Source organism: Paenibacillus gorillae, assembly GCF_000513275.1.
In the GTDB taxonomy this organism is placed as follows: domain Bacteria; phylum Bacillota; class Bacilli; order Paenibacillales; family Paenibacillaceae; genus Pristimantibacillus; species Pristimantibacillus gorillae.
Map to the genome: position 1 here is coordinate 1 of NZ_CBVJ010000140.1, position 41868 is coordinate 41868.

Annotated in this window: 46 protein-coding genes, 1 pseudogene, 1 riboswitch and 1 other annotated feature; of the genes and pseudogenes, 8 read left to right on the plus strand and 39 right to left on the minus strand. The window is 46.6% G+C overall.

Features of this window, described 5'->3' with window-relative positions; translation table 11 throughout:
• Positions 1-62: 62 nt before the first annotated feature.
• A complete protein-coding gene (locus TY10_RS26345; protein ID WP_042170596.1) occupies positions 63-1667 on the plus strand; it encodes an N-acyl-D-amino-acid deacylase family protein in 1605 nt (534 codons plus the stop codon).
• A 36-nt stretch (positions 1668-1703) separates the two neighbouring features.
• Positions 1704-2168 carry a RidA family protein gene (locus tag TY10_RS26350; protein ID WP_042170598.1) on the plus strand — a complete coding sequence of 155 codons (465 nt, stop codon included), beginning with the start codon at positions 1704-1706 and terminating at the stop codon, positions 2166-2168.
• Positions 2169-2287: 119 nt separating this feature from the next.
• Here TY10_RS26350 and TY10_RS26355 read toward each other — a convergent pair whose 3' ends face one another.
• The 3 genes from TY10_RS26355 to TY10_RS31140 form a co-directional block, all read right to left on the minus strand.
• On the minus strand, positions 2288-2794 hold the full coding sequence (locus tag TY10_RS26355) for a hypothetical protein (protein ID WP_042170600.1): 507 nt from the start codon (positions 2792-2794) through the stop codon (positions 2288-2290).
• A gap of 113 nt (positions 2795-2907) precedes the next feature.
• A complete protein-coding gene (locus TY10_RS26360) occupies positions 2908-3999 on the minus strand; it encodes a CobW family GTP-binding protein (RefSeq protein ID WP_042170602.1) in 1092 nt (363 codons plus the stop codon).
• Between the two features lie 249 nt (positions 4000-4248).
• Complete coding sequence (locus TY10_RS31140; RefSeq protein WP_202903241.1) at positions 4249-4380, minus strand: sporulation protein YjcZ; 132 nt, start codon at positions 4378-4380, stop codon at positions 4249-4251.
• A gap of 593 nt (positions 4381-4973) precedes the next feature.
• Here TY10_RS31140 and TY10_RS26370 point away from each other — a divergent pair.
• Positions 4974-5492: a hypothetical protein gene (locus TY10_RS26370; RefSeq protein WP_042170607.1), complete on the plus strand. Its 519-nt coding sequence runs from the start codon at positions 4974-4976 to the stop codon at positions 5490-5492.
• Between the two features lie 40 nt (positions 5493-5532).
• On the opposite strand, the gene TY10_RS26375 is transcribed toward TY10_RS26370, so the two are convergent.
• From TY10_RS26375 to TY10_RS26460, 18 genes are all read right to left on the minus strand, one after another.
• Positions 5533-6240, minus strand: coding sequence for an N-acetylmuramoyl-L-alanine amidase (locus TY10_RS26375; protein WP_042170610.1), 708 nt, complete (start codon positions 6238-6240; stop codon positions 5533-5535).
• Positions 6230-6439 (minus strand): phage holin family protein, encoded by a 210-nt coding sequence (locus tag TY10_RS32345; RefSeq protein WP_337588392.1) that lies wholly within the window; start codon positions 6437-6439, stop codon positions 6230-6232. The genes TY10_RS26375 and TY10_RS32345 overlap by 11 nt, the downstream gene beginning before the upstream one ends.
• Entirely contained in the window at positions 6393-6644 is a 252-nt protein-coding gene (locus tag TY10_RS32350; RefSeq protein ID WP_337588393.1) for a phage holin family protein, read from the minus strand. Before TY10_RS32350 ends, TY10_RS32345 begins: the two co-directional genes overlap by 47 nt.
• A gap of 30 nt (positions 6645-6674) precedes the next feature.
• A complete protein-coding gene (locus TY10_RS29250) occupies positions 6675-8345 on the minus strand; it encodes a hypothetical protein (protein WP_052350784.1) in 1671 nt (556 codons plus the stop codon).
• 31 nt (positions 8346-8376) lie between these two features.
• Positions 8377-9174: a hypothetical protein gene (locus TY10_RS26390; protein ID WP_042170613.1), complete on the minus strand. Its 798-nt coding sequence runs from the start codon at positions 9172-9174 to the stop codon at positions 8377-8379.
• The gene (locus TY10_RS26395; protein WP_042170615.1) at positions 9167-9538 is read right to left on the minus strand and encodes a hypothetical protein; all 372 of its coding nucleotides are present in this window, start codon (positions 9536-9538) and stop codon (positions 9167-9169) included. The genes TY10_RS26390 and TY10_RS26395 overlap by 8 nt, the downstream gene beginning before the upstream one ends.
• Positions 9539-9558: 20 nt before the next feature.
• On the minus strand, positions 9559-10182 hold the full coding sequence (locus TY10_RS26400) for a putative phage tail protein (RefSeq protein ID WP_042170619.1): 624 nt from the start codon (positions 10180-10182) through the stop codon (positions 9559-9561).
• Entirely contained in the window at positions 10175-11236 is a 1062-nt protein-coding gene (locus TY10_RS26405; protein WP_042170622.1) for a baseplate J/gp47 family protein, read from the minus strand. Before TY10_RS26405 ends, TY10_RS26400 begins: the two co-directional genes overlap by 8 nt.
• Positions 11229-11639, minus strand: a complete 411-nt coding sequence (locus TY10_RS26410; protein WP_042170624.1) for a DUF2634 domain-containing protein — start codon at positions 11637-11639, stop codon at positions 11229-11231. Before TY10_RS26410 ends, TY10_RS26405 begins: the two co-directional genes overlap by 8 nt.
• Positions 11636-11968 (minus strand): DUF2577 domain-containing protein, encoded by a 333-nt coding sequence (locus TY10_RS26415; RefSeq protein WP_202903243.1) that lies wholly within the window; start codon positions 11966-11968, stop codon positions 11636-11638. Before TY10_RS26415 ends, TY10_RS26410 begins: the two co-directional genes overlap by 4 nt.
• Positions 11969-11973: 5 nt before the next feature.
• Positions 11974-12942, minus strand: coding sequence for an XkdQ/YqbQ family protein (locus TY10_RS26420; protein ID WP_042170695.1), 969 nt, complete (start codon positions 12940-12942; stop codon positions 11974-11976).
• Between the two features lie 5 nt (positions 12943-12947).
• Positions 12948-13619, minus strand: a complete 672-nt coding sequence (locus TY10_RS26425) for a LysM peptidoglycan-binding domain-containing protein (RefSeq protein ID WP_042170628.1) — start codon at positions 13617-13619, stop codon at positions 12948-12950.
• A gap of 1 nt (position 13620) precedes the next feature.
• Positions 13621-15891, minus strand: coding sequence for a phage tail family protein (locus TY10_RS29255; protein ID WP_052350785.1), 2271 nt, complete (start codon positions 15889-15891; stop codon positions 13621-13623).
• 228 nt (positions 15892-16119) lie between these two features.
• Positions 16120-16542: a phage tail assembly chaperone gene (locus tag TY10_RS26440; RefSeq protein WP_042170632.1), complete on the minus strand. Its 423-nt coding sequence runs from the start codon at positions 16540-16542 to the stop codon at positions 16120-16122.
• A gap of 26 nt (positions 16543-16568) precedes the next feature.
• Positions 16569-17036, minus strand: coding sequence for a phage tail tube protein (locus tag TY10_RS26445; RefSeq protein WP_042170635.1), 468 nt, complete (start codon positions 17034-17036; stop codon positions 16569-16571).
• 1 nt (position 17037) lies between these two features.
• Entirely contained in the window at positions 17038-18354 is a 1317-nt protein-coding gene (locus TY10_RS26450; protein ID WP_042170637.1) for a phage tail sheath family protein, read from the minus strand.
• A 3-nt stretch (positions 18355-18357) separates the two neighbouring features.
• Positions 18358-18552 (minus strand): hypothetical protein, encoded by a 195-nt coding sequence (locus tag TY10_RS26455; protein ID WP_042170641.1) that lies wholly within the window; start codon positions 18550-18552, stop codon positions 18358-18360.
• 199 nt (positions 18553-18751) lie between these two features.
• Positions 18752-19369 (minus strand): hypothetical protein, encoded by a 618-nt coding sequence (locus TY10_RS26460; protein WP_042170644.1) that lies wholly within the window; start codon positions 19367-19369, stop codon positions 18752-18754.
• 226 nt (positions 19370-19595) lie between these two features.
• On the opposite strand from TY10_RS26460, the gene TY10_RS26465 reads away from it, so the two are divergent.
• Positions 19596-20018, plus strand: a complete 423-nt coding sequence (locus tag TY10_RS26465; RefSeq protein WP_042170646.1) for a helix-turn-helix domain-containing protein — start codon at positions 19596-19598, stop codon at positions 20016-20018.
• Positions 20019-20026: 8 nt separating this feature from the next.
• On the plus strand, positions 20027-20437 hold the full coding sequence (locus tag TY10_RS26470; RefSeq protein ID WP_042170649.1) for an ImmA/IrrE family metallo-endopeptidase: 411 nt from the start codon (positions 20027-20029) through the stop codon (positions 20435-20437).
• A 363-nt stretch (positions 20438-20800) separates the two neighbouring features.
• Here the strand turns inward: TY10_RS26470 and TY10_RS26475 are convergent, their stop codons facing one another.
• Positions 20801-21283 (minus strand): GAF domain-containing protein, encoded by a 483-nt coding sequence (locus TY10_RS26475; RefSeq protein ID WP_042170653.1) that lies wholly within the window; start codon positions 21281-21283, stop codon positions 20801-20803.
• Between the two features lie 103 nt (positions 21284-21386).
• On the opposite strand from TY10_RS26475, the gene TY10_RS26480 reads away from it, so the two are divergent.
• Positions 21387-21965, plus strand: a complete 579-nt coding sequence (locus tag TY10_RS26480) for a CAP domain-containing protein (protein ID WP_052350786.1) — start codon at positions 21387-21389, stop codon at positions 21963-21965.
• Here TY10_RS26480 and TY10_RS26485 read toward each other — a convergent pair.
• Entirely contained in the window at positions 21955-22371 is a 417-nt protein-coding gene (locus tag TY10_RS26485; RefSeq protein ID WP_155986060.1) for a ribosomal maturation YjgA family protein, read from the minus strand. The two genes, TY10_RS26480 and TY10_RS26485, sit on opposite strands and share 11 nt — an antisense overlap.
• A gap of 134 nt (positions 22372-22505) precedes the next feature.
• Here TY10_RS26485 and TY10_RS26490 point away from each other — a divergent pair, with 134 nt between their 5' ends.
• Positions 22506-23102, plus strand: a complete 597-nt coding sequence (locus TY10_RS26490) for an AAA family ATPase (protein WP_042170656.1) — start codon at positions 22506-22508, stop codon at positions 23100-23102.
• A 35-nt stretch (positions 23103-23137) separates the two neighbouring features.
• On the opposite strand, the gene TY10_RS30670 is transcribed toward TY10_RS26490, so the two are convergent.
• The 7 genes from TY10_RS30670 to tyrS form a co-directional block, all read right to left on the minus strand.
• Positions 23138-23302, minus strand: coding sequence for a hypothetical protein (locus tag TY10_RS30670; RefSeq protein ID WP_155986061.1), 165 nt, complete (start codon positions 23300-23302; stop codon positions 23138-23140).
• Positions 23303-23385: 83 nt separating this feature from the next.
• A complete protein-coding gene (locus tag TY10_RS31145; protein ID WP_042170658.1) occupies positions 23386-24123 on the minus strand; it encodes an ECF transporter S component in 738 nt (245 codons plus the stop codon).
• On the minus strand, positions 24105-25799 hold the full coding sequence (locus tag TY10_RS26500; RefSeq protein WP_042170661.1) for an ABC transporter ATP-binding protein: 1695 nt from the start codon (positions 25797-25799) through the stop codon (positions 24105-24107). Before TY10_RS26500 ends, TY10_RS31145 begins: the two co-directional genes overlap by 19 nt.
• Positions 25772-26665, minus strand: coding sequence for an energy-coupling factor transporter transmembrane component T (locus TY10_RS26505; protein WP_042170665.1), 894 nt, complete (start codon positions 26663-26665; stop codon positions 25772-25774). Before TY10_RS26505 ends, TY10_RS26500 begins: the two co-directional genes overlap by 28 nt.
• Positions 26662-27636: a DUF4430 domain-containing protein gene (locus TY10_RS26510; RefSeq protein ID WP_042170668.1), complete on the minus strand. Its 975-nt coding sequence runs from the start codon at positions 27634-27636 to the stop codon at positions 26662-26664. Before TY10_RS26510 ends, TY10_RS26505 begins: the two co-directional genes overlap by 4 nt.
• Positions 27637-27710: 74 nt before the next feature.
• Positions 27711-29327: an S-layer homology domain-containing protein gene (locus TY10_RS29260; RefSeq protein ID WP_052350787.1), complete on the minus strand. Its 1617-nt coding sequence runs from the start codon at positions 29325-29327 to the stop codon at positions 27711-27713.
• A 148-nt stretch (positions 29328-29475) separates the two neighbouring features.
• A riboswitch (cobalamin riboswitch) is annotated at positions 29476-29665 on the minus strand.
• Between the two features lie 192 nt (positions 29666-29857).
• Entirely contained in the window at positions 29858-31117 is a 1260-nt protein-coding gene (gene tyrS, locus TY10_RS26520) for a tyrosine--tRNA ligase (RefSeq protein WP_042170709.1), read from the minus strand.
• Positions 31118-31195: 78 nt separating this feature from the next.
• Positions 31196-31419, minus strand: a binding site (T-box leader).
• Between the two features lie 141 nt (positions 31420-31560).
• On the opposite strand from tyrS, the gene TY10_RS26525 reads away from it, so the two are divergent.
• Positions 31561-31863: a hypothetical protein gene (locus tag TY10_RS26525; protein WP_042170672.1), complete on the plus strand. Its 303-nt coding sequence runs from the start codon at positions 31561-31563 to the stop codon at positions 31861-31863.
• 54 nt (positions 31864-31917) lie between these two features.
• Here the strand turns inward: TY10_RS26525 and TY10_RS26530 are convergent, their stop codons facing one another.
• The 9 genes and pseudogenes from TY10_RS26530 to TY10_RS26570 form a co-directional block, all read right to left on the minus strand.
• On the minus strand, positions 31918-32442 hold the full coding sequence (locus TY10_RS26530; RefSeq protein WP_042170675.1) for a hypothetical protein: 525 nt from the start codon (positions 32440-32442) through the stop codon (positions 31918-31920).
• A gap of 99 nt (positions 32443-32541) precedes the next feature.
• Positions 32542-33793, minus strand: a pseudogene (locus TY10_RS26535) (MFS transporter).
• Between the two features lie 229 nt (positions 33794-34022).
• On the minus strand, positions 34023-34742 hold the full coding sequence (locus tag TY10_RS26540) for a GntR family transcriptional regulator (protein ID WP_042170677.1): 720 nt from the start codon (positions 34740-34742) through the stop codon (positions 34023-34025).
• Between the two features lie 26 nt (positions 34743-34768).
• Positions 34769-35542: an inositol monophosphatase family protein gene (locus TY10_RS26545; RefSeq protein WP_052350788.1), complete on the minus strand. Its 774-nt coding sequence runs from the start codon at positions 35540-35542 to the stop codon at positions 34769-34771.
• A 17-nt stretch (positions 35543-35559) separates the two neighbouring features.
• Positions 35560-36474: a ComEC/Rec2 family competence protein gene (locus TY10_RS26550; RefSeq protein ID WP_042170680.1), complete on the minus strand. Its 915-nt coding sequence runs from the start codon at positions 36472-36474 to the stop codon at positions 35560-35562.
• Positions 36458-37339 carry a carbohydrate ABC transporter permease gene (locus TY10_RS26555; protein WP_052350789.1) on the minus strand — a complete coding sequence of 294 codons (882 nt, stop codon included), beginning with the start codon at positions 37337-37339 and terminating at the stop codon, positions 36458-36460. The genes TY10_RS26550 and TY10_RS26555 overlap by 17 nt, the downstream gene beginning before the upstream one ends.
• Before the next feature lie 32 nt (positions 37340-37371).
• Positions 37372-38583: an extracellular solute-binding protein gene (locus TY10_RS26560; RefSeq protein ID WP_042170682.1), complete on the minus strand. Its 1212-nt coding sequence runs from the start codon at positions 38581-38583 to the stop codon at positions 37372-37374.
• 15 nt (positions 38584-38598) lie between these two features.
• Positions 38599-39441 carry a carbohydrate ABC transporter permease gene (locus tag TY10_RS26565; protein ID WP_238328049.1) on the minus strand — a complete coding sequence of 281 codons (843 nt, stop codon included), beginning with the start codon at positions 39439-39441 and terminating at the stop codon, positions 38599-38601.
• 1616 nt (positions 39442-41057) lie between these two features.
• The gene (locus TY10_RS26570) at positions 41058-41717 is read right to left on the minus strand and encodes a sce7725 family protein (protein ID WP_155986062.1); all 660 of its coding nucleotides are present in this window, start codon (positions 41715-41717) and stop codon (positions 41058-41060) included.
• Positions 41718-41868: the final 151 nt, after the last annotated feature.

Here is a 41868-nt window from a genome sequence, read left to right on the forward strand (position 1 = left end):
AATAGTCCGGTACTAATTTTGCGTTCATACATCATCCTACTCCCCGGGAGGGTCATTGCGGCATGCTGGATCTCATATTGAAAAACGGAAAAATCGTCGACGGCAGCGGAAACCCTTGGTTTGCTGGCGACATTGGCGTAAAAGACGGCATCATTGCCGCTATAGGCAGCGTAGATCAAGAGGCTCGCGAAATCATTGATGTCGGGAGGCAAATCATTTCCCCCGGCTTCATTGACGGGCACTGCCACTCCGATCTGATGATCATCGACCATCCCTATAGCGAGATCAAGCTTCAACAAGGGGTAACGGCAGAGGTCGTCGGCAATTGCGGCCTAGCCCCTGCCCCATTCGTTCGAAGCCGGGCAGAGCTGCTTCAAACCTATGTTCAGCCTGTGCTTGGCAGCACAAATTGGGAATGGCCTTGGGAGACGGTAGGGCAATACATGGAACATGTTGCCCGCTCCAATCCCTCCGAGCATATCGCAACCTATGTAGCCCATGGCGCGCTGCGAATTGCTGTGATGGGATTCGAGAATCGTCCCGCTGCTAAACCTGAGATCGAGCGAATGAAAGAGCTGCTGGAGGAAGGGCTTCAGGCAGGCGCGATCGGCTTATCTATCGGACTGCTGTATGCACCCGGCAGCTATACCTCCCGCGAGGAGCTGGCGGAGCTGTGCAGCGTGCTTCCTAAATATGACGGACTGCTCTCCACCCACATCCGGGGCGAAGGCAATAATCTGCTGCCTTCTGTACAAGAAGTGATCTGGATTGCGGAGAAGGCCGGCATTTCGCTGCATATCAGTCACCTGAAAGCTGCTGGCAAAGCAAATTGGGGTAAAGCGCTGGATGCGCTTGAGCTTGTTGAGGATGCAAGGGCGCGCGGCATGGATGTAACGGTTGATGTCTATCCCTATTCGGCAGGCTCCACGACGCTAACGACCGTCCTTCCTCCATGGGTACTGGAGGGCGGAATAGAGCGGACGCTTGCAGCATTCCGCGACAAGCAGCTCCGCTCCCGTATCAAGGAGGAGCTTGGCCGCGAGCAGGACAGCTGGGATAATCTTGTCTGCTCCACCGGCTGGCAAAGCATCATCATCGCTTCCGTTCAAGGCGATGCCAACCGGCATCTGGAGGGCCGTTCCATTGCCGAAGCTGCCGAGCTCCGGGGCCAGCATCCCGTCGATTGCATGATGGACCTGCTGCTGGAGGAGGACGGACAGATCGCGATTGTCTATTTCCACATGTCAGATGATGATGTGAAGCAGGTAATCGGCTACGAAAAGTCGCTGATTGCCTCCGACAGCTTGAACTGCGAGACCGGCAAGCCGCATCCGCGGACGTATGGCACATTCCCCCGTGTCTTTGCCAAATACGTCCGTCAAGATAAGGTGCTATCGTTGGAGCAGGCGGTTCGCAAGCTGACCTCCTTCCCCGTGCAGCGCTTCAAGCTGGGTAAAAGAGGGCTGCTCGTGCCGGGTTATGCTGCCGACTTGACCGTATTCAATCTCGATACGATCCAGGATACGGCAACCTTCGAGCAGCCTCGCCAATACCCAACGGGCATTAGCCATGTTATCGTCGGCGGCCAGCTGACATTGCAGCACGGCACGCATACGCATAAGCGTGAAGGCCAGTTGATTCGCGCGCACCGCTGCTGTTCGATTTAAAAGATTTAACCCCATTATGAGGAGGAATTTATTCATATGTCCAAAATCGATCAACGTCTAGCTGAGCTTGGTATCGTTCTACCAGAAGTAACCGCCCCTAAATTTTCTTACATTCCGGTGAACCAGACTGGCAATCTCATTTATACATCCGGCTTCGACTGCCGTATTGACGGCGTACTTATCTATGAAGGCAAAGTTGGCTCTGATCTGACGATTGAGCAAGGACAAGAAGCTGCCCGCCAAGTTGTAATCAACCTGCTGGCTGCTATGAAAGCACATTTGGGCGATCTCGACCGAGTCGTTAAAATCGTTAAAATTCTTGCCTTCGTCAACAGCGCTCCCGGCTTTGGCGATCAGCCGTACGTCATCAATGGCGCTTCTGATCTGTTGATTTCTGTATTCGGAGAAAATGGCCGCCATGCGCGTTCCGCAATTGGCACAAGCGATTTGCCTTTCCATACGCCAGTGGAAATTGAACTGATTGCCGAAATTCGCGACTAGATGATGATGGCTAGGCTTGGTGCATAAATAAAAGGCTGAAGCTCAGCGCGGTGCAATGGACATTCGAACTCAATCGATATGTTCATTCACGCTGAAGCTCCAGCCTTTTTTTTGTTGAATCAGCTTTCTTTCACTTTCGTCTTTTGCTCTGGAATACTTTGCTTTTTCTCCTCAGCCCGGCGCTGCTTGCGCAGCTCGTCGAGCAATTGATCCGCCGATTTGCCTTCTGTGCTGATGCCATGTTCAGCGGCGACGCGCTTCAAGTGCTCCAGCCGCTTCGCTTGATGCTCAGCTTTGAAAGCTTCCCATTTATCCTTGTCTTTCACCTTTGCGGCTTTCAGCTCATTCTTTAACTGATCCGCAGTCTTGCCCTCTGTGCTGATGCCAAAATATTTCGCCATATAGCGCAGCTTGGCCAGGCGATGTTCTTCTATTTGAGCAGCCGATGGTGGGTTGCCATGATGGTGATCATGGTCAGACTTCCAGCCCTCCTGTGAGCCGGAACGGGACTGCGAGTCAGCCCCCTTCTCCGCCGATTGCTGATCTTCCGGCTGTGCCGCATACGCCGGAGCGGCTGCTAATAATAGTGCAATGGTTAGCAGCGCGACATACGATTTTGCTCTCATCCTGTTGCCACAACCCTTCTATTCATTCATGATGCGTTGCAGGAGCATGCGTGCGTAGCGCTCCTCTTGGATTATTTTTCCCAACGTTCATGATGAATAGACGTGAGGGTCTTTTAAACGTTCCGCTCCAGCTGCTCCAGCTCCGCCAACAGGCTCTCCTTCGAGAAATGCTCGCCTATGAACACCGCTACATCATTCACATCGCCCTGCGGGGTAATGCGCATGAAGTCTGTCTCCTTATAGGCATATTGGAAAAGAAACCGGCTAGCCGTATCCGAAAAGGTCACGATGCCTTTCGCCCGATATATATTGTCCGGCAGCCGCTTCAGCAGCGCCTCGAACGCTTCGCTGTCGATTGCCCCATTCAAATAATGCGTCAATACCATTACATGATCATGCGTGTGGTGATGATGGTTGCGTTGGTCATGGGCATGGTCATACTTATGTTCATGCTCGTGTTCGGCCTTATCGAATGATGCTTCGGCACACTCATGGTCCCGATTGGGATCACAGCCGCACGACGCAGCGGATTCTCGCTGCTGACCGGCTGTTGTGACGGTTGGAAGCGCGGATGATGCTGCACTTTGTTTGGATGAGGCCAGCCACTCCCAATCGTCAACAAAGCAGCGAATCGTCGCCATGACCGGCGCATGCTCATTCAGCTCGCGCAGTAATTGCTGGGCTTCGACAAGCTCCTCTGGCTCAAGCCTATCCACTTTGTTCAGCAGCAATCTGGTTGCACAGCGGATCTGCTCCTGCATGAGCTTGTAGGTTCTTCCTTTGCCGCTCCTTCTGCGCTGCAGAAGCTCCGGACCGTCAACGACGGTAATGACGGATTGCAGCTCGATTCGGCAATACATCGCGGCTTCGGTCACGCCATCCAATATTTCAATCGGATTCGCAGCACCGGTCGATTCGATGACAATTAGATCCGGCTGATGCTCGTCCACAAGCGACTTGATTTCCATGCTCAAATCGCCGCGAATTGTGCAGCAGATGCAGCCGCTTAACATTTCCGACATCGGCACTTCGTCATCCACTAATTGTCCGTCTAGATTAATATCACCCAGCTCATTCATAATGACAGCGGGCTTAAGCCCTTGTCCTTTATAATATTCAAGCAGATTGGTCAACAGCGTCGTCTTCCCGCTTCCAAGGAAACCGGAGAGGAGATGCACCGGAATTAAAGCTTTATTTTCAGCCATCGCATATACCTTCTTTACTTATGTAATCGCGTTTGTCATTTCGCTAGCCCCATTATATCGTAACTGTTACGACTGGGACAACGGGAGGGCGGATTCGATATTGAAATCAACGTCAAGATCAAGACTGCGAGAAAGACCGAGACTCAGGGCGCGATCAAACCCCCAAGACTGCGGGTCTTGGGGGTTCGTCGTCATCTATAATTAGATTTTGGCGGCCACGCCGTTTCTCTTTCGCTAATCAGCTTTAGACTAGCACCAGAAGGAACGGCTGATAATGACCAGAAGAATAAAGAGGACCAGAATGACTCCAACGCTTGTAAAAGCGCCGCCCACAACCGGTCCGCCGCAGCCAACGCCGGCGTTACCTACTCCATAGCTCATTTGTTCATCTCCTTTAAATAGAAAGATAAGGAAGGAAAAGCTTGAACTTGCTTGCACCCTGGCTCTCCGCCGCCGCGAGCGGCGTTGCTGTGGTATCTGTACGGCAGCATCTTGCTTGGGTACATTTGTATCCTATGTAGAAAAACCTAATGCGTATAGGCATTAAGCAAATATGTGCGTTTGCTCATTTTTGCCGGGATGATGCACATTTTGAGGGAAACTCTGCTGCTGCTCAGCTGTTGGAGGAATTGATTGCCCGGTGCGCAGGTCAAAATGCAAAAGTGCATTTTAATTGGGCAAAAATGCCGATTTCCCGCCTCAAAATGCAAAAGTACATTTGAATCCATTGAATTCGCTTGAAATTGGTCGATATAGCTGTTTCAAACTGCATATTTACATTTTGATCGACATTTCGGGGGTTTTGAGTGAATATAAAATGCACTTTTGCATTTTGTTTGCTCATTTATACTGTAATCCTATACAGATATAAATGGTCTTTTCCAAAATCGAACATTATTTTCGAAACCTTTGAACTATTTTCATAGTAATAAGGAGCGTTACTGGAAAATACATCTTAAGGGGGAAACAGAGAAATGAAAAAAATTGTGATTTCGGCATTGATGCTAAGCTTGCTGTTGGCAGGGTGTGGCAACGGGGATAAGAAAGAGGCTGCTGCTAATGATTCAGCACCCGCTAACGTAACAACGCCGGCAGAAGGTGCAAACGATAAAAAAGAGGCCGAGAATGAAAATTTGAAGGTGAAAAAGAAATCGAAGGAGAGCGCCATTGCGCTTGAATTTCTGAAAGTCTATTACAATGGAACAAAAGAAGAGAAGGATAAGGCAGTGAAGGAATATGTGCAAGAAGATATGCAGCTGTTATTTAATATGGGCGGGATGGAGAACGAAGCTGAGTTCCTGAAACCTAAAGTCGTTAGTACGATTGAGGTTGAAGGTGAAGAAGGAAATCATTCGGCCACTCTTATCCAAAGCGATAAAAAAGAAGAACGGATCGTCATGATGCAGGGAGATAAAGTGATGGCTATATTCGCTCCCGGTACGGATGGCGAGGAAAATGAATTTTTTGATGGCATAAGAGAGCAGTTCAACTAGTAACTAGAGCCCGCCTGCTGCAAAGCAGACGGGCTTTACTCTAGCACTTTAACTCGACGCGCTTATTTTTGGCATCCCACTTTACTCCTGCACCAAGCGCTTCTGCTACTGTTCGAACAGGCACGTAAGTAACGCCTGCTTTCGTGTCGTATAAGCCGTCAATCAGCTTCTTATCATTCATGTAAACTTCGATTTTCTCCATCATCATGTCCCCCCGTTCTTGTTTCGGTTCGCTCTCCTGCACGTTTTGAGTTGACTTGGAGCTTACCGCTGCTTTAAAAGCCTCCCAGCCAGTCCATTTACCGTTATCGTACATGAGACGAGGACATATCTTGCCGCTCCAATCATAATGCCGGCGCAGTCGGTCGACACCCCATCCCCGCTCCCGCAACATCGAGGCTACGAGTGAGGCTGCGTTATCGAGTGTTTTGGCATAATCCCCGCTTTCACAAATTTCAATGCCGATAGACGTCCGATTGCCGGACTTGGCACCGCTGCCGTCGCCGCTATGCCAGGCATTTTCGGATAGCGGCAAGCATTCGATTGCCTCCCTTTCGTCGATAACAATATGGTAGGAAGCCGTACGATTATTGGACGGATTCGTCAGCCAATTGCGCTCGTTGCGGGCGGTGCTGGATGGATTTCCAGTGTTGTGAATGGTAATGGTTGTGGCAAGCATGGGAAGCGCAGGACGGCGGTTGCAAGGGGTGTTGGGAGGGATATGATCAATGAGATAATTACAAGACATCCTTGTTATTCCCCTTTCCTTTCAGCACTTCAATAATATATTTCAGTTTTTCGGGAAGAGGCACACCGGCGCGTCCCAGATTTTCAGTGAAAGAGATCAACTCATTGGCGATATAAAAATAAACGGTGGCCATCATCGTCATATTGTCCGTCTCAAGAAGAACATCGATTCGATGAGCCAGTAAAACGACTAGCAGCATGAGGCCATTTTTTCGCGAGGCCGACAGCGCCAACAGCGCTGTTAAGACCGCGGCCTTCTTTTATAGAAGCGTAAAGCCCTGTAATAATATCGACGGAGATCGCGATCAGCAAAAACGTAAGCGATTCATGCCAGCTGCCGTAAGCAAACGACAAAAAAGCGCCAGCAATGCCGGCGCTTGAATTGAATAAAATTTGAAAGTTCAAATTAATAATCCCCCCTTCACAAAAAAGAACTTAATCATTAAGTTTAATACCAGAGGCATGAATACATGCAATAGACCAAATACTTGATGTATTAAAAGAGTTCACTGTAACAACCCCCGTTTGTAGATTTATCATTGGATACGAAATTCCAGGCACAGCCCATGAACTGAGCTCCACTCCATCCGATACCCTAAACTTTTTCATATATCCTGGGGATGTAAAAATAATAAGACTCCCCTCTATGTCTCTGATTGCGGGATTATCGAAGTAAGATGAACTCCAGACAATATGTGCAGTTAAGCCTGTAACCTTATATAAAGCACCTTTAATAAAAAAACTGTCATAGGATAACGTAGTCAAATTAAAAATTCCATTACTAGGAAACTGGCCTACTACAGTATATACAAGACCTGTTGGAGTAATTATATAAACCTTACCACTAGTAAAACCATCTGTTGCTGTGAAATAACTTTGTCCAGATACAGGATCCGTACTAAGAGTAAATGAATTTCCACTTATTCCTTCTACAGGGGCCGACCTCCAAATCAGGTCAAAATTCTCGTTGAACTTTGCAAATACTCTTTGCCCCCCATATGAGCCAAAAACATACAAATAATTACCATCTGTAGACATAGTTTGAACATACATATCTAATTGCTTATAAAGCACTCTACTATTTTCCCTGTATTGAGATGCCATATCCGATTCAACAAAGAACATAGAGTCACGTATAACACAAATATTTGTAGCAATGTTATTAGGTAGTCCTACTGTCGTCAGTATACCGTCCGGATTAAAAATACCTAATCTATACTCAGAAATACAATACACGTAGCCATTGGAGGTTACCCCAGAACTTGCGCCCCTACTAGTTGTACTAGTACCATGGAACATCTTTATAAAAGGAGCTCTACCTGTTTTGCTGATTGGTACAGTATCCCCTGTTCCATATTTACCCAAAGCAGTCAAGTGGCTTTTAGGCACCCTAATTTCTGCATCATAATATCCAGTATTAAGATAGACAGCCATATCGCCATCTCCCCATAACGCACTTTGCTGTTTTGGAGGTTGTATTCCAGTCCTGACGGGAATAGTCCCTGTGACTCCAGCGATTGTTGTCCCAGCTAATACATTAGCTGCTGGTACGGTAACCTTATTAACCTTACCCTGACCATTGTGATATCCTTCTGGAATCAACACCACATTACTACCGCTCGGAGAAAGGGTAAGCGCGCCTTGATTAATCATAGTGCCACTATGGTCACCTTGGTTGTTACTAAAAGTTTGTCCTGCCAGCACATTATTGGGTTGTGCCGTTCCCGAACCTCCCTCACCCTGTAATATAAAATTTGAACCGTTATAACGTAATGTATAAATGCTGCCTGCTTTTAAATTCCCTGCAGCAAGGTCACTACCATTTCCTTTTTTTATAGACTTCACCCCAAGCCCATTTACATTAATTGTTGCAGGACCAGTATTATCCACGTTAATTTTTACAATAGCAGCCATTCCCTCAATCAAATCCGGGGAAGCAGGTTCCAACGAAACTCCATAAGCATTACCCGAATTTACTGTAGTGCCATAACCAGCGTTTCTTAAAATATGACGATCTAGTACAGCCCAGTTATTATTGAAAATTTCTTTTGTCACCACATCAGATGATTCGAACATTTTAACACCACTAGGTAAATTTAGTGTCATATAAATACATCCCTTCAATTTATTTCAAATATTATCCCACTGCAATATATACAAACTGCAAACCTGAAATCCCAGCATAACTAGCCATTGAAAAACCGTCACTATTAATTGAAAATTTCGAAGAAACATAATTATTATTGTCTCTTACTAAATTTACATTATTGTATGGGTGTACACCTATTGCATTAGAATCTATACAAAGACCCCAAAAAGTTGTGGCAGCTGTGCAGGCAACAATTATCATTTTAGGTCTAAAATCTAATCCCGATACGTTAAGAGCATCATTCACAGATGCAATAGTCCCTGTCCGCACAGGGATAGTTAAGGGAGTCCGTGTCCCTAATAACCCAAAAATGCTAACCCCAGCAACGATATTTTTCGCTGTGAAATTAGGATCATCTAAGAATATAGCTTGATACCCCGATCCGTTCGCACCATCATTCAAATATGCGCCCAATGGTATTCTCATATGCGATCTTGCTTCCGTCGCTGGTACAGGTCCTAGAGTTGCACGTGACCAGCCTGCATATTCTTCATTTCCCCTCAAAGGTATAGTTCCAGCGATGCCGGCAATGACAGTTCCTGATAAAACTTTTGATGGATCAACGGCTACTTTAGACACTTTTCCTGCTCCATTATGGTATCCTGCAGGAATAGCAACATCACTGGCGCCAGGAATTAATGTCATAGCTGCTCGATCAGGCATTGTGCCTACCTTATCATTACCTGTTGCATTGGAAAATGTTTTTCCCGTCAATACCTCCCCGGCAACGGCATTACCGACAAGCTTTTTACCGGACGGCATATGCATTCCGAGTTTTTTAGGCATTGTTTTTCACCCCTACAGCTTGAACTTTAGGCGTACCACTGGAAATAATATTTACAACTGTTCCTTTAATGGGGAAAACATAAACGGCTCCTTCTGGAACCAGAATACTAGTTGACCCGTTAACTGAAGCTACCGCATCAAGACATGCGTACAATTCCCCCGGTCCTAGATTATGAACTTCAATTACACTTTGTACACCTGTAAAAGACAGCTGTGTATTAGTAGATACCGCAAGCGTAGAACGCTTAATTTCCATAACATCAAACATTTCATCCTGAACTGGCATTACAAACTCTGTACCAGCATTCTTCGTACGAACAGCGCCAGCTTTATTATTACTATCTTTTGGAAAAGTAAATGCCATTCTACTAACCTCCTATTCTTCTAGTGATCTGATCCGGTAAGACCTAGGCTCGTTAGAACGAGAGAAAATGGATCAACAACAGACCACTCCTGAAATGTAATATTTCTATCCTTCAGATCACTCCAAGTAAATTCAGGGGCAGCTTCGATATTACCCCATGTTGTGTAGATGTATTCAAACCTTATAAATAAATGTGCAGGAATTAAGCTTCGAAGCGTTTCGGTTAAATCTGCAATATTAGGAGGAATACCAAGTACGGATACGAATTTTAAAGTAATTGTACTTTCCGAAAAATTCTCAAGTACCTCGACTTCACCATTCGTGTAGGCGCCTGCCACCACTTTAATAGACTCAGTTCTTACAGTCCCAGTTCCTCTCATACGGGACCAAATAACAGCTCTTCGCTGTTCAAAGGGCTGGCCAGCCGTTACTGCAATACCTAACTCCTTTTCCCATCGTTGCAACCCCCAAGTTGCCGAATCAACGAAACGTTGACTCAGCAATCCTGCAGAGGCAGACTCAAGACTATCAAATTCCGTACCCTCTGTCTGGCAAATGATCCGACTCTCTTTAATGTCTGCATAAAACTCTAGCAAATGGTTCATTAGGATTTTGCCTATTGGACTCTCGACAGTGTCATTCATGCAGGCTCACCTCGCTCAAAACGGCAACCTGACTCAATGCAATGGCGACATTCGTTGCGTTTCCGTTAACGAGCAAGTTTGTGAAGTCAATAACTCCGGGAGTGTCCAACAAGAGTGAGCCAATTCGAACATATTTCGGAGACGGATCTGCTGTGAACGCAATGCTTCGCAAATAATCAGTCATTACCCTGGTAAAATACTCCTGAACCGCTCCCAATGACTTCGTACCATCCAACACTAATTTAGCAGTCACTCTTAAAGAAATGCCTTCAGCAGAGGAAACTGTAACCTCTGCCCCAATAGGAGCTACGCCCTCTCCCATTCCTAATTCCGGACTGATATAACTTTGAACGGAATCAACCAATTGAATGCTTGCTGGCAGTTTCTCGCTATCAATCAGAACAACGCGAACTGTACCAGGTCCGTCCCATAACGGCTCAACCTGAACGCCTCCGACACCTGCCACGGAAAGCGCCCATTTTGCATAATCGGCTTTATTGCCGCTTGTTCCTGGGCTTTGTACTTGAGTCAAGAGTCTCGTACGCAGCGCTTCATCCGTCTCATCATCCTCCCCCGGAATCAATACATCTGCAAGCTCTGCCCGGGCAAGGCCATTAATATAATCGATAGGCAGCAGCGCCCCGAAATCGGAATTGCCCGCTGTCCCCGCTGTCTCGCATTCCAGCACATAGCGGCCCAGCGAAAGCTGTGTCTTCACCTTATAATTGCGCTCACGCAGTGAGAAGCGTGCGCCAAGTTGAACTGCCATTGGGGCATTATTTGCATCGAAAAACAACCCAAGCCTGCTAGCTCGGGTCGCCTCCTGCCATATCACGCCGTAATCCAATGCCCGCCTGCGTAAAAACTCGCCGCTCGACGTATCCGCAAACGTCAAATCCAACTGCACATCAAGCTGCGAATAGACTTCCGCAAGCTCAGCCGCGGCCGGTGCAAGCGCATCATAAATGATGCTGCCCTCCCGCTTATCCACGTCTCCCGGCACCCGCTCCAGCATGCGCTGCAATATCGCGCTATAGGTCTGATTTTCATACATTTCCCTTCACCTCCATCGTTGAGAGAAAATCGCCATAATCACTCTGTACCTGAAAAGTAACCAAAGCACTATCGCCTTCCACAGTCATTTCGAAATCATTTACACCCGTGATCCGGTCATCCTGAAGCAACGCTTCCTGGATCCGCCGCTTCAACTCGGACTTCATATAGCCGGGTGCTCCGCCAATCAGACTCATCGACTCAAATCCATAATCGAAGCTGTAGATAAAATACTCGAACCGCTCCGTCTGCAAAATTTTGAACACGGCCTGTTTCACCGCATCTAGCCCGTCAACAATACCGGAAATGCGTCCGCCTGCTACGTCCAGCGCATAAGTTTTGCTTGTCTGCTGTGACTCTGTCACCAAGCTTTCCGTTAATTGAATGCCGCCCGATGGAATCATGAAACCACCTTGTCCAAAACAACAAATTTCTGTCCGCCCTGAACGCGCAGCAGCAGAACGGCGTCGCCCGCTTCCAGGCCGCGGCGGATAAGAAGCTTCTCCTGCAGTGCTGCTTCCGTTTGCCCCGATCCGATGCTGTGTGAATGTGCCAAATCCACCTCATAGCGCGTCAGACTTTCCGGGACAATTAAAAAATCCTCTGTCAAAGTAAAACGCTGATCAACGTTTACTTGCAGAGGATCGATGCTGAGTACTTTTCCGGCCATCACAGCCATTGGGTTGCCCGACGCATGGGCGGCAGCTCCCGCTTGTTTGATAATATCCAACAATGCCATTAAATCACCCTCAATTCCAGATTCATCGTATGCGTATCCGCATCCAGCTTGTGCGTGCATTCCTCAACGAGAAAATATTCCTTCAACTTTAGCTCTTCGATAATAATCGGAACGTAGCAGCCGGCGCGTACCCGAATGTCTCCCAGCGCTTCAATGCTCAGACTTCGCTGCTCACGGTTTTTCAGTTTCATCAGCTGATCCAACTGCTCGTTAATCTGGGCACTGTTCATGTTGTCATCCGCCTTCTGATAATATTGAAGACGGCCCCAGCGGGCGATATTCGCGCTGTCCTGCGCGATGTATACTTCTCTTTTGCCCGCTTCCTTGTTATCCTTGACGATTTTCACCCGGTTGAACGTATCCGAATCGATCGAGCTTTTATAATCAAAGTCATACATAAGGCTCCAGTCGCCAATCACCGTATCGAGCTTCATATCGTCCAGCTTTCGGACCGTCAGCTCTCCATAATCGTCAAACAGCATAAAGTTGCCATGCCCGTTGATTAGCGTCAGATCAAGCGCTTTACACATCGTGTCGAGCAGCTTTTTATTGTCTTCCAGCATAGTGGGAATTTTATAGACCGTATCCGCAATTTTGCCCGTTTTCAACCCGCAGTCATCAGCGATTTTCTGAATAATATTGCCTGCCGTTTCATTCGTGAACGAATAATGATCGTTAATAAGCAAATAACGCACTTGGTCGTATGCCTTAATCGACACGCTTTCGTCGCGGCCAAAGCTCTTCTCAAAGACATAACCGTAAAAGACATTCACGTTGTCCATTCTAACCCGAATAACGTCGCCGTTGTTCACCGTAAAATCCCGGTGCTGAAACAAAGCGCCTTTAATCAAGGTCAGCTCCAGACTGGACGGGCTGCCGATTCGTTTCGTCTTGAACGTCATTGACGGCACAATACTCGTAATGTTCCACAGCTTACCGTTGCGGTTGTCCAAAATAATTTCCAGCATATTCATCACCCCGGCAGCTTGAGCGTCATCCCAATTGGCAGCCTGGTCAACTGCGCATCCGAAATACCGTTCAGCTTCTGAATTTCACGCCAGCGGGAGTCATCGCCTAGCTTTTTTCTCGCCACTTTAATGAGCGTATCGCCGGCAACCAGCTTATAGGTTGTATCCTTTTGCTTATCTGTCGGCCTATCCTTTTGGGTGTTCCCTTTATTTTTTTCCACGATGACGGGTCTCGCCCGATAAAATGCATACTGCTTAAGCGCGATACTGTACTCGATATCGCCAGAGCCGGCAACTTCCTTCCAGTCGAACTTCTCGATACTAACTGCGATGTTCAAATCAAAGGATTCACCCGTAAACACAAACCGGATCGGTTTTTTCTTCTCCATCCAGTCCCGAATAATTTGAATGTAGAAAACCGGATCCAGCAGCTCATCCTTCCTGACGATAAAAGGATACTCCGATCCAGACGCCGGAAAAAAGCTATCGAATGATACGTCCATCAGCTTCCGGCTTTGAATGACGTTAATCTCGCCTAAGCCGGATACTTCGTACGTTTTCCCGCCCGCAGAATCGCTAATTTGGATTTCAGGGGGGTTTACCGGAAGGAAGAAGCTCTGCTGCTGATTGTTATAGCTAAGGCCAATCGTGTATTTTTCATTGCGATTCGTAATCATGCTACGCATACACCCCTTCCGCCGATGACGCGATTTCATTGGTCAATGAAGCTTCCATCCGCTTAATAACCGTATCGATGTCGTAGCCGTTGTTGATGTCACCGGTCTGAACGCTGATTGACGGCTGCAGCGTCACGAAGTTCTGAATGTTCTTCATCTCCGCCAGCTCGCGCATCGTCTTCAAATCCTCGCTCGTAATATCGACCGAGTCATTGATTTTGCCAACCTCGCCGACACGGTTGATGTCTGGGCCGGCTGCTGGCAGTCCGGGAACACCGCCTGCTCCAGCTTTGTCTTTCGGGTATTGCCCGTTTAGCTTTTCTTTGAAATCACCAACCCCGTCAATCGTCTTCGCCGCGAAGTCTTTACCAGCTTTATCACCTTTTTGAAAAGCCTCGCCAATATCGACTTGGGGCAGCTTATACTTGGATAAATCAAGAACATCTTTATCGCTTGTTGGCGGCTTCATATCATCAATTAATTTCATTGTGAATTTACCAATTTTGTCAAAATCGGTTTTGAGATATTTGTTAGATAAATTAATCAATTCATTTATTCCATCTATTGCAGCATTAATAATTCCACCAAGGAAATCACCAATACTTGTAACAAGGTCATAGAACAATTTCTTCACTGCATAAACAGGATCAATAAATAAATTGATTAAAAATTCACCGAACGCCAAAAAAATGTTCCACAGCATAGCAACATTATTTTGTATATAGGCAACCAATGCATAAAAAACACCAGTAACAAACCCAACAATTTGTTCGGCTGTCGCTCCAAATTGCATAAAGACAGCAATTAATAAGCCTATTGCAATCATTATCAGTAAGATCGGCCAATTCACTGCCATCCACGCCAAAGCTTGGGCAATGACAGGGGCCACCAACGCCCAAAGGCCGACAAAAACCGCTGGAAGAAATGCAAGTAAAACTGGCCAAAATTCCTTGTTCGCATCGAAGAACGCCATGGCCTTCTCCCCAATAGAAGCTAGTAATTCCGCTCCCAAGGTAAGGCCCTTGTTCAAAGCATCAAAGAAAGGCTGGAATTTACCGCTCTGAAATGCATCCAGCAACAGCGTTAATAAAGGCGATATAGCGGCTAGCGCTCCCTCACCGGCATCAGCAAAAGACGTTTTAAACTGCTGCTTCAGCATATCCAGTTGGACAGCCGGACTTTTCAGCATCGCGGTCAGTTTTTCTTCACCCATGTTCGCTTTATCGAGAAGCTTGTCGAACGATGCTAGAAAGCTATCCATATTTTTGGAGTTTCCCAGCATATCGCTAACTGTTTTCTCAGGCAGTTGAAGCTGTTTTGAAAGATCCGTATAATCCCCGCTCATCGCTGATTTCATAGCTGCAGAGGACGCCCCGGGGTCTTCACCAGTAGGACTTAATGCAGATATACGTGTAGAAAACTGCGTTAATTTATCCAACTGATCCGTATTGCTTACAAGCGGCATAAAAGACAAAGCACCAGAAAAAGTTTTATTCACATCCTGCCCTGAATTAAGAGCGTTTTGTTTAACTAAATCAAAAACACCCGATCTTTGAGCAGCACTATCGGTTGTCACCATAAGCTGATCCTTCATTTTTTGCTGATCAATGGCCCCGTCAAACGTCATACTTAACATTTTTTTTATAGGACCATGCATTTTTTTCAATCCAGCAGCGAATGAAGCAGCACCGTTCTTCTTATCTTTATCTTCACCTTTACCATCACTTTTTGATTTTTCTGAATTTTTTTCAGCGGCGTCTTTAGCAGCAGTTCCTACCTTTGTTTTAGAGGCAGCATCTTTTCCTTTTTTAATAGCATCATTAAACCTCGTCTGAGCGGTAGTAGAGGTCTGAATCGCTTTTGTTATTTTTGAAATCTGTTCGCCCACTTTGACGAAAGATCGAATTCTTTTACCGCCGGTATCGAAAGATTTCAATAAGGTTTTTACTTTCTTATCGTTACCGCCGATTGCAGTTTTCATTTTCGAAAGCTCGCCGTTAGCTGCACTAATCTTGAATTTAATGGTTTCGAACACATTACCGACCGTCTCCATCTTAACGGCTTGTGTCTCCAGCCTTTTCATGGAATTGTTCGTTGTGTTCATGGATTTGATTACTTTTAATTGAACATTCGCGAAAGCATCAGAAGCTTTAGCGTTCCTATTCATTTGCCCTTCAAATGTTTTTAAAGTCTGAAGTGTGTAGTTTACAGCATACGCCATCGCTCTTAAGGCTTTGGACATTTTGATGGCTTCCGCCGAATTTGTGGCCATCCCAAAACACCTCCTTCATAACGAACAGAAGGCGTCCCGCCGGGACGCCTTCTCCTTATTTTCGTTTCGATTTGGCACGCTGCTTGCGCTCATTCTCGACGCGGACGTCGATCATTGCATAGATGGCGGCGCGTTCGCGCCTGCTCATCCCCATCAGCTCATGCGGCAAAATGCGAAGCTCGTGGAGGGCGTAATAAGCGTAATTGGCTTCGCCGTCGCCCTCTTTGATTAGTTTTTTACGTCATCCGCCAAATCGTTCATGCTTTGGTTGAAGCCGTTGATATCCTGCACGCGCTGCACCAGGGACGCATATTCGCCGGGACGGAGCATTTTGCGAAGCAGATTCTCGGCGCCTAGGACGCCATACGATTTCTGCAGCTCGGCATTTTTGAGCTCTGGAAAATGAATGCTGTTGACGACCAGCTTCGCCAAATATTCATCCGTATTCGTCTCCGGCGTATACACGCCGTTCTTGCCTTTCACTTTGCGGGTTGCCGATTTGCGGCACTCCTCGTTCTCGGCTTCCGTCATGCTGCGAAGCTCCCATGCGACCGGCTGGCCGTCTTTATCCTTGAAGCGTTCCGACACTACAAATTGCTCAGTCGCTTCTGCGCCCGTATTTTGCGCGAAAAATACACTCAAGTCACTCATTGATTGAATTGCCTCCTTTTATTGGTTTAACCCTGCGATGCTGGAGAAGAGAACGGCGACACGATATCGATATCTGTGAACGTGAACTCCAGCTCCTCCTCCAGCGCTTCGCTTTCCGTATCCAGCTTGCCCATGATAACGCTGTTCAGATTGACGTTATAAAGCGTCACCGTCTGCGCGCCGATGGTCGAAGTAGGATCTTCATTCGTGATCTGAACCTCGAAGCCTTTATCCACGCCCGTCTTCACATAGTCCAGCATCAGCTGGCGGAATTTGGACGTCACATAGTAGATCGTCATGCTGCCCGTACCCGACCAGCCTGTCGCCTTGTGCTGCAAACCGCGGTGACCAAGCGTTTTGATCTCCGCCTTCTGTTTCTCGATGCTGGCCTCCAGCGTCTTGATGTAGAACATTTCCTCGTATTTGCCGTCAATCGTCGTATAAGCGCGGCCCTCTTGGCCGGAAATCGTATCGCCTGCGTTCAAAAATGCCATCTTACTTCACCGTCACTTTCATATATACTTTTTCCACGCTGTCTACCGGTTGAATATGAACTTCAATGACAAGAGCATCGCTTTGCGCGCCTGCAGCAACAATCAGATCCGTCTGCGAGTTGAAGTTTTGGATGGCGTTCCGGCCCTGCAGAAGCTCCAAATATTTAACAACCTCCGAGCGGAAAAGATTACGACCATCCGCGTTGTTGTCGATTTTGCCGATGTAAGACGATTCGAACAATGCCTTCAGATCATTGGCGATGCCGTCAAGCACGCGGATAACGCGGTTTTTCGAGAAGGAAGGATTTTTAGCCGCCCCATATTGGGTCAGGCTGTTAATGTCCTGCTCCACGATGGCCCCGCCTCGGCTTGCCGTAAATACGAATTCACCGCTGCGCAGCGCTGTCTCGATTTGGGAATTGGAGTAGCGTACATCGACATCCACTGCATTCTCATAAGCGGCATAAGTCAGAGATTCATTAAGCGCAGCACCTGCTGTAGCGGCAGCGACCCAAACGGTTGCCTTTTCTGCTGGAACGACTGTGCCATCCGCAAGCTTCACGCCGTTTTTCAAGCTGATAATACCTTCATGATTGGCGGAAGGGAAGTTTGCCAAAACAGCCTGAACCTTGCGGCCTTCTTCCTCACGCAAGCGGCGGACAAACGCCGTATATACCGCCTTGAGCGACTCGTCGCCGACAGGAAGAGCAATCGTATTGAAATCATACAGCTCGATAGCCGACAAATAATCGGCATGCTGCTGGTTGGTCACCGTACCGTTGGCGCCGCCGGCAAGCGGTACGCCTGCAGATGCAGTAAGAGCACCCGAGCCGCTGAATACGACGAAATCATTCACCACAAGACCGGCAATCACTGCTGCTGTCTGCACGTCAACCAACTCATCAGCCAAATAAGTGGCGACATCGAACAGCGTCTCGTCATCAACATTTTTCTGAACGGATACAGTCAAGTCATTGCCGCGTACACCCCCATGCCGCGCAGTCAACGTGAGCCCACCAACGGTAGCTGATGCTTTGACGCCTGTATTCAGACGGTAAACCAACAGCTTCTTCGCCCGCTTCAGCGCTTCGCGAACGAGCAGCAATTCCGGTGCATTCAAGCTGTAGCCGAGCAGGCTTCTTACATCATCGCCGCTTTCAATCGGAATGATCGTCTGCGATGCACCCCAATCCAGCACGAGCGGTACAGATACCGTCCCGCGTTCGCCCATGCTCGCTCCAAGCTGTCTTTCACCTGCAAAATTAATGTATACGCCTGGTCTTACTTTGTTTTGGGTTGTCCAAGTTCCTCCTGCCATGATTTACATGACCTCCTTTTTCAAATAGGTGGCAAGCAGCGTTTGTGCCTGCTCATGAGAATAGCTTTGCTCTGCGTCCAATACGGCGGACAGTAGATCCTTTTGCAACTCGGTGTACACCTTCGATGACAGCAGCTGGCGCTTGCTGAACGTTTCGCCTGACGGCTTGTCTTGATTTTCGTTGTTGATCTGATTCATGCCCTTGCTCCCTTCGGTTCATGGTTTGCTATTGCGATGCTCCAACCGTGCAGCTGATGCGCCTACATACGATCACCCCCTGCAATGGAATAAGAAAGGACGAGTGGCTGTATTCGCCTCTCGTCCCCGCTGCTTACGATGTATTTCACAATATCATAGTAGCACGGTTTTTTAGGCAATATCGGACAAGCGGCGGACATCATTCGGACAAGAAACGGACAAGCTCGAGAGAAGCCTTTTGCCTCCATCTGCGGAAGGTCCGGTCCACGATTCCAAGCTCAGAAGCAACGAAGTCAGCAGGTCTTCCTTCGATATAACGCAAACGAAGCAAACGCTCGTACTCCGGAAAACAAGTTTGCAGCGCCTCCATCGCCTGATCGATCGATTGCAGCTGCCGCTCAATATCTTGAAGCTCACTCAGCCGGTTAATGACACCGTCATAGCCTTCGGCAGTTGCACCGGCCCGCGCTTCAATTACTTTCTCAATCTTGCGGGCCAGCTCGCGAAGCAGCTTCTCGTCGCCCGGCTCCGCGTTCCCCGCAGCCAGCTTAACTTCCCTCAATTGCGCTTTGGTTCCAACGGGATGCTGCGTTAAATGGGTATGAGCCGCGTGCTCCAATTGCTGCTCTCTTTTGTTCAAGTACATATAAGAAGGCATCCGGCGAAGCTCGCGGTGCAGCTCCTGCAGCTTATCGTCCTCATAGACCGAGCTGATCGTCACCCCGCTTCCTACCGGCTGCTTCTCGATCCATTTTTTCCGGGCGACGAGACGCTTGTACGCTTTCAATTGCTCCACCACATCCTGCTCCATGTTCATAGAAATACCCTCCGTTTATTATTATTGGTATTTAAAATACTGTTATTGAACAAAAAAATTAGTAGTCTCCTAGACTGCTCGCGGTATTGACATTACCACCTATAGCTAATAAAATATTAATATAAGTATTTATACTACGATTCCTCGTTACAAATTCATTATATGTGGTAATATAAATACCGTCAAGTATTTTAAATACCATTTTATATTTCGGAGGATGATTATAATGTCTCTTGGTGCAAGAATTAAGGAACTTCGTACAAAAAACGAGCTGACCCAACAGGACATAGCGGCCCGTATCGGCATGGGACGCTCCAATTTCGGTCATATTGAGAATGACCGGGTTGTTCCGACAAGCGGCGATCTTCAGCGGATCGCAGATATTTTGAACACAACAACGGATTACTTGCTGGGACGGGAGTCTGCAGCTGAATCGATTCCTGAATGGGCTACGTATAAGGATAAGCGAGATTTCAAAAAGATGCTGGAGGAAGACGGCGATCTGATGTTCGACGGTGTGCCGATGAGCGGTACGGACCGGCAGCGCGTCATGGACGTCTTGACAGGATTGTTCTGGGAAGCCAAGCAAATGAACAAACGTCCTAAAACACAAGTGAAAGAGGAACCAGATAAACATAACGAGAAGTAGGTGACGCCATGGACAAACTAATAATGAGGCTTATCCGAAAATTCCAAACCAATGATCCTTTCGTCATTGCAGAGGGTTTAGGCATTCATATTCGTTATGCCGATCTTGGGGATGCCACCAAAGGGCTTTACTATAAAAAGCTGCGTCGCCGCTTCATCGTCATTCATGACGTATTGCCGGATGACTGGCGCCGGTTCGTCTGTGCGCATGAGCTTGGACATGACCGGCTGCATCCGGGGTTCAATCGCTTCTGGCTGGATGAACAATCCTTCTTTAATGTGGGAAAATATGAACGACAGGCCAATAAATTCGCCATCCGTCTGCTTACCTCGGGTGATACGCTTGGCCGCAGTGAGACGGTCGGCGAGCTGCTCGCCCGCAACGGCATTCCGAAGGAAATGGACAAGTTTTATTTCTAAAGGGATGGCAGCTGAAAAAAGGTGGAACAACATGCAAATTTGCATGTTGTTCCACCTTTTTAGCCCGATTTTTCTATTCAAAATGTAAAAGTGCATGTGAAATGTTAGAAATCCGCCATTCCAAGCGATTTTACCGCTATCAACCTGCACTTTTGCATTTTGGACGCGTTTTGGAGATGAAATGGGCGATTCAGCCTGCACTTTTACATTTTGATTACTTACACTTTCCAATATTGTAGTCTTCGGTGCGTTTTATGCGTAGCTTGAACTCCCCCAGACTTGATGCTACGAAAAACGGGTCAACACGCACCTTTGCATGTTGACCCGCCTTTTACGCTTTCAACGCTAGCCTCTTCCAGCACCCTACACATACTTACCCAGCACCTCTGTGAATAGCGTCAAAAACCGGGCATCGGTCTCATCGAACCGTGCAAACGAGGGACTGTCGATATCGAGCACGCCAATGATCCGGCCCTCGCGGCGAAGCGGAATGACGAGCTCCGAATTCGATGCGCTATCGCATGCGATATGCCCAGGAAATTGATGGACATCTTCAACCAGCATCACTTCTCCCCGGCTGACGGCTGCTCCGCATACTCCTTTGCCAACTGCGATCCGCGTACATGCCGGCTTGCCCTGAAACGGCCCTAGCACCAGCTCATCTTCACCTTCAAGCAAATAAAAGCCTACCCAGTTGATATCCTGCAAAAATTGCTGCAAAAGCGCTGAAGCATTCGCTAGATTCGCTATGCGGCTTGTCTCGTCCTCTATTAATCCCTCTAGCTGCTTCAACAGCAGCCGGTAGTTTTCTTCTCGCGTACCTGTATAAAATTGATTCTGAAACATATCAAATCGCCTCTTTCCGCTAACCAGGTTCATTTCGCTCAAGCCATTACTCTATCTGTTGAATAGAATATCATATCTTTAATTAATAGATAGGAGGAATGAAATGGCAAGAAAACAAGTCGCTTCCTCAACGCGAAAACGGCGGGTGAAACCCCTAGCGACTAACCGCTCCCATAAAAACGTTTCTCGCAAGTACACACTGTTTTTGACCCGCTCTCGCTCCCGATCACGTTCCAGGGTACGAATTTCACAGCTCGCTGATGATGTGTTCACCCTGACCAACGAAGCACGGGCTGCAGCGGGACTTCGGCCGCTAAAAAAGCTCATCGTAACGACTACTCTGCCGAATGGAGAGACGTTAACGACCGATCAATTGAGTGATATCGCCACGTTAAAAGCCCGGGATATGCGCGATAACCAGTATTTTGACCATACGTCCCCCACATATGGCTCTCCCGGAGAAATGCTCACTGAATTTGGTGTAAATTGGACGGCATATGGAGAAAATATCGCCGCCGGCCAGCGGACGCCGGAAGCCGTTATGCAATCCTGGCTGAACAGTCCCGGCCACCGTGCCAACATCCTTAACCCTAATTTCACCTATTTGGGTGTTGGCTACGTCCCTGGCAATGACCAGAGTGAATTCAGCACCTATTGGACGCAGTTGTTCGTCACTTTGTAATACGTCCATTACGCGCCATTAGGAAGCGGTCAACTACTAGAGCAATCAGAATTCCGATGCTATATCTGACCAGATCAATGGCTAAAAATCCTTTTCCGAGCACAAGAGCCCCCAGCGTCGTCCCCCTTATCGACTGAATCCACTCTGCTTGATAAAGCTGGCTGAATTCGATACCGAAACAAAACAAAACAGCTATAACCGCTGACCTTGCCAGCTTCATTGTTGGCAGAAGCAAACGAAGCCCAAAATAAATCATGCTCGCCCATAACGCATCGCCAAACTGCTCCGCAACGAATGCCGGGAGCTGACCGGCCCATTCTCTCGATCCCAAGCCCAGCAGCAATGCGGCCACAACAGCCAGCCCGTATGTAATCCGTTGACGGAGCATGCTTGTTTTCATGTTCATGTAGATGCCCCTCTCCCGTTTGCGCTTGTATACGTTCTATTTTGCGCGAAATTCCGTTCCAAAGGAACCTTTTCGAAATATAGAGCGTCTAGAATCCAGTTCCACCACTTTATATTCTATACGAGGTGTTTACTATGATTATATGGATAAACGGCGCTTTTGGAGCAGGAAAAACGCAAGCCGCCTATGAGCTTCATAGACGGCTTCAACATTCTTTCGTATTTGATCCGGAAAATGCCGGCTACTATATTCGCAAGCAGCTGCCGCAATCGCTCCTCATTGGTGATTTTCAGGATTATCCGATGTGGAGAGAATTCAATTACAGCCTATTGAAATACATAAGCAGCAGCTATGAAGGGCCAATCATCATCCCGATGACCATTGTATCCCCTGCGTATTTTCAGGAAATTATCGGACGACTGCAATCTGAAGGCGTGGAAATTCATCATTTTACTCTATGGGCTTCCCGGGATGTGCTGCTCAAAAGACTGAAAGGCCGCGGCGACAGGGAGCACTCTTGGCCTGCTCAACAAATAGACCGCTGTATGGAAGGCTTGGCGAATAAACGATTCGGCCAGCATTTGAATACCGATTCGATTACGACAGACGAAGTTGTAAGCTTGATAGCTGCACAACTATCTTTACCGCTGCTGCCTGACAATCGAAACTGGCTGCAAAAGAAAGCTCATCGCCTGATTACCCAAGTTCGACATATCCGGTTCTTCAGCTAAATGGAGGAACGGTCCTCCTATGCAACTCGCGTCATTTAGTTCTTTGTAATAAATTGAAGAATGCCAATGAGGAACATCAGAATAAAGACAATCCCCAAGCCCATCAGGAAATTCCTTAAGAAGCTTGGCTTTTTCTCCAGCTTGGCTTCAATCTGGGTCAGTCTGTCTTTGATCTCCTGCAAGTCCTGATTCTCATTCATGGCGAAACCCTCCCTTATGAGGAATATATAGGTAATCCTATATCTATTCGCCTTACAGCTCTCTATGTCCTCTATGATTTTCTCTATTCACGCTCGATCAAGCCATATTTGACTTTAATGCGATCCAGCTTCTCCAGCATAGGCCTCGATAAAATAAACAGAAAAAACACGGTAGCTATCGCATGAACCAGATCAAACCAAAAGCCCGAGGCATATACAGCAAGTAAGGCTTGCCACGAAAATGATGGTGAAAAAATGGTTGCCGAGCCCAGATTAATGATGCCGCCATAAATGACTAATGTGGACAAACCGCCAAATACGCAAAGGGATAGCTTCGTCCGGCGAAGCAGTCCTTTCTGAAACAAAATGCCGGCTATAAAACCGATGATGCCAAAACTGAACATTTGCCAGGGCGTCCAAGGACCTTGACCAAAGAAAAAATTCGAAACAAAGCCCGCCGTAGCGCCAACTAGAAATCCGGCTTCTGCCCCGAAGCTTACACCTGCGATAATGACGATCGCGACAACCGGCTTGAACTGCGGCAGCATGAAAAACGCGCTCCGCCCCGCAACAGCAATTGCGGCCAACACGGCAATAACGATCAGCTCTCTCGCTTGCGGCTTCCGTTTCTCAAATACCATGGCAAAGGGCAGCATCGTGTAAAGAATAATAAGCAAGCTGATAAAATAATACTTGCGGTCATTCAGCAAATAGATGCCCATGAGAATCGTTGCCGGTATTACGATAAGTATGAGTACAGCGGACAGCAGCGTCCGGCGGCTTAACCGCCGGTTGGGCTTCGTTAGCTGCTCTGCTTGCATAATGCAATCACATCCTCAATCGTAACGCCCTCTCGCCACACATGCCGGGCCATCCGGTTTGCAGCCGTCGTATAAAAGCTGTTGCCCGCGAAAAAGGCTTTTGTCGCCTTTTCTGTAATGATGCTGCCGTCGAAAAACATCGCACAAACTTCCCCATGCTTGGCGCAAAATTCAATGTCATGCGAGACCATCATAATCGTTACGCCTTCCGCATTCAGCTTTTTCAAATAATGCGCGAGCCGATCCTTAAAGAAACCGTCCAAGCCCTTCGTCGGCTCATCCAGCAGCAAAATTCTCGGCTCCAGCAGCAGCACCTTCGCCAGCGCCGCCCGCTGCTGCTCGCCTCCGCTCAGATCATAAGGATGTCTCGCCAGCAGCGGCTCAAGCTCGAGAAATTGAACGGCGTCTTCAACTTTTTCCGTTTTTTCAACAAAGCTTAAGGGGGAACCGGAGAGCATTTCATACAAATCCTGCTCCACTGTTTTTTTCACAAACAGATGCTGCGGGTTTTGCGGAAGAATGGCCAATTGATTCGTGAACAGCTCTTTCGCACTCATCTTCGCGATGTTTTTGCCGTCGATTAGAATCTTGCCCCGATAAGGCTGAACGAGCCCTCCTGTTAACGACAGCGTCGTCGTTTTCCCCGCTCCGTTGCCTCCAACGATGCAATAGAACTGCCCTTCCTCCACTTCAAAAGAGAGATCCTTCACCGTGTCCGATGCGTCTTTACTGTATTTAAACCATACCTCTTTGAACTGAATAACCGGCTTCTGCCGTTTGCCGACGCCAGCGACAGCATTAACGACCGGCTGACTCCAGCTTTCCCGATGGAGCGCCGGAATTCCTTGCAAAAAAGCGTCCAGCCATTGCCGGCCTTCTTTTACCGTAACCGGAACTGCCGATGCACCGGCTTCTACGCCCGCACAGATTTGCATCGGTGAAGGCATCGCCGCAAGCATTGGATGCTTCATCTGAAACAACGTCTGCCCCGAACGGCGGGGCGTATCGTCGGCAATAATCGCACCATCATCCATCACAATCAACCGATCCGATACGGGAAGAACCTCCTCCAGCCGATGCTCGGTCAGAATAATCGTCGTGCCGAGCTCCTGATTGATTTTCCGCAGCGTCTCGATAAAGTCCGCCGCGGCAATGGGGTCCAGTTGGGAAGTCGGCTCATCCAGAATGAGAACCGAGGGCTGCATCGCCATTATAGATGCCAGATTGAGCAGCTGCTTTTGCCCGCCGGACAGCTCGGCAACGTTTTTATGAAACCAGTGCTGAATCCCGAAAAAGCTCGCCATTTCCGCTACGCGCAGTCTAATCGAGCCGCTGTCATAACCCAGGCTTTCAAGCCCAAATGCCAGCTCATGCCATACCTTATCAGTGACAATGCCGTTATCCGGATTTTGCAGCACGAAGCCAATCTCCGCCGCTTGAGTCCGCTGATTCGCTTCCTCAATGGGCTTGCCAGCGTAGTGTATCGTCCCCTCCCGCTTACCGTGGGGAGTCAGAATCGATTTCAGCTGTCTGAGCAGCGTGCTTTTGCCGCAGCCTGACCTGCCGCAGATCGTAACAAATTCCCCGCTCGTAATTGTGAGATCGATATGCGAGAGCGCAGCTTGATCCGACAGTGGGAACGTAAAGCTTACGTCTTGGAGCTGATAGATTTCCATTTCAAAGCCTCCACAACATGTATAATGACAGGCAGCATGCCGAGCAGCAAATAAGCGGCAAATACGATAATACTGAATGGAGTGGTCATCGCCATTTTAATAGAAGGGAAAAAACGCATAGCGTTACGTCCGCTTACTTCGCCAATCACCATAATTGCAATTAAAGCCAATAGGGCTCCTCCAACTAGGCGGTCGCGGCTGTCAAAGCGATAGAGCGAAAAGCTCGTGCGGCCGGGCAGGCCGTAGCCTCTCGATTTCATCGAATCTGCCGTTTCGATCGCATTTTCCAGAGCCCAGGTCGTCATAATCGATAAGATAGTAAGGCCATTGCGTGCCCGAACGAGCATATTTCCTTGTGTAATATCACGGCCAATACTTCTCTGCGCCAGTGAAATCCGCCTAATCTGCTCCTTGTACCGCGGCACGAAACGCAGCACCATCGAGAAAATGAGCGATAGGGCAGGCATTATTTTACCGAACAAATAAATAAATTTATCCGACGTCATAACCGCATTGTAACAGGAAAACCAGAGCAGAATCGTCACGAACATACAAGCCGCCGACACCCCGTAAAGAATCGATTCCAGCGTCATCGGATTGCCGTTCTTCAAATAGAAGAGAATCGTCACACCCGCATGGTTGAAGACCGGATTCATAACCGCCATCACAACAAACAGCGGAAGCATATAGAGCAGATTGAACTTGACGGCTTTCCTTCCATTGAGAAGGATCGAATACGTTAGGGCGCAAAGCAGTGCAATAACTTGCAGAACCGGATGCATTAAGAACATTCCGAACAGCAGCATCGCGGCAAAATAGCCAAAATTAATGATCGGATGGAAGCTGGAGAAGCTGTCCTTCATCATTTACCGTCTCCTGCGCCAGCCGAATAACCGCCGATATCCCGTCCCAAATCGCAAGTATACTGCCACTGGATTTTATCGCCGTCCTTCAGCAGATAGCGGCTAGCCCCATAATTCGGGAACCACCCATTCACTTTGTACATCCATCCGCTGAGCTCCCCGCAGTCGAACTCGTAAATATTGTTGATACCCTCGATATAATTGCTGTTATAGATCGGTGTCATTTCGAATTCCATATGAATTTTGTTTTTCTTCATTTCGCGGAGCAGCACATCAAAGACGGACTCCCCTTCATAAAAGGTTACTTTCTGCTCCTTGTAAATAATGCCGTCCTCGGGAAGCACTTCGAGCTTATCTTTATTGAAGCTGTCCATATGATCCAGAATACTGGCCGCCGAAACGGACAGCGTTGCTGTTAGCTTCTTTTTCTTATCGACCACCGTATCCTGCCACTCGACAGGCTTTGGCTTCCCGCTAGGGACCGGATCGGTCTGGTATTTATCCTTTCCGCCCTTCGGCGTGGATGTTGGCTTTACTGTTGCCGTTGGCTGCTTGCCCCCTGCATCGGCTGGCTTCTTGGTGGCTTCCGGCTTAGGGGTTGGCGCCTTAGTCGAATCCGGCTTCGCTGATGGTGTAGCTGTTGGACTGCCTTGCTCCGCCCCATCTGTCGGGACCGGGCTTACATCTTTCTCAGCTTGACCTGCCGGTTTGTCGGTTTCAGCCGCCAACGATTCTGGCGATGGAGTACTCGCAGGTGAGGCTTGACCGCCGTCCGCCTTCTCTTCATCGTCATGCTCCTCCGTCGCTGCCGGAGATGCCGTTGCCTCTTCTTGGCCTGCTGCTGCCGGCGACTCGATCACGGAGGCTGTGTCTACCTTCGTTGTATTCTTTGCGTAATCGCCGCCCCAGAAAAATGCAACAGCCAGCACTATAATCACCGCTATAGCTGCCAGCCATTTATTTCTGTTCTTCACTTATTTCTCACCCCAATCGTGAAAATAACGAAGCAAGGGCATCGTATTCAGCCCTTGCTCGCTCTTTTATTCCATTACGCTTTTACATCCGTCATATCGTAAAGGCGGGTTTGGCCGTTCAGAAAACGATCATAGGCAACTAACGCATAGAACGCCTGATCCGTAGCCATCAGATCCACGTCGCCCGGCTTGGCGCCGCCATTGTCCACGCCGCCGGATTTCACATGATAAAAGCCGCCTTTATCTTTATTGTTAGCCGCATAGCTTAACAATGCATCAACTGCGGAGTGTCCGTTTTTCACGAATCTCGCATCGGTATGCGGATCAATGCCGAGTGCGGTTAAAGCCACGATAACCTGTGACGTGCTTTCGGAGTTGGCGGAGCCGCCGCTTACGTAACCGCCATCAGCCTGCTGCGCTTTCGACAGCCATGCAATGCCGCGGTCTACGGCTGCTTTCACTTTCGCATTCGTTGCATAATAAGGCGCGAATGCTTGAATAGCCATGGAGGTAATATCCGGGTCAGCGGCTGCCGGCTTCTCGCCTAGCGCCCATCCTCCGCCTGAGATTTCACGATTTAGAATGAAGTCAATGAGCAGCTCTCTCGTTGTCTGCGTCTTCACCTTAGCAACCGTCGGAATTTCATAGTTTTTGCTGTCTAAAGCGATCAGCGCAAAAATTGGTCCATTAATCCCTTGCTTAATCAATGTCTCGTAGTCAGCGAGCGGCTCCCGTAAATTGTAGCCAGCTACATCATCTACACCTTTACCGATCGCAGTAAGCGCCAGAATGACACGGTCATACTCTGTATATTTGACGTTGTGAAGCTTGCCGTCCACTTCTTTCAATTTCTTCTCTACATTGGCGTAATACTTAGCATAATACGCATCCGGCATCTTAATGCCGGAGCGGGCCAAGCCAAATACCGTCCACTCACCGCCAACGCTGGCGATGACGGGATTGGTAACAGAGGACTGCAGAAAAGCTGCAGTCTCCTTTACTTGTGTTTTAACCTTGGTGTGGATCGGGCTTACAACAGGTGTTTCAGGATCTGTCTCGTTTGGCTTGCCGTAGTCGAAGGTACGCATAGCAACAACAGCAGCCATTTCCCTAGTAACCGTCCCTTGCGGATTAAAGCGATTGTTATCGCCAAGCATAATTTGCGAAGCGAGGATCGTGGTTACATCCGCTTTTGCCCATGCCGATACGTTATCTGCGTCAGCGATCAAAGAGGCAGTCTGTATAGGCTTAAGTCCAAGCGCTCTGACAATGGTAGCTGCCATTTGCTCGCGGGTAATGCTCGCATTTGGCTCAAATTTCTGATTATAGCCGCTCATATACCCTACTTGGGACACAGCGTTGATGTACGGGTAGTACCATTGATTAGATGCTACGTCTGTATAGCCAGCAGGTTTGCTTACCATCGGAATATTCAGCACCGATACGAGCATTTTCGCAAACTCCGCTCTCGTTACCGATGACTTCGGATTAAACTTGCCATTGCTGCCCTGCACGAAGCCAAGCTCCGAGGCCCGGTCGATTGAGGCCTTCGCCCATTGTGAAATGGACGCTGCATCGGAATAGGTTTGCTGGGGTCCAATAGAAGCATAGGAAACCGTCAAATTCGTTGAGAACACGGATAAAAATACAGCTGCGATTAGCAGCCACGCCAACAACCGGTTGCACTTCATCCTATTATTTCACTTCCTTTCATTTTCTCGAATGATATATTTCCAAAAAAACAACAAACCCCTCGACTGATACAGTCAAGGGGTTTAATCAAGCGCACAACTCAAAAAAGCATGCATGAATAAACACCCTTCTATCGCTCGTAGAATAGAATGTGTAAATAAACAGGCAGGTATTCTGGCTCAAGTGTCATCGCCCATGCTGCCTTCCCAGTTTCCCAGTGGCTTCATGCAAGGACTCTTCTTTTTACAGCGGCGGGACCGCGCGGGACTTTCACCCGCTTCCCATTTAACCGATTCATTATAATGAAGGAATAGGCACCTGTTCATTTTTATCCTATTAAATTATCTTGCTCATCATAACGAAAAAATGAAGATTTGTCATGTGGTTATTCGTAATATTTACATATTAAGCATCCTGTTTTTTCAACAGTGTCTATAGGACTTAAAAAAGCTCCCTTCAAAGCATATGAAATGCTCTAAAGGAAGCTCCTTTCCTTGCCCGTATGCTGCTTGTTTGGTTAAAGCTAAGCTTAACCCAGCTTCACCAAGCTGTAGTTTTTCTTGCCTTTGCGGATAATGATGAACCGGCCGCCAATCGCATGCTCCGCCGTAACAGTCAACTCCACATCGCTGACACGTTCCCCGTTCATCGAGATCGCGCCTTTCGTAATATCCTCGCGTGCTTGGCGTTTGGATGGCTCGATCCCCAGATCAACTAGCCAGTCGATAATGTTCTTCGATTCCGTGCCTGCCTCGAAGGTTGGCATTTCCTTGAAGCCCTGTTCGATTTCATCAGCTGTAAGGGAACGAATGTCTCCGCTGAACAAAGCCGCCGTAATCCGCTTCGCTTGCTCCAGCAGCTCTTCGCTGTGCACGAATCTCGTCATTTCTTCGGCCAGCGCTTTTTGGGCCTCGCGTTTATGCGGCTCCGTTTGCACTTTCTCAGCTAGCGCATCGATTTCCGCTTTATCGAGGAACGTGAAAAATTTCAAATATTTGATAACGTCACGGTCGTCGGTATTCGCCCAGAACTGGTAGAATTCGAATGGCGTCGTTTTATTCGGATCAAGCCATACAGCGCCTCCGGCTGTTTTGCCGAATTTCGTGCCGTCCGCTTTGAGCATTAATGGAATCGTAAGGCCAAACGCTTTCGCCTCAGAGCCTTCTTTTTTCCGGATCAGATCCAGACCGCTCGTAATGTTCCCCCATTGATCGGAACCGCCAATTTGCAGCTGCACATCCTCATGCTGGTACAGGTGCAGGTAATCAAGTGATTGAAGAATTTGGTAGGAGAACTCGGTGAAGGAGATACCGCTGTCGAGACGGCTCGATACGACGTCCTTCGCCAGCATCGTATTGATGCTGAAGTTTTTGCCATAGTCGCGTAAGAAGTCGATCACATTGATTTTATGCGTCCAATCGTAATTATTCACCATGCGTACTTCATTGTCGCCTTCTGTTACAAACAGCTTCTTCAACTGCGCTGTCAGCGCATCCACATTCGCTTGCACTTGCTCCATCGTTTGCAGGGAACGCTCAGTTTGGCGGCCGCTTGGATCGCCAATTGTTCCAGTTGCCCCGCCGATCAGAATGACCGGACGGTGACCAGCCAGTTGGAAACGTTTGAGCATCATGAATGGGATCAAGTGACCGATATGCATGCTGTCGCCCGTTGGATCAACGCCGCAGTAGAGCGAAACCGCCTTCGTATTCGTTAATTCGCGCAAGCCTTCCGCATCCGTCTGCTGGTTAATCGCATCGCGCCATTCCAGTTCGTCGATAATGTTCAATTTCATGCAGCTCCTTTTAATAGATAAGTTCATTTCCGTCTGAAAACAACAAAAAATCGTCCCTCGTCTAATTGTAGACATAGGGACGATTGAATAACCGTGTTACCACCCAAATTGCACCAACAGGCCGAAAAGGCGCTGTTCATGCCACTCATTGGCAAAATATCGTTCGCCGTTCCGCTTGGCATTACCCAAGATACTCCAGAGTGTAATTCGCAGACCTTGTTTGCATCAGGTTCCATCAACCCCTGACTTTCTATAACAGGGACAAAGCTGCTACTGGGCTCTTTCAACGTATATCGTTATAAGATTACAGACAGTATATCCGAATTGCAAAATCATTGTCAATAAAGCATTTCATACCGGTTAGGCATTCATCTCGCTCTATTGACGTTTTTATAGTAGAATGAGCATGCAATACAAAACGAGGATGAGGTGTTAGAATGTCCATCAGCTTTACGGCCTCCCGAATCAGCCGCTTAAAACGGGATATTACTGAAATTCAGAATCAGATAAACAATGATAAAATTAAAGCGGGCAAAGCGCTCTCCAAAATAAAGCAGCTACAAAAGGAACTCCGGATGAATCCTTCATCCCCTGATTCCAGCAGCAAATCCAAACAAATCAAAAAGCTCAACGAGGAAATCGTTAAATTAACGGCTTCTCAAGAGGAGTTTTCCAAACAGCTGTCAGCAAAAAACGCCGAGCTTCGGCAGCAGCTTGCTAAGGATCAGAAAAAGGACTAGGCCAATTTATGATATTTATAATAGGAAAAGCGCCCCAGAGAGGCGCTTTTCCTATTATAAAATAACATCAGGTTTACCGTACTGCTCCTGTTCCTGAGCTTGTTTCAGGATGTTTATAGCTGCCTCGCTTCTTGGTACTTTGATCAATTGTTTTTTCAACTTGTCATCGAATTTTTGGGTCACACTAACCATTGGTATTGGCATTTTAAATGTAATATTGCGTACTTCTCCATTCGAAGAAACAAATGAAACGATGTATACCTGATGTGTTGATCCCTTTTTTGTCCCAATACCTGACATCCCGCCCAATACTAATCCAGCCGGCCCAAATAGTAAACCACCGACAATACCCCGGCCTATAACACTTTTATTGACTTCAGTTAAGTCTTTTTCAGTTGTAATCGTTGATCCCAAAAAATTAGCCAATGGAATCTTAAAGGTGTTTTCAACTATTGTTTTAAAACCTTTGATTGATTTCTCAACAATGATTAGAAACTCCGAATCAAACGTTACTTCTAAAAGGGTATCTGGGTCCTTTAGTTCTAATCCATGCAGCAGTCTCACTAACGCCTTCGCCATTATTCATCATCCCTTCGCGAAACATGTCGTTTCCTAAAATTATACATGAAGGTGGATTGAATTTCCTCTAGTAATTTAAATCTGTAAATTTTCGACAGGTTACCCTATCACTTCACCACTACTCTTCTGCTCCTTAGGCAGCGTCAGAAATACGAGCAACCCGATAACAAACAATGGAATGATGGATAAAATGCTAATCTTAGCGTTGCCTGTTACCGTCGTCGTTATCGACATAATGAACGGTCCGAGAATAGCTGCGAATTTGCCGAATATGTTGTAAAAACCGAAAAACTCATTCGAGTTTTCCTTCGGAATAATCTTGGCAAAGTAGGAGCGGCTCAAAGCTTGAATGCCGCCTTGTGCGGACCCAATTAATGCTCCCAGAATAAAAATATGCCATACGGACGAAATAAAAAAGGCAGCTACACAAGACACAATATACGTAATAATGCCGGCAATAATCATCGCTCTTGTCGAATATTTCTTTGCTAAATTCCCGTACAGAATCGCAAAAGGAAATGCGATAATTTGAATGATTAACAATATCCCTAACAGCGTGAATGTATCCAATGCATCCGCACCCAGCACCGCAGTTGCATAGGGCACGACCATTTTAATAATCGTATCGACTCCATCAATATAACAAAAGTAAGCAATTAGAAATACAAACACGACTTTATAGCTGCGAATTTGTTTGAACGTTTGAGCAAGCCTTTTGAAGCTGTTTACGACCGGACGCGGTTCAGGCTCAACATAGTAACGCTGCTGAACGTCTCTAACCATCGGAATCGTGAGCAGTCCCCACCACAATGCTGTCATAATAAAGCCGATCTGATAGCCAATTGCTTTGTCCATGCCCATTAAGAAGATCAATGCCAGGCTAATACCGAAAGGAATTACGCTAGCAATATAGCCATAAGCAAAACCTCTTGATGAAACCTTATCCATGCGGTCGTCATTCGATACATCCACTAGAAATGAATCATAAAAGATATTAGAGCCTGCAAAGCCAATTGCGGATAATACATAAAACAGAATCAGCAGCTGCCACTGGCCGCTAGCCGGAGAAACAAAAGCTAGAGACAACGTGGATAAAACACCGACCAAAGCTAAAAAACAGGAAGAAGCGCTTTTTCTTATCTTTATAGTCGGCTAGCGTTCCTAGAATCGGACTAAGAACGGCAACAATAATACTTGCTAATGAATTGAAATAGCCTAGATCCATGCTGCTGTCCACATTGTTGAACATGCCGAATACAATCGGCAATAACGCCGTTGTGACCGCTAATGAATAGGCCGAATTCCCGCAATCATATAAAATCCAAGATCTTTCTTCTCTGGTCAGCTTCATAGACATCCTCCCGAATATCATCATTGCGCAATTGTAACATGTTTCCAGTCACCCAATGGTCATGCTAATATTATATTCCTATTAAGAAGACGTAAAGTTGAGACTATCCCAATACCCAATAGGATCACTCCAAGCATGCAAGTCCTCTAATAAGCAAAGACGCCTCCAACTCACTGTAGAAGTGCCTGGAAGCGTGTCTTTTTACATGTTTATTCGGAACCAGTCATCCTTATTTCCGTTCTCGCCGGATCCAAAAACTAAATACATCATTTCGCAAATAGTCGAAGGAATACAGCACCTCTTTATTCTTCTCATCATAATGAAGCTGCTTCATCAGAATAACAGGCGCTTCTTCTTCCTCATCGCCCTGCAGTCTCGCTGCATACTTGTCTTTCTTCAAGGGGACAAGCAGTTCTGTGTCTGCTCTAGCAATATTGATTTTGCATTTATCCTCTAGAAAACCGAATAACGATCCGGAGAAATCTACACGATCAAACGCATCCCCGACTAACTCTTTAGGCAAAATGTTGATCGAATAAGCGACAGGCTGGCCGTCGGCATAACGAATACGTTCCAGCTTAATAACTGCGCTGTTCTCTTCAATATTGAGCGCATCCGCCCATTCTTTTCTGCACGGCACTTCTCCAATCATTTCTTTCTTCTCTTCCTCATTCAAGCCCGCTACTTTAATCATCGTACCTATACTTTGCAGCATCTCAAGCCGGCTTGGAATACTCGGAAGCGGTTGAATGACGAAGGTGCCTACGCCATGCTTCACAAGCAGCTTGCCCTCCTGCTCCAGCAGCTTAAGGGCAGCACGCAGCGTCTCTCTGCTCACATTAAAATATTTTGCCAGCTCATATTCCGCCGGCAGCCGTTGCCCAACCTTCCAGAGCTTATTGTCGATCATTTTCTCGATTTCCAGCTTAATCGTCTGATAGCTTCCCATTTCGCCTGGCCCCGCTTTTTATGAATTCAATCCTGAATAAGTAAGCTTTCCTTAAAGATATCATATAGCCGGTCATTACTACAGAGAGTAAGTGAATGCTCATTAACTTCCAGCCTCTGTACGATTCCGCCCGCTTCCTCAACAATTAACGCACCTGCACACATATCCCAATCATTAAGATCAAACTCCCAGAAGCCGTCAAAATACGAAGCGGCCACAAAACATAAATCGAGCGCAGCGCTCCCGGTACGCCGAATGCCAGCCACCTGACTAATCATACGCTTGAAGTATTCCAGGTTCATATATTCGGAAAAGCCGCCGCCAGGAAATCCGGTGGCGAGCAAACTCTTTTCCAATTGGGCAGTTGCGGATACGAAGATACGCTTCCCGTTCAGATAAGCGCCGCCTCTTCTAGTTGCATAGAACTTCATATTGAGCCATGGCGAATAGACCATGCCGGCCTGCGTAACGCCTTTATGCTGTAAAGCAATCGAAATCGAAGATAGAGGAAAACGATGAATGAAATTCGTCGTGCCATCAATGGGATCAATTACCCATAAATAATTGCTATCACTGGCATAGCTCCCTTTCTCCTCGGTGAGAATGCTATGCTCCGGATAAGCTTTGCGAATACATTCGACTAAAATTTCTTCGGATTTCACATCTGCATTGGTAACGAAATCCGTCGCATAGCCCTTTGTACGAACCTGAAGCTGATTTTGCTCATTGGCGATTTTCTGATAAACAGCGACCTTGTCTACCCAAGATTCTATTTCTATCATTAACTGATCTAAATTCATGTTATCACAGTTCCTTATTATATGAACTCCACGCTGCATTGCTCGGCATCCACACGAAGAATCCGATGAGTGGTCGCTACAGCTTCCGTATAGTATAGCTTCGCCTTACTATGCTCCGAGATCATCGCTTCAATCTCTTTATGCGGAAGCTGATACGTTCCTTTATCATCAGCACTAACAATGACAGCTTGTGGGTTGATGCTGCTCAGCCACTCCCCTGAAATCTGATGCCGGTCACCATGATGCGGAGCTTGCACGACAGCGATGTTCTTAAGCTCCTCGCAGTAAGGCACCCAAAAGCTCAAGGCCACATCAGAAGTAAGCAGCACGATCGATTCACCTTTATAGCTAATGATGGCTGCCATGGCCGTCGAATTCAGCATCCGGTCAATTCGGTTTAAAGACTCCGCTTGTTGTTTAAGACAGCTCATGTCGAGATTATTTAGCTCTAGCTTCAGTTGTTCCAGTTTATGCATGTCCGGCATTAGCAGCTTATAAGTTAACTCCTGCTCGTAAAATGCTGTAGGCTTCTCTACAATATCGACAGGGATACGAAGCTCCTTCGCTTGATTCAAAATTTGAATATATAGCGACAGTGACGCAAGCATTGGCGTCGAACAATCCATCATTCCGCTTTCCAATATAAATTCAGGCAGCATCAGATGGATTTTTATTTCGCCAATTGGAATATGGCCTATAATCTCATGCACTCCGCCAATATGATCCCTATGAAAATGTGTGAGGACGAGCACATCAATTTTTTCAATATGCTGCTCTCGAATATATTGGGTGAGACTGCATCTGCGCGGATTCGTACTCGCATGAATATCTCCGCCATCCACAACAAGGCAAAAGCGCTGAGCACCATATGTATACCGGATAACCGTCGCTTCACCAAAGCCTACATTCAAAAAATCAATGACGCAATTCATCTTGAGCCCCACCTATTGAACGTTTAATATAAAAGACTGAGAATACAAGGACCAGTCCAGCCATGACGATTGCCGCTGCTGAACCGTAACCAATTTGCAGATTGTATACGCCTTGCCGATAAATATACTGCGTGATCGTCGTTGTAGAATTCGCAGGTCCGCCGCCGGTCAGAATGTTAACCTTATCGAATAATCTAAAGGTATCAATCGTACGCAGCAAAATGACAAACAATAGTGCAGGCATAATATTAGGAACGGTAATATGTCTGAAAATGCTCATCGAATTCGCTCCGTCTACTTTAGCCGCCTCGTATTGCGATTTGGGAACAGCCTGCAGAGCCGCATAGATTAACAAAAATGCAAATGGCGTCCACTGCCAAACATCGATAAAGAGAATCGCATAAAATGCTATGCGAATATCCATCAGAAAGTTAAATGGATCGAATCCGAACCAGGACAGCATATGATTGATGATTCCATTATGATTGCTCAGCATCATCTGCCAGATTAGAGCTACCGTAACGGGCGGCAATAAGGAGGGTATCAGAATCGATACCCGCAATATTTTCACCCCGCGCTTCATGCTTTCAACCAGCACGGCAATAGCCAGACCGACTATCGTCTCAATTGCAACTGCAAGCAGCATGAATCTGGTCGTATTCCAGACCGCTTGCTGGAACACCTCGTCCTTCACGACTTTCATATAATTGCTTAACCCGACGTATTGCTTCGCTTCACTTGCTAAGTAGTAATAGTCCGTAAAGCTGTTAACAATCGTGTAGACAATTGGGAATACCGTCAAACCCGTTAGCAGAATGAGAACCGGAGCCAGCATGATCCACTGAAAGCGACGTTTACTATGCAATTCTGTAACACTCCTTCATACCGTGAGAACCATTATTGCATAATCTGATCGATTGCTTGATTGGCATCAGACAGGGCTTTCTCTACGGACTTTGTTCCTGCAATGGCTGCGGAAAGCTCACTGCCAAGCGCTTCTTCTACACGGGACCATTTTGGCGTTCTTGGCCGAGCTACAGAGTTTTGCAGCGCTTCTAGCTGAGTTGGAAAGTGCTTGTACTTTGCCGATAATTCTTTATCTAGGTATACGCTTTTCCGGGTGGGAACTCCGCCATGCTCCACCATCTTTTTCTGAGTTTCACTACTCGTAATAAACGTCAAGAACTTCGCCGCCAGCTCAGGGTTCTTCGCATTGGCCGTTACACCCATCATCCAGTTGCCAATCATCCCGGTTGCAGCCGTCTCAGCATTGGCCGTTCCTTTAGCCGGAATTGGAGCATAATCCGCACTCGCATCTTCCCCTTTAATAAACCATGACGGCCAGCCTAGTGCCATCGCAGCGCGCCCTTCAGACACAGAGCTAACGATATCCGTCGTCTCATAGTTCGAACCGACAGCCAATAATTGAATGTAAGTGTTCAATGCTTGTTTTGCAGGCTCGGAATTCACTTGTGCTTTCCAAGCATCATCAAATACTTGACCTCCATAAGCCCACAGAATCGGCAAGAAATCGGAAACGATCGGGTTGCCTTGCTGACCGCGAATGACATAGCCTGAAGCACCATCAGCATGAAGGTCTTTAGCTATCGTAAGTACCTCTTCCCAGCTTTTTGGAACGTCATAATTGTGACTCTCAAGCAGCTGTTTGTTATAGAAAAAGAGTTGAACATTTCCCGAGAACGGCAGTGCGTACAGATCACCAGTCGCATAAGGATTTTTACCCAAGGCAATGGAGGATTCTTCGAAATCATCATCTGCCTCTACACCAAGCTTGGACAAGTTAGCGAAAATTCCCCCTTCACTAAACTCCGGCATCCAAGGGTCATCCGCCATAATCAGATCATAAGCGCCTTGCTTGTTTTTAGCGTCCAGTGATACTTTCTGTTTAAGATCTGCCGCTTCAAGCCCAATGATCTCAACCTTAACCTTATGCTCCTTCTCGAATGCTTCCTTCACAGCTTCCATTGCCGTCACATGCGAGCCGCCGCGTGCAGCGATGACCAGTCTGTCCGGTCCTTTCGCTGAACAAGCCGTAAAAATCGACACCATCATAACTAAGCTTAGTAATATCGCAAAACGTTTTTTCATCTCTCGTATCCTCCTCTATTCTTTTACTGCACCAGCAGTTAGACCATTCATCAAATGTTTTTGCATGAACATCGCGATAATGAGCACAGGAAGCATCGATATGATGCCGCCGCTTGCCACCTTGCCCCACTCCGTTAATTCTTGCTCGCTGTTGAGCGTTGCCAGCTTCAATGGAATCGTGAAATCACTCGGGCTCTGAATAAAAATGACGCTGTACAAATATTCATTCCACGAAGCCATAAACGACAGAATCGTAACGGCGGCAATACCCGGCAGTACCAGGGGTAAAACGACCTTGTAGTAAATCGTGAACTCCGAAGCCCCGTCAACTCTTGCGCTCTCTTCGATTTCATTCGGGACACTAGTGAAGAATGCAAGCATAAACCAGATGACGAGCGGCAAATTTACTAGAATATGAGCTAGAATGATGGGGATTTTCGTATTCAAGAGCCCTAGTTCGTTCATCAATATGTAGAGCGGTAATGCAAAAGTGATGGGAGGCAGCACTCGAACAAGCAATATCCATATCAGCAGTGATTTATTGTAAGCGATCGAAAAGCTTCTTCGTCCCAATACATAAGCGCTGGACAAGCCGCATACCATGACAATCGTTAGCGATATTGCTGTAATGATGAAACTATTGAATAGCGGAAGGAGATAATTCTCCGTTGTGAAAATGCTGATCATATGCTCGAATGTGATGGAGCTGGGCAGCAACGATACATTTTTGAATACATCCTCTGATCGCTGCAGCGCCATGTTCACCATCCAATAAATCGGAAACAGGGTAGCAACTAGAACCACAACCAGCAGCCCGTGTTTGGGATGCAACTTCAAACTCATTCTTGTGCTGTTCAAAATGTTCTCCTTCCCCTTCATTTGTCTAGACGTCTATACAACTACTATAAAATTGAGGTGTTAACGGTTTGTCATCGTTTTATTAATAATTGGTTAAGGGAGCGGGAGTGGAATTGAGTTGGCATGGTAACGGAATGAAATGTAAAAAAAGGCACGACCATGAAGTCTCCTATAGGAGAACTTCTTGATCGTGCCTTAGCTGCTAATAACCTGCTTGTCGGTTTATTTTATGTTCTATGAGCGTAAAAAAGTTCCTCTTTTATAGAGGAACGCGAACATAGAATAAACTGCAGAAAATGTGATTTCATTAAAAAAAGGGCTCCCGAAGGAGCCCTCAGAGTATCGAGAAAGTCCTATGGACTTTTCGACACTTTTATTTTTATTTGGGGTGGTTCTCGTCTTAGCAAAGAAAAATCGATTTAAAACGATCTGAGAACCACATTTAGGTGAAAAATTTCGAGAGATTTAGGCCCCTACAAAAAATAAGGGGTTTCTCTACAGCCTGAGGGTTCCCGAAGGAGCCCTAAACCCTTGATACTACAGGATTTTCCAAAGATTATTACATCATGCCGCCCATGAGACAAATACGTTTTTATGTGTTTTTAGAGTCTTTTTGTGGTGATTTTATCCGATAATCTTGAAAAATTGGTTCGATAAATCCGTGTAAACACGATGCGTGCGTGTGGTTCGTGGGCAAAATGTGGGCATCTTGTAGGCATCTTGTGTGTTACGGCGTGCTGCTACGGGATATTGAACGTTGAAGGTATCGGTACATAATTGATACATTATTGTTACACGAATAAAAGCGATTTCTGTGCGCCGCGGCGGTGTCCGTCATGCAAACTTTAGGTTATAGTAATAAAAATGAGCTGATTTCATGCTTGTGAAATTGACCGATAAACGGAGAAACAGATTAACCATAAGCGCGTGTATCGTCTGATGAAGATAAAGGGATTCAGTCTGTCATTCGCAGAAAGAAAAACAAATATGAGCGTTCTACGCCACAGCAGGTAGCTGAGAACGTATTAAACCGTCAGTTTCAAGCTGAAGCTCCAAACGAGAAGTGGGTAACGGATGTAACTGAACTTAAAGACGGCAATGGTCAGGTAGCATATTTAAGCGCGATTCTATACCTTCACGATATCGATTGTTTCTTATGTACTGGGGCACTCCAATAATAATCCCCTCGTGTTTAAGACATTGAAGTTGGCGCTAAAGCAGCACTAAGGAGCAAAAAACTCCTTCACAGCGACCGTGGCTTCCAGTATATGTCTCTGAGCTTCAAGAAGATGTTGGACAAGGCTAAACAAAAGCAGAGCATGTCAAGAGTTGGACGTTGCATTGATAACAGACCCATGTGAATCCTTTTGGGAAAGGTTGAACTGTGTGAAGTATTATTTGCATAAATACCAACCCTTCGAGTAGTTAAAGAACGACATTGACGCTTATTTTCACTTTTAAAATTACGAACAATTACAGAAAAGAATAAACAGCCTCAGCCCCATGGAATTCAGGGCTAAGGCCGCTTCATAGATCTTTATTTTTTGTACTGTCTACTTGACGGGGGCAGTTCAATTTGCAGCATATTTCAGGAAATTTGTTGTTCGTGTATTAATTTAAATAAGCGAATGTATTAATTCGATATGGTGAGCAACACCAATCCTCTTATACATACCTAAACTTGTCCCATTTGGGTATTTCCCCTCAATTAATTTTATTCCCGAAGTATATAAAAATTGAGTTCTACTATTATATGCCTTTGCAATGGTCTTCGCCGAGCGTCTTTTATTATCTGCTTCTTCACTTGGAGTCGTCAGATAATGATATACAACTATTTTGTCTTTAGTGCTAGCAGTTTCTTTTTTAGTAAGATGAATTACATGTGTGACACTGTCTGCTTTACCTCCGCCTGAGGGCTGATACCCGTTTTCCAGAATTGTAAAGTCGCCGAATCCTAGTACATTTTTATTCTTGTAGGTAAAGCATAACTCAGAATTAAAATCCTCATGTGAAGGATAGTCACTATTAGGTTCATGCTTTATAAATCCATCCTCAACCAAAACACTTTTTCCTTGATTATATTGGTTTATGTATGTTTGAAACCTTAAAACTTCTGGCATAAAAATGTTGTATATTAAATTACTAGAATCATTAACTAAAGAATCCTGATTCCGATGAATAATGGCTATGTTTTGTTTGTCAGATTGATAATTAACATTTCCGCTTTCATACCCATGTATGCAATAATCGTCTAAATCTTTAAAACTTTTTTTAATTCTTGTAAATCTTTTTCACTATCTATTAGCAAAACGAAACTTTTATTCGCTTCAATTAAACTACCAACTAGCTTAATCAATTTATTGTACTTATACAATTCATCTTCATCTTCGTTATAAGGCTCAATGCACAGGTCATGATTTTGTTATC

Bases quoted from the DNA above. Each gene is read 5' to 3' on its own strand.
- TY10_RS26540 (WP_042170677.1), bottom strand. From the start codon at position 34,742: ATGGGAAGCTATCAGACGATTAAGCTGGAAATCGAGAAAATGATCGAC.
- TY10_RS26475 (WP_042170653.1), bottom strand. From the start codon at position 21,283: ATGTTTCAGAATCAATTTTATACAGGTACGCGAGAAGAAAACTACCGG.
- TY10_RS26360 (WP_042170602.1), bottom strand. From the start codon at position 3,999: ATGGCTGAAAATAAAGCTTTAATTCCGGTGCATCTCCTCTCCGGTTTC.
- TY10_RS26530 (WP_042170675.1), bottom strand. From the start codon at position 32,442: ATGGCGAAGGCGTTAGTGAGACTGCTGCATGGATTAGAACTAAAGGAC.
- TY10_RS26455 (WP_042170641.1), bottom strand. From the start codon at position 18,552: ATGAATCAGATCAACAACGAAAATCAAGACAAGCCGTCAGGCGAAACG.
- TY10_RS26505 (WP_042170665.1), bottom strand. From the start codon at position 26,665: ATGATGAAGGACAGCTTCTCCAGCTTCCATCCGATCATTAATTTTGGC.
- TY10_RS26440 (WP_042170632.1), bottom strand. From the start codon at position 16,542: ATGAGTGACTTGAGTGTATTTTTCGCGCAAAATACGGGCGCAGAAGCG.
- TY10_RS31145 (WP_042170658.1), bottom strand. From the start codon at position 24,123: ATGCAAGCAGAGCAGCTAACGAAGCCCAACCGGCGGTTAAGCCGCCGG.
- TY10_RS26470 (WP_042170649.1), top strand. From the start codon at position 20,027: ATGGACAAACTAATAATGAGGCTTATCCGAAAATTCCAAACCAATGAT.
- TY10_RS26390 (WP_042170613.1), bottom strand. From the start codon at position 9,174: ATGCCTAAAAAACTCGGAATGCATATGCCGTCCGGTAAAAAGCTTGTC.
- TY10_RS30670 (WP_155986061.1), bottom strand. From the start codon at position 23,302: ATGAATGAGAATCAGGACTTGCAGGAGATCAAAGACAGACTGACCCAG.
- TY10_RS26445 (WP_042170635.1), bottom strand. From the start codon at position 17,036: ATGGCATTTTTGAACGCAGGCGATACGATTTCCGGCCAAGAGGGCCGC.
- TY10_RS29260 (WP_052350787.1), bottom strand. From the start codon at position 29,327: ATGAAGTGCAACCGGTTGTTGGCGTGGCTGCTAATCGCAGCTGTATTT.
- TY10_RS32345 (WP_337588392.1), bottom strand. From the start codon at position 6,439: ATGCTGCTAGTCGTTTTACTGGCTCATCGAATCGATGTTCTTCTTGAG.
- TY10_RS26370 (WP_042170607.1), top strand. From the start codon at position 4,974: ATGAAAAAAATTGTGATTTCGGCATTGATGCTAAGCTTGCTGTTGGCA.
- TY10_RS26465 (WP_042170646.1), top strand. From the start codon at position 19,596: ATGTCTCTTGGTGCAAGAATTAAGGAACTTCGTACAAAAAACGAGCTG.
- TY10_RS26375 (WP_042170610.1), bottom strand. From the start codon at position 6,240: ATGTCTTGTAATTATCTCATTGATCATATCCCTCCCAACACCCCTTGC.
- TY10_RS26525 (WP_042170672.1), top strand. From the start codon at position 31,561: ATGTCCATCAGCTTTACGGCCTCCCGAATCAGCCGCTTAAAACGGGAT.
- TY10_RS29255 (WP_052350785.1), bottom strand. From the start codon at position 15,891: ATGGCCACAAATTCGGCGGAAGCCATCAAAATGTCCAAAGCCTTAAGA.
- TY10_RS26400 (WP_042170619.1), bottom strand. From the start codon at position 10,182: ATGAATGACACTGTCGAGAGTCCAATAGGCAAAATCCTAATGAACCAT.
- TY10_RS26410 (WP_042170624.1), bottom strand. From the start codon at position 11,639: ATGATTCCATCGGGCGGCATTCAATTAACGGAAAGCTTGGTGACAGAG.
- TY10_RS26500 (WP_042170661.1), bottom strand. From the start codon at position 25,799: ATGGAAATCTATCAGCTCCAAGACGTAAGCTTTACGTTCCCACTGTCG.
- TY10_RS26490 (WP_042170656.1), top strand. From the start codon at position 22,506: ATGATTATATGGATAAACGGCGCTTTTGGAGCAGGAAAAACGCAAGCC.
- TY10_RS26545 (WP_052350788.1), bottom strand. From the start codon at position 35,542: ATGAATTTAGATCAGTTAATGATAGAAATAGAATCTTGGGTAGACAAG.
- TY10_RS26460 (WP_042170644.1), bottom strand. From the start codon at position 19,369: ATGAACATGGAGCAGGATGTGGTGGAGCAATTGAAAGCGTACAAGCGT.
- TY10_RS26480 (WP_052350786.1), top strand. From the start codon at position 21,387: ATGGCAAGAAAACAAGTCGCTTCCTCAACGCGAAAACGGCGGGTGAAA.
- TY10_RS26420 (WP_042170695.1), bottom strand. From the start codon at position 12,942: ATGCTGGAAATTATTTTGGACAACCGCAACGGTAAGCTGTGGAACATT.
- TY10_RS26350 (WP_042170598.1), top strand. From the start codon at position 1,704: ATGTCCAAAATCGATCAACGTCTAGCTGAGCTTGGTATCGTTCTACCA.
- TY10_RS26355 (WP_042170600.1), bottom strand. From the start codon at position 2,794: ATGAGAGCAAAATCGTATGTCGCGCTGCTAACCATTGCACTATTATTA.
- TY10_RS26550 (WP_042170680.1), bottom strand. From the start codon at position 36,474: ATGAATTGCGTCATTGATTTTTTGAATGTAGGCTTTGGTGAAGCGACG.
- TY10_RS26395 (WP_042170615.1), bottom strand. From the start codon at position 9,538: ATGGCATTTACTTTTCCAAAAGATAGTAATAATAAAGCTGGCGCTGTT.
- TY10_RS26450 (WP_042170637.1), bottom strand. From the start codon at position 18,354: ATGGCAGGAGGAACTTGGACAACCCAAAACAAAGTAAGACCAGGCGTA.
- TY10_RS26560 (WP_042170682.1), bottom strand. From the start codon at position 38,583: ATGAAAAAACGTTTTGCGATATTACTAAGCTTAGTTATGATGGTGTCG.
- TY10_RS26405 (WP_042170622.1), bottom strand. From the start codon at position 11,236: ATGTATGAAAATCAGACCTATAGCGCGATATTGCAGCGCATGCTGGAG.
- TY10_RS29250 (WP_052350784.1), bottom strand. From the start codon at position 8,345: ATGACACTAAATTTACCTAGTGGTGTTAAAATGTTCGAATCATCTGAT.
- TY10_RS26425 (WP_042170628.1), bottom strand. From the start codon at position 13,619: ATGATTACGAATCGCAATGAAAAATACACGATTGGCCTTAGCTATAAC.
- TY10_RS26485 (WP_155986060.1), bottom strand. From the start codon at position 22,371: ATGAACATGAAAACAAGCATGCTCCGTCAACGGATTACATACGGGCTG.
- TY10_RS31140 (WP_202903241.1), bottom strand. From the start codon at position 4,380: ATGAGCTATGGAGTAGGTAACGCCGGCGTTGGCTGCGGCGGACCGGTT.
- TY10_RS26345 (WP_042170596.1), top strand. From the start codon at position 63: ATGCTGGATCTCATATTGAAAAACGGAAAAATCGTCGACGGCAGCGGA.